Raw genomic sequence first — 57,671 nt, 5'->3', positions numbered from 1 at the left:
TTCTGAAGCAAAATTATCTTGCAATTGCTTAACCGACTGATTAATTTCTCCTAAATGCTGATGTGTAAATGGTTTGTAATACGAAAAGTTATTATCGCGCCACGTATAATGCGTCGTTGCAGACAACGAAGTTCCTGCGCCAGTTGCGCCTGTTACAGCATTAATATGCACATCGTTTTGTAATAAATTCGCATCAGCAAGTGGCAATAAACCTAATTGAATCGCTGTCGCAAAACAACCTGGATTGGCAATATAGTTAGCACCTTCAATAGCCGTTTTATTTAATTCTGGTAAACCGTAAACAAAGGTTTTACCTTCAAAAACCTTATCGGCTTCTAATCTAAAATCGTTACCTAAATCAATAATTTTAGTGTTTTTAGAAAATGTATAATTCGATAAAAACTTAACCGAATTGCCATGACCTAAACATAAAAACAATACATCTACATTCGTATTTACAGTATCGGTAAACACGCGGTTTAAACTTCCAACTAAATCTTGATGAATTTTACTTATTTGGTTTCCAGCATTACTGGTGCTGTAAACAAAATCTATTTCGGCATTCGGGTGATTTACCAATAATCTTATTAATTCACCAGCTGTATAACCGGCGCCACCAATAATTCCTACTTTTATATTTTTCATTGTAAATTAACTTTTCTTTCTTTATAAATACCAACATGAGACTTCGACTGCGCTCAGTCTGACATATTCTGCATGATAAAAAAATTACGAGTTTACCTGTTGGTAAATTTTATTTTGGTTACCAACTATTTTAATAAAACCTTTAGCTTCATCGGCAGTCCAACCTTTATTTTCTTCGCCGTAGCTTCCAAATTTGGCACTCATTAAATCGTGTTTAGATTTAATACCATCTAATGTAAAATGGTAAGGCTTTAATGTTACCGTTACATCCCCTGAAACCTTGTCTTGGCTACTTTGTAAAAAAGCTTCCATATCTCGCATAACAGGATCTAAATATTGTCCTTCGTGTAAATGCATACCATAAAAATTAGACAAATAATCTTTATGTTGTAATTGCCATTTTGTAAGCGTATGTTTTTCTAATAAATGGTGTGCTTTTACAGTAATTAAAGCTGCAGCAGCTTCAAAACCAACGCGACCTTTTATACCTACAATAGTATCGCCTACGTGAATATCTCTACCAATAGCAAAAGCTGAAGCTATAGTATTTAATTTTTCAATATTTACTTCGGGGGCGTTTGCTTCACCATTTAAAGCCACAAATTCACCTTTCTCAAAAGTTAAAGTCACTTTTTCTTCACCTTCTTTTTGTAATTGCGACGGATAAGCTTCACTTGGCAATGGTTTTTCCGAATTTAAGGTCTCTGCGCCACCAACACTAGTTCCCCAAAGCCCTTTATTAACAGAGTATTGGGCTTTTTCCCAAGACATATCAATTCCATTTACCTTTAAGTACTCAATTTCTTCTTGTCTAGATAATTTTTTATCTCTAATAGGTGTAATAATTTTTATACCTGGCGCTAAAGTTTGAAAAATCATATCGAAACGCACTTGATCGTTTCCTGCTCCAGTACTACCGTGAGCAATATATTCTGCATCTATACTTTTTGCGTATTCTATAATTTCGATAGCTTGAATAATTCGCTCTGCACTTACCGATAATGGATAAGTATTATTTTTTAACACATTACCAAATATTAAATACTTAACCACTTTGTTATAAAATGTTGGTACAGCATCAATATTTTTATAAGTGGCAACCCCCATTTTATAGGCGTTTTCTTCAATTTTATTAACTTCTTCTGTTGTAAAACCACCAGTATTAACACTAACGGCATGTACTTCGTATTCTTTTGATAGACTTACGGCACAATACGATGTATCTAAACCACCACTGTAGGCTATTACTAATTTTTTCATGTGTTTATTTTTATTGTTTTTTTGATATTTATAATATCTGAATAATTTATTTTACTAAATGAATTTTTAAAAGCTGAATACACTTTTTACTCTACTATTTTAGTTTTAAGAATTTTATTAAACTGACCAATTTTAGACTCAAAATAAGCATTAACATAATACTTATATTTAAGCTCATCTCTTAATTTTCCTAACTTTTCTAAAACCTCAATTAAAACTGGAGACAAATCTTTTAAAGTTATATATTTCATTCCTAACAACTCATTATTATGATGCACTGTTGCGCCTTGAGCAATTGAAATAAGAAAGTTTTTATTAAAATGCTTTGTTAATAAATCCATTAACAACAAACCCAGATTATTATTACGATATTTCTCGTGAACCCAAAGCGAAGAACGTTCGTAAACCGAAAATTTACCAACTACGTGTTTGTGCGCAAAGATATGACCAAAAATTTCACCATCTTTGACTATAAGGTAGCAACCATTTTTTAAACGATCTAACAACATACCCACGTTAGCATGATACATAGCTGCTTGATTTTTAGTTCTTTCTGAAATAATTTGCAGCTGCGCATGAGTAATGTCGTGCGTGAATACAACCTGCAAGCCTTGTAACTCACAATAGGCTTTGGCTTCTTCAATAATAATATTTTTTTCAACGTCCAATACGGTTTCCATTTTCAGTAATAATTAAACCTGGTGCAAAATGCACGTTAATGAAAATAAAAGCTTTTAACTTTTAAAATTTTACTATAAATAATAACGAAAATTGAAAGCAGCGAATGCTTTCTTAAACAGAATAGCCCCTAGGGGCGTGTATGTGGAAAACGCACAACAACCGCTCTAGTAAAATTTACTAGAACAAAAGAGATAAGAGATATGTTGTTTCCTGTTTTCACTGAATAAACTATCTTTACTATTAACTCTAAATCGTCGGCGTATGCCCCTTTCGTTAATATGAGTCGCAAATGTACAACTAAATATGAATTGCGCAACTAAATAATTTAAAAATAAGCAGATTTTAAATTTAATTAATCATGAATTAACAAATTCTTAAAAACTAACAATTAACGTTAAATTTTTTTCTGATTTTTAGACAAATAATTTTCTATTTTCAAAGAAAAAGCCCCTAAAAAAACTAACTCTTTTACTTTTAGAGGCTTAAATCAATTCAAAAACTAATAATTTTATTTTTTAAGTTCGAATTTTCTTCTAGAGACCTCTGTTTCTGATGGAAAATCTTTTGGTATTTCGGTTTGAGAAACACTTCCCGTTGCCGCCCATTCGGTACCGCGTTTAAGTAAGGTTATAAAACCAACGCACTCAAAGGCTTCTACATCGTGCCCCAATGTGGTATGATAAATTCTTCCTTTACCATAATTAACAGTCATTACTACAGGTTCTTTTTGTTCTAGTTCTGGTTTTTTTAGCCTTGAGGCCGCCATAGACAAAACGGTAATATTTTTAGCTGGCCCACGCATAAAAGCGTAACACTCGTCGTTAGCATGCATCCATGCTTTTGGCAAACCTTGGGTTATGGCATGCGTTGCATTATAATTGGTAACTAAAAAAGCTTCGCGTTTACCGTGTCTTCCGCCTTTACCTTCGGTATAATCTCTTTTTAGGTCGTTGTTTTTATCGACATACAAATAAGGACCATGTTTTTCGGTTCTGCCTCCCCAGCCACCAATACCAATCATTTCGTTGTAGGCAGTCCATTCTGGAAAACTATTATCGGCGGCATGCACACTAACAAAACCACCACCTTTTTTCATATATTTTTCAAATTTTTGTTGTGTTTTTTCCGACCACGAGGCTGCGTTATATCCAAAATTTGAAATTACCACATCGTATTTTTTGAATTTCGGACAAAAATCCGGATCAGTTTTAGGCTTACCTTCAACTCCTTTCTCAACATCAGCTAACGCTAACCAATCGGAAAACCGCTTACTATTATATAAGTATTTAGTCCTAGCAATATCGACTTGAAACAAACCTGTTTCTTCTAAATATTGCTTCATCATAATGGTAGATTTCGGCCAAACATTATGGTTGTTTTGCCCATCTACAATTAGAACTTTAATTTTTTTTCTTTTATCATTAATACTATAACCATTTGCAAAAACAGATACTACAAACAGTATAAAAACAATTCTTTTAATCATAAAGTTACTTTCTTAAATCCCTAAAACACGCTTTAAATAATCTTCATCAATATCACCACCTGAAAAATCATCAAAACTACGAGTTGCTGCTTCAATAATATGTTTTTGAATAAATGGCGCACCTTCTCTGGCTCCTTGTTCCGACGATTTTATACAACACTCCCATTCCATAACTGCCCAAACATCACAATTATACTTTGTTAGTTTAGTGAAAATGCTTTTAAAATCTACTTGCCCGTCGCCTAAACTTCTAAAACGTCCTGCACGATCTTTCCAATCGGCATAACCGCCATAAACACCTTGTTTTCCACTAGGATTAAACTCAGCATCCTTAACATGAAACGCTTTAATACGCTCGTGGTAATAATCTATAAACGTTAAATAATCGAGTTGTTGTAGCACAAAATGACTTGGGTCGTATAAAATATTAGCTCTAGTATGGTTGTTGGTAGCTTCTAAAAAACGTTCGAAGGTAATGCCATCGTGTAAATCTTCACCCGGATGTAATTCGTAACACACATCAACCCCATGTTCATCAAAATGATTTAAAATAGGCAACCATCGGTTAGCTAATTCTTTAAAACCCAACTCGACTAATCCCGCAGGGCGTTGTGGCCAAGGATACACTGTTTGCCACAATAAAGCTCCAGAAAAACTAGCGTGCGATTTTAACCCTAATCGTCCGCTAGCCGTTCCACATTTTTTTACAAAATCTATCGCCCATTCGGTTCTAGCTTTAGGATTTCCTTGCACATGCTTTGGCGCAAAACCGTCAAACATCGTATCGTATGCTGGATGCACAGCTACCAACTGCCCTTGTAAATGCGTAGATAATTCGGTTATTTCCAGTCCGTATGACTGTACTTTCCCTTTCAATTCATCGCAATACGTCTGGCTTTCGGCAGCTTTTTCAATATCAATTAAACTGGCTTCCCAAGTAGGAATTTGTATGCCTTTGTATCCTAAATCCGAAGCCCATTTACACATGCCATCTAAACTATTAAACGGTGCTTCGCTTCCTGCAAATTGTGCTAAAAAAACAGCAGGTCCTTTTATTGTATTCATTTTTTTATATTTTTTATTTTGGCGTTACCACAGGGGTCGGGCTTTGCGCTATATCTTTTTTATTTGTTCTCGATACATTTTGCTCATGCTTCACAAAACACTCGAACTGACATAAAAAAGGATGCCGCTTCAATCCCTAACGCGGGCACATCTGCCAACTATTTGTTTATATCAATCTACTTTTTCCCAAGCAGCATTATTCTTATCACTTGCTACGGCAGCATAAATAAATTGCATACCGCGAACGCCATCTTTAGCCGTTGGATAATCGGGCTTTTCAATAGTTTCACCATTTAAAACAGCCATTAAATGCGTAGCAAAATTTTTGTAAATGGTTGCAAACGCTTCTAAATAACCTTCTGGATGTCCAGCAGGAATTCGTGAAACATTTAAAGCTTCATTGTATAAATTATTACCGTTTGGCGTGTAAATTTTCACAGGTTCTTCCAACCAATGTGTAATTAATTGGTTTGGGTTTTCTTGATGCCATTCCAAACTTCCTTTATCGCCATACACTTTAATCGCTAGGTTATTTTCTTCACCCAAAGCAATTTGCGAAAAAGACATCGTTCCTTTTGCGCCATTTTCCATACGGAGTAATACATTGCCATCATCATCGAGTGTTCTCCCTTCACCAAAAACACCTAAATCGGCAGCTAATTCATCAATTTTAAGTCCGGTAATATATTCCACTAAATTTTCGGCATGCGTACCAATATCGCCTAATGCGCCACCAATACCCGATCGTTTCGGGTCTACACGCCAAGAGGCTTGCTTCTGCCCTGTTTGTTCAACAGCTGTAGATAGCCAACCTTGTAAATACTGTACTTGCACTTTTCTAATATTACCAATATCACCATGATCGACCAAAGCTTTCGCTTGCTTCACCATTGGGTGACCAGTGTAATTATGTGTTAATGCAAAAAGCTTTCCCGTTTTTTTTACTATTTTTTCTAGCTCAATGGCTTCATCTAAAGTAAGCGTTATTGGTTTATCGCTTACCACATGAAAACCATTTTCTAAAGCCATTTTAGCTGGTGGAAAATGCATATGATTTGGCGTTACAATAGACACAAAATCCATTCGCTCGCCTTCAGGAAGTTCTTTTTCCTTTAAAATCATTTCTTCAAAAGTACCATAGCATCTATCTTCAGGAAGAAACAACGCTTTCCCTGAGCTAATCGATTTTTCGGCCGTACTACTAAATGCACCACAAACTAACTCGATCATGCCATCAATTCCGGAAGCTTTTCGGTGAACATCGCCAATAAATGAGCCTGTTCCTCCGCCAATCATTCCCATTCTTAATTTTCTATTCATGTTAACTTTATGCTTTTTGTTTTCTTTTATTCATATAAATATTCAACCCCAAAAAGGCCACAATTAAAATTGCTGGTAAAATAGACATGGTTCGCAAGGCTTCTCCCGCACTAGCATTATCCATTAAACTTCCCATAACTGGCAAAACTAAAGATACCGAAAACATACCAGCACCACCCATAATAGATAGCCCAAGCGCTCCGGTTTCTGGTAAATATTCTGCCACAAAACTTATCATGGTTGGCCAAAAGAAGGTAACTCCAATAGCAAATACTGCTGCAGCTACAAAGGTCATTCCGCCACTGGTTATCGTTAACAACCACAAGCCTATAAATGTAAATATTGCCGAGTACAACAACATGCCCGATGGTTTTAATTTGTGTGCTACCGGACCCGCAAACAAACGTCCTAAAGCCATGATACCATTGATAAAAGCCAGTACTAATAAAGGCACTGCTACCGATTCTTTTAAGAGTGATTCAATGCGTTGCGTAGTTCCTAACTCTGATGCGGCTGTTAAAAACATACAAAACACCATAAAAATAAACAGCGGTTTTCCTAAACTTGAAAACATTTGTTTATTAGTAATTCCCATTTGCACACGCTCTGTTACTGGAAAACTTTGTCCTAAAAACATTACTCCATAAATAATTACCGGAATAAATAATGTTGCAACCATAATTTGCCAGTTTAAACCTAAAACATCCATAACTAGCCAACCTACAATCGAACCAATTACAATACCTCCAGGAAACCAAACATGAAAACGGTTTAACATTTTTGTTTTTTCTGTGGAATACATCGATGCTATTAACGGGTTTAATGCCGCTTCAACCATACCATTTCCTATACCCACAAATAATGTTGCTAGAAATAAGGAAGTCATAGAACCTGCCATTATAGTCCATACAATACCTATGGAATGTGCTATAAACGCCATCCAAGTTATTTTTTTAATACCTAAAAAATCTACTAATGAGCCTCCAAAAACCATGGCTAGAGTAAAGCCAAAAAAGGCCGGAGTAAAGGCATATCCTATTTGTTCAAGTGTAAGTCCAACACCTTCTGGCCCAAATACAGTTTCTAATCTGGCACGAATAGCAAACGTCATTGCTGTAGTAATTAAAGCTAAACAACTTGCCAAAAAGAGTCGGCTTTTGTTAATTTTTTTCATAATTATTTAATTAAGTTGGTATAATTTATATCTCTATAATTCTTTTATTGGTGTGGTGTTGCCAATATTTTAATAAAGAAAAAAGATACTCCTGTGAAATTAAATAATTAAAACTAAAAGACTGTGCGTTTTAATTCATTGAAAAAAATTAAACATTGTTTAATTAAGAAACCTGAAGATTGTTTAAACTATGTTTTAAGCGGTATTCGTTAGGCGAACACTTTTCGTATTTTTTAAACACAGTAGCAAAGTACTGGCTTGTAGCAAAACCACTCATATAAGACACTTCGGCTATAGATAACTCTGCATTTTCTATTAAAAGCTGTTTTGACAACCCTAAACGCTTCATGGTTAAATAACGCATAGGTGTTAAATTGGTAAGCTGTTTACAATGAAAGGTAAAACGCGTAACTCCAACACCAGCAGATTGTGCCATATCTTCTATCGTCCAGTTTTCTGAAAGGTTTTTATCGAGTTCTTTTAGAAAGAATTTCACACTTCTAGAACTATCGGTAAGCGATTCGTCAAGTTCTATTTTTTCTGCATTCATTACATCGAGAAGCAGAATTAATAGATGATTAATTAATAACCGCAAGCGAGAAGCACTGCTACCATTCACATCGGAATTAACAGTTTTTTGGATTCTTAAAAAGCAATCACGAATACTTGAATTCGTTTTTAAAATAGACTTTTTATTTTTTCTAAGTATAGTTGTTAACCGCGCTAAATCTGAAGACGTAAGCGTTATCCAATCTGGCCAAACCCATTCTTGATGCGGACGACGTACACCTAAATCTATAATTACCCAATAAAATTTACCCATTCCAATATGCGGGTTCCCAACTTTATGAGCTTCCCACGGTCGTGTAATGGTTAAGTAATTAGGCTCTAAAATTACTTCTTTACCTTCTTGAGCGTAAGGCATTGTACCCGATTCAAGAAAATGAAATTCAATACCTTCATTTCTGTGCCAATCTAAACCCCAATCCTGCGGCTCGTTAGCATCCCAATAGCCAACACTATTTAAACCAATAGTGTTTTCATCTAATTCATCTCCGGGATAACTTAATCTTGAAAGTGCTTTAAATGTTATTTTTTTTCGCTTAGCAGCATCAATTAAAGGTAAACAAGTATCAGCATGGTAAACTATACCATCGGCTTCATAAGGCTGTATACATTGCGTTTTAATTTCCACTGAAATATTTTAAACATTTAGTGCAAATTAGTTATTTAAAAATTAAGAAACAAAATCTTAACATTACACCAATCATCAATTCAATAAAAAACCTATTTACTTTGTTTTAGTAAAACTAATAATGCTAAAGCAGCAATAAACACACCTAAAAATTCTCTAGACCCTTCCAAATAAGGCTTTTCATAAACCATTTCGCCAAAAATTTCATTTTTATTTTCGGTTTGCAACCAATCTAAAACACTAGAAAAGTAAAAACTACCATAAACTAAAAGACAAACAACAACTAACCATATAAACCATTTTGAGTAACTATAAAAGTTTGCACCAAGAAACAATATGGAAACAAAGCCATAAATTAAAACCCATAACACAGGATCGGGGTCGTTTATTTGTAACAAAGCAAATATTACAAAAACTATAAAAAATAAAACATTTATTACTTTTTGCTTTGTATTTAGGTTGTTGGCTTTCATTTCTATTAATATTAATTCAGCTAGCAAATTAGTTATTTTCTAAACATTAATGTTTAAAAAATTTCATTGTAAAAAACTGTACAGATATAAGTGATTTTATTTTTTACTTTTGGAAAATACTAAAACCAACTATATTCTATTTTTATGTTAAGTACCAAGATAATTGCATTTATTTTTGCGTTAAACTCCTTTTTATTAATATCTCAATCTAAATTTTCTGGTCGTATTTTAGACTCTAATAACTTACCCTTAGAAGGTGTTACTATTCTTTTAAAATCAAATACAAACCTCCTTACTATGACCGATTCTAATGGAGAATTTATACTAGAAAATATTTCAGACGGCAACTACACCCTTACTATTTCTCATTTAGGATACAAAACCATTATTGAAGATTTAAATATTTCAGAAAATTTCACAAAAAATTACACTTTAAGTCCCGATTTACTTAATCTTCACACCGTAGTTATAACTGGAAATTTTAATCCGAAATCCCAACTTGAATCTAGTACTTCTATTAGTACTTTAAACACCAACGCATTTAAACAAATTGTTCCACAAGGCACAGCAAACTTACTGCAAACCATTCCTGGAACTTTTGCCGATGCCTCGGCAGGCGAAGTATTTACCAGAGTTTATACTCGAGGTATTTCGGCTGCAGCCGAAGACGATTTAGGCTGGTATTATGTTTCTCTGCAAGAAGATGGATTACCTGTTAGTTTAGTTCAACACTCGTATTATGGATCCGATTTATTTCACAGAGCAGATATTACAACTCAAAAAGTAGAAGCTTTGCGAGGTGGAAGTGCATCTATTACTGCAATGAATGCTCCTGGAGGCATTTACAACTTCATATCGAAAAAACATAGTGAGACCTTATCGGGCGAAATACAAGCACAAACTGGAATTCAAGGCGACGGAAACCCTGTTTACAGAACCGATGCCTTTGTAACTAGCGGCTTTGGTAACAATTGGTTTTTTACAGCAGGCGGACATTACCGACATAACGAAGGCGCCAGAAATACCAATTTTACGTTTAGCAAAGGAGGGCAATTTAAATTCAACCTTATTAAAGAAAACTCTCAAGGCTATTTTAAGCTTTACGGAAAATATTTAAACGACCAAACCAACCGATATAATGGTGTTGCAGCTACAAATTGGAACGACCCAACACCTGCTTTTGGTTTCGATTTTAATAACACTGCTTTAATGATGCCTGAGTTTAACGCCAATATTCCAGACGGCCGTAATTTAAACAGCACCAATAGTTTCGATCCATCTCAAGGTGCACATGCTAAAGATTTAGCTGTTGGCTTCGATTTTCTGCAAGATTTAGGCAATAATTGGTCGGTTAAAAACAATATTAAATTTTCGTTTAAAGATGCTAATTGGCAAACTTCAATTAGTAATGCTTTTGTGTCCATTAGCGATCCTACGGTGTATTATTTAGTAAGTAATGGCAATCCATTTCCTGTTGGACAAATTGTTTTTAAAGACGCCAATACTGGAAACGAATTAGCAACCATTAATAACAGCGGAATTTTTGCCGGCACTGGTTCGCAATACATTAGCGGTTCTCTACCAAACGATGCCGTAATGGGAACCTCTATGTGGTATAAAGACAACGATGCTAACGAAATTATGCAACAACTTAATTTTAGAAAAGAATTTAGCAATCATGATTTAAACTTTGGTTTGGCTTCTGGTTTTTCCGATACATCGGTATATACACAAGGAAGTTTTGCGTTTTCAACCTACGAAAACAACCCTAGAATGTTACAAGTTACTTTAGAGAATCCTGGAGACCCAGTTATTGCCTTATCCGATGAATATGGTGTAAGCAACTATGGCGGTTTATTTTTTACAAACAGTAGGGCCAATATTAGTCAAATTGCTGTTTTTGCTAACGACCAATGGAAAATTTCTAACAAGCTAGTTTTAGATTTAGGATTACGCTTTGAAAGCATAAAACACAAAGGAAGTAACGACATGTTTGAACCTTATACTGCAACGGGTGGTTTGGATGGTGATGAAACCACAGCTTACGATAATAATATTTTACAACCAACAGGCGATCGCAACGCTTTCAATTTTACTTATAATTATTTATCGTATTCTGGCGGATTAAATTATAAATTAAATGAAGATGCTGCCTTGTTTGGACGTCTTTCAAAAGGACATAAAGCACCAGAGTTAAATTATTATTTCAATAACTTTTCTAATGTACCTGTAAATGCTGAAGGTGAAATTCAAGATATCACCCAAATAGAACTTGGACTGAAATCAAGTTTTAAAGATTTCTCGTTTACAACGACTTTATTTTGGAGTGAATTGAAAAATATTGGAAGCACAAATTTTGAATTTGATAGCGATAACGGAAGTATTTTTTACACACCAATACAAAACAATACTTCAAGAACCATTGGATTAGAATGGGAAAGTGTTTATTCACCAATTGATGTTTTAGCATTTCGTTTTAATGGTGTTTTACAAAACCCGAAAGCTAGCAAATGGACCGTTTATGATGCTGCCGGAACAGTAGACACAAGCGACGACAATACCACCGACTATTCTGGAAACCAACTTGCTTTTAACCCTAAACTGCTATTTAATTTATCGGCCGAATTTAATAAAAATAAATTCTCGTCTTTTATAAAATGGCAATACATGGGTAAACGCGAAGGTAATGTTGCCAATGCATTTCAGTTAGATCCTTACAGTACATTTAACGCTGGTATTGGTTATAAAATAAATAAAAACCTTTCGGCTAATTTACTAGCAAGTAACATTTTTAATTCGGAAGGATTGGCTAACTTTTTTGGCGCAAACACCTTTGGAGCAAATGCCAATGGAACAACACAAGAATACATTGAAGCTAATCCAGACGCTAGTTTTGTAGTAGTGCCAATATTACCTCGTGCCACTATGCTACAATTAAATTACATTTTTTAAATAAAATCTAACTTTATAAAACAAAAAACACCTAAAGCAAAATGCTTTGGGTGTTTTTCTACTAACTAAAATAACATTTCAAAATTGAAATAAACTTTTACTTTCCTTGCTTTTCCAGAGTCATAAGCTCATCCATAGTCCAATAATCTTCTCTATCTCCCGCTTTTTTCCTAGCATTACTTACAAACTTACGGTGTACGCCACCTTCTCCATTCATGGCTCTTACATAAGTTAAAACATCTGCAATCCATTGGTCACTATTATCTTTTAAAGGCATCATTATACCGTATTCTTTTCCTTCAATAGGACCAATTAAACCATGAAGTAATATTCTACTTAAAGTTGTTTTATCTCCTTTTACACGAGCACTACCAATTAAAGGTGGCGCAATTAAACCATCGTTTCCAATAGGAACTCCCATTAAATCTGGACCGTGACAGGTAATACATAATTGATTATAGGCATCGTAACCAGCTAGAATACTATTTTTAGTTCCTGTACTATAACCTTTAATTTGTTCTTTAAGTTTCTCTAGCTTAGAGTCGTCTTTCTTTAAACTTTCGGTAACCGAATGTGTAATTATTTCATTTGCAGCGAAACGATCTTTTAAAACGGATAAAATTTCGGTTGATTTTTTAAATTTACTATACCTTAAACTTAAAGCTAGTTGGTTTACAACCTCTACCGAAGGATCGTAAATTAATTCTTCTAAATCATCTAAAATTTCAATATCGCCTTCTTTAAATAAGTTTTCGCATAAACGAATTGCTGTTATTCTAACGCGTTTATCTTCATCTTTTAACTTAGCTTGTAAAAGCGATTTATCTATTACGTCCATTCCTTCTAAAGTCCACAATGCATGAACACGCTGAATACCTAAATCTTTATCAGAATTAAACCATTTATCAAGAAAAGAGGTATTATCTAAAGCAATTTCCTTTAGTAAAGGAATTACAGATTTATCATCTTCTAAAATAATTAATTTTTGCGCGGTATTACGATACCAACCATTTTTATGCGCTAAATATTCAACTAATTCTGAAGCGCTTTTATTAGTTAAACTAGGCTTTTTATCTGGTTCAATATCTTCATGAACAATTCTATAAATCCTACCTTTACCAATATTCTTATCTAAACCTTTACGTAAAATTACTGGTCGTAAAAAACTACCTTCTCGAGTCCAATTTCCTTCTTGTATAATACCGCGATACATATCTACAATATAAAGCGCTCCGTCTGGTCCTGTTTTAGCTTGAACTGGCCTAAAATTTAAATCGGTTGATGCCATAAATTCAGCTTCATCATAAGCATTATGCAACACTCGTTTACCAAATCTATCGGTTTTTACTTTAGCTCTTCTAATTAGTCTTCCAACAGGTTCGGGTATAAACAAATCACCATAAACTGATGGTGGTAATTTGTGCCCTCGATAAATTTCTTGTCCCGCAACACCTGTAAAATGGTTTAATGTATTATCTGGACGTAAACGTTTTTTTCCTCCTTGTACATCTGGTGTTCCAACAATTGGCCAAGGTTCCATAAAACCTTCGGCTAATCTACCTTTAGGATTATAATCGCCATAAATTGCAGGTTGCTGAAAACCATAACCCGGGTTTTCACTTCCTGCCGAGGCATAATACATTATCCCTAAATCGTCTTGTGTTAAGCCCCATTGACCTCGTGGCATAACCTCAACAGAATCTACAACAACCTTACCATCACTTTTAAACTTAAAACGAATAGGGTTATAAGTTGTATAAACCCAATTATCTAAATTCCAAATAAGTCCACTTTGTTGATGTTCTAAATTTCCACCACGTCGGTTATCGTTAAAATAAACACGTTGTTTTTTATCTGCAACCCCATCGCCATCGGTGTCTTTATAACTCCATAAATCGTAAGTGTAAGTTTCGTTTACTATTAGCTCGTCTTTTAAAGGTAGAATCATTCTTGGTAGTAATAAGCTATCAATAAAAACAGTGCTTTTATCCATTTTACCATCGCCATCTAAATCTTCTAACATTTTAATTTTACTCACCGGAATATTTTCGGCAGTAGCATCAACATCTTGCATATATGTATTCATTTCGGCTACATACATTCGGCCATCTCCATCCCAAGCAATGGTAACTGGCTCATTTATCATGGGTTCACTAGCTACAAGCTCTACTTTAAAACCTTTAGGCAAGTGAAATGTTTCCATACTCTCTTCTGGCGACATAAAAGTTGATGGCGCTTCAGGAACTATTTCAGGTTTTTCGTAAATAATATCTGAATATTCTTTTTCCTTACAATTTAACATGGCTAACCCAACGAGGAGCAGAACTGTTATTTTCTTCATTTTTCGATCTTTTTTACAAAAAAAATGATGATATATAAATAATTTAATCAATCATCACCTTAACACTATAATTTATGTTTCTTTTTAGGGTTACTCTACTATAAACTTACCTTTCATGAGAGCGTAATGTCCTGGAAAACTGCAAATATAATCGTAGGTACCTGCTTTAGGTGTTTTAAAAGTTATTGTTGTGGTTTCTCCGCCACCAATAACCTTAGTATAGGCAATTACATCGTTTTCTGAATCTTTTGGAATAAATTGATTGTCTCTTGCTGATGCCGCTTTTCTGCCAAAACCAGCAACATTTACACCTTGTTTAAGTAAAACAAAATTATGCCCCATGACGTTTGCTCCCATTTTACCATTATGCCTTAAGGTTAATTTTACTGTTTTACCAGATGGCACCTTTATTTCAGATTTATCGAACTGCATTTGGTCGTTACCGGAAATTATAATTGTTACAATACCATCTTGTTCGTTAGATACTTCTGTAGATTCGTCTTTTACTTTTTGATAAGTAAAGCCTTCTTCCTGTTTCTTTTCTTTTTTCCCACACGACACCAAAAACGTAATTAAAAGAACTCCTGTTAGTATATATTTTATTGTTTTCATATTAAAATTTTAATTTTAAAGCATAATATATACAATTTCAAAAATAAATATTTAAACACATAAAAAAGTGCAGTATTTTTCATTGAAAAATATTGCACTTTGTATATTAAATATGTTAAAATAGATTAAAGTATGTAATCTGTACTAATAAAATTTGATGCTTTTGTATCTAAAAGCTCATTTAATATAGCTTTGTTATAATTATTATCTTTTGAAGCTACAAAGGTTCTTATTGAAAATGAACGCAAAGCATCATGCACACTTAAAGTACCATAAGCTGAATCTTTACGCCCCGTAAATGGATACACATCTGGACCACGTTGACAAGAACTATTTAAGTTTACACGACATACTAAATTTACCAGCGTATCGATTAATGGTGCTAAAGTATTTACATTTTTACCAAACAAACTTACTTGTTGCCCGTAATCGGATTCTGCCATATCATCTAAAGGTTCTTGAATGTCTTTAAACGACATTACAGGTACAACAGGTCCAAATTGTTCTTCTTTATATACGCGCATATTTTTATTTACAGGATATAACACGGCTGGAAAAATAAAATTCTCGGTAGTTTCTCCTCCTTTTTCATTTAAAATAGTTGCTCCGTTTTGTTTAGCATCGTCTATTAATTCCTGAATGTAAGCGGGTTTATCTTTTTCTGGCAATGGAGTTAACTTCACTCCTGGTTCCCATGGATTTCCAAATTTTAATTGATCCACTGCATATGAAAAACGCCTATTAAACTCTTCAGCAACAGATTCGTGAACATAAATTACTTTTAATGCTGTACAGCGCTGGCCGTTAAACGACAACGTTCCTGCTATACACTCGTTAACTGCTAAATCTAAATCGGCATCGGGCAAAATTATTGCCGGATTTTTAGCTTCTAAACCTAAAACCATACGCAACCTGTTTCCTTTTGGATGAGCAGACTGTAAAGCATTTGCCGATGTACTATTACCTATTAATGCTAAAACATCAATTTTACCCGATTCCATTATTGGAGATGCTAGTACACGACCACGACCATAAATAATATTTACAACTCCTTTAGGAAAGCTATTTTGAAAAGCTTCTAAAAGTGGATGTATAAGTAAAACACCATGTTTTGCTGGCTTAAATATTACGGTATTCCCCATTATTAATGCAGGAATTAACAAGGTAAATGTTTCGTTTAACGGATAATTATAAGGTCCTAAACATAACACCGTACCTAATGGGCCACGACGAATATGCGCATAAACACCATCGTGTTTTTCAAATTTTGCAGAATCTCGATCGAGTTGTTTATAATCTTCAATGGTATCGTAAATATAATCTACCGTTCTATCGAATTCCTTTTCAGAATCCGGTAAATTTTTACCGATTTCCCACATTAAAAGTTTTACAACCTCTTCGCGCTTGGTTTTCATTTGCTCAACAAACTTTTCCATGCATTTTATTCGATCTTCAACTTTCATTGTTGGCCATAAACCCTGCCCTTTATTAAAAGCTCCCAATGCAGCATCCAGCGCATCCATGGCCTCCACTTTTCCTAAAGTTGGAATACTACCTAATAAGGTTGGTTTATAATCGTCGGTTGAAGAAATGGTAGAATACACCTCACTAGTTTCTCCGTTCCATGTTTTTAATTCTCCGTTTGATAAATATGTTTTTTGATGAAGCAGTGACGAAATTTTGTATGCTTCTGGTATTTCTGTAGCTACAATATTCATATTAAAATAGATTAATTGTTTACTACTAATATACGAAGAAGAACAAAAACAACTCTTTAAAAACTAAAGGGTTATTTAAAAAATAGGATAAGTTTAACAGATTAAAATGATTTACTTAAAGTTTTAAAACCGCAAACGTTTTCGGCTAAAACATGTTTAATGTTTGTAATTAATTATTACACTAAAAATTGAAATAAATCGGGTTTATTGTTTAAATAATCACCATAGAAGTTTCTACTTTTCATTTTAGAAATAAGTGGTTCTAAATCTTTTGAAGCTTTTAATTGAATACCAACTACTGCCGAACCATTTTCTCTGTTTGTTTTTTTGGCATACTCGAAAAAGGTAATATCATCTTCTGGCCCAAGAATATCTACCACAAATTCTCGTAATGCCCCAGCACGCTGTGGAAACTTTACTATAAAATAATGCTTTAAATTAGCATATAGTAAAGCACGTTCTTTAATTTCTGGAGTTCTGGTTATATCGTTATTGCTTCCGCTAACAATACAAACTACGTTTTTATCTTTTATTTCTTCAGCATAAAAATCGAGTGCAGAAATACTTAAAGCTCCAGCAGGTTCAACAACAATAGCGTCTTTATTATAAAGCTCTAAAATAGTTTCGCAAACCTTACCTTCCGGAACCGTTATCATGTTATGCAAATTTTCTTTACAAATAGAAAACGTTAGGTCACCAACGCGTTTTACTGCTGCACCATCAATAAACTTATCTATATAATCTAACTCGGTATTTTTATTATTTTTTATAGAAGTCTTCATAGAAGGTGCGCCTTCAGGCTCAACTCCTATAATTTTAGTGTTTGGTGATAATTTTTTAAATACTGAAGATAATCCAGACGCTAAACCACCTCCTCCAACTGCAAGAAACACATAATCTATTGGTTGTGTTGCTTGTTCTATAATTTCTAACCCAATGGTTCCTTGGCCTTCAATAACCTTAGGATCGTTAAACGGATGAATAAAGGTTTTTTGTTTTTCGTTACACTCTTTTGTTGCTGCTGCATTAGCATCATCAAACGTATCTCCAATAAGTTTAATTTCAATAAAATCTTCTCCAAACATTTTTACCTGTTCCACTTTTTGCTTGGGAGTTGGAGCTGGCATAAAAATGGTACCATGAATTTTTAACAACTTACAAGACAAGGCCACACCTTGCGCATGATTACCAGCACTTGCACAAACTACGCCATTTTTAGATTGCTCTGAGGTTAATGAACTTATTTTATTGTAAGCACCACGAATTTTATACGAGCGTACTTGTTGTAAATCCTCGCGCTTAAGCATAATATTAGCTTGAAACTGTTTTGAATATCTTAAACTCGGACTTAAAGGCGTAATTGCCGATACTTTTTTAATATTGGCTGCTGCTTGTTTAATGTTTTCTAAACTTGGAAAATAAGTGGTTTCCGTACTCATATCTAAAGCGTTTTATGCTACTAAAGCGAAAATAATAATTAAAAAAGAAACCTCAAGAATGCATCTTGAGGTTTCGATAAAACTATATGTGTTTTATATTTACACGATTGGTTTCATAGCCGTCATAGATGCTCTTAAGAATTCACCAATTTTTTCAACTGGGTGTTCTCTTAATGCTTTATTAACAGCAATTAATTTAGCATTATCTACACCTTCACCATTATCTTTTGCAAATGGCTTACCAATCACGTCTGTATCAATTTTAGTCATGAAATCTGCTAATAAAGGCTTACAAGCATGATCGAATAAATAACATCCGTATTCTGCAGTATCAGAAATAACACTGTTCATTTCGTATAATTTACGTCTTGCAATAGTGTTTGCAATAAGTGGGGTTTCGTGTAACGACTCGTAATAAGCAGACTCGTCGATGATTCCAGAATCTGTCATAGCTTCAAAAGCTAATTCAACACCTGCTTTCACCATAGCTACCATTAATACACCGTTATCGTAAAATTCTTGTTCAGAAATTTCAACATCTCCAGCTGGAGTTTTTTCGAATGCAGTTTCAGCAGTTTCAGCTCTCCATCCTAATAGTTTCTCATCTCCGTTTGCCCAATCTTCCATCATTCCGCTAGAGAAACGCCCTTCCATAATATCATCCATATGTTTTTGGAATAACGGACGCATGATATCTTTTAATTCTTCAGATAATTCAAACGCTTTAATTTTAGCTGGGTTCGACAATCTATCCATCATGTTTGTAATACCACCGTATTTTAAACCTTCGGTAATAGTTTCCCAACCAAATTGAATTAATTTAGAAGCATAACCAGCATCAATTCCTTTTTCAATCATTTTATCGAAACAAAGGATAGATCCTGTTTGTAATAAACCACATAAAATGGTTTGCTCTCCCATTAAATCACTTTTTACTTCGGCAACGAAAGACGATTCTAAAACACCTGCTCTATCTCCACCAGTTGCAGCTGCATAAGCTTTAGCTTGCGCCCAACCTTTTCCTTCTGGATCGTTTTCTGGGTGAACCGCAATTAATGTTGGCACACCAAAACCTCTTTTATATTCTTCGCGAACCTCTGAACCTGGACACTTAGGCGCAACCATAATTACAGTTAAATCTTCACGAATTTGAGTTCCTTCTTCAACAATATTAAAACCATGAGAATAGCTTAATGTAGCTCCTTTTTTCATTAAAGGCATAACAGCGTTTACAACATTTGTATGCTGCTTATCTGGAGTTAAGTTTAAAACTAAATCGGCAGTTGGAATTAGCTCTTCGTAAGTACCAACAGTAAACCCGTTTTCTGTAGCATTTACAAAAGACTGACGCTTTTCTTCAATAGCTTTTGGCCTTAAGGCATAAGAAATATCTAATCCAGAATCTCTCATGTTTAATCCTTGGTTAAGTCCTTGTGCACCGCAACCAACAATAACAATTTTCTTTCCTTTTAATGCTTCTACACCATCTTCAAATTCTGAAGCGTCCATAAATCTACACTTCGATAATTGATCGATTTTATCTCTTAATGATAGTGTGTTAAAATAATTTCCCATTTTATTTTTCTAGTTGTTGTTTATTTATTAATTATTAAATGCATCAAGCATTTCTGTTATTCTCATTTCATCTTTTGTTACAGCAATGCGCCCTGAACGCACAAACTGCATAATACCAAATACGTTTAAATCGCGACGTAATGCTTCAATTTCATGACGTCGTCCAGATTTTTCTAAAACAAAAAATTCTTTGTTTACCGTTACAATTCTGGTGTTACTTTCTTTAATTATATTTTGAATTTGAGGTTCTTCAAAAAGTAATTCAGACTTTATTTTAAACATACAAGACTCTGTAAAAATAGTTTCGTCTTCAGTATGATAATAGGCTTTAATAACTTCTATTTGTTTTTCAAATTGCCCAACAATTTTCTTAGCCTGATTTTCGCAAATGTTTACCACAATAACAAAACGATTAACACCTTCAATCTCAGATTGTGAAGTTGTTAAGCTCTCTATATTGATATGTCTGCGCTGAAAAATTGCCGAAACACGATTTAATAACCCAATGTTATTTTCGGTGTATATTGAAATGGTATATGATTTTATATCTTCACTCATTTTTATAAGATTTTAGCTTAAACGAACATCTGAAACGGATGCTCCGGTTGGAATCATTGGAAACACGTTATCTTCTTTCTCAACACACACTTCTAAGAAATACGATTTTTTAGAAGCAATCATTTCCTTAACAGCATCGGCCAATTCTTCTCGTTTTACCACTTTGCAAGCTTCAATATGATAACCTTTGGCAATAGTAACAAAATCTGGGTTTACCATTTCGGTTGAAGCATAACGCTTATCGAAAAACAGTTGTTGCCACTGGCGCACCATTCCTAAAAACTCATTATTTAACACTACAATTTTTACAGGTACTTGTTGCTGAAAAATGGTACCTAACTCTTGAATATTCATTTGGTAACCACCATCGCCAATTATGGCTACAACTTCACGATCTGGCGCCGCCATTTTCGCACCAATAGCTGCAGGTAAAGCAAACCCCATAGTTCCTAAACCACCAGAGGTAATATTACTTTTAGTAACGTTAAAATCGGCGTAACGACAAGCAATCATTTGATGCTGACCAACATCTGATACAATAGCGGCTTTACCTTCAGACTCGATATTAATTTGTTTTAATACCTCGCCCATTGTTAAGCCTTCTTTTTCCGGATGAATATCGTGTTTGATAACTTTTTCGAACTCTATTTGATATAAGTCTTTAAATTCTTGCAACCAAGATTCATGTTTTGTTTCGTTTAAAAGTGGTAAAAGTTGTGCTAAACTATCTTTAGCATCGCCAATTACAGCCACATCGGTTTTTACATTTTTATCAATTTCTGCAGGATCTATATCGAAATGTACAATTTTAGCCTGTTTTGCATACGTTGCTAAATTACCCGTAACACGATCGTCGAAACGCATACCAATGGCTATTAATACATCGCATTCGTTAGTTAATTTATTAGGTGCATAATTACCATGCATACCAACCATACCAATATTTAAAGGATGTGATGTTGGTATTGCAGAAGCCCCCAAAATAGTCCAAGCAGAAGGAATTCCTGCTTTTTCCATAACCGCTTTAAGTTCGTTTTCGGCTTCACCTAAAATAACACCTTGCCCCCAAACAATCATTGGTTTTTTAGCATTATTTATTAAATCTGCAGCTGCTTTTACGGCATCAGATTTTATTTTTGGCACAGCAATATAACTACGAATACCAGTACATTTTTTATATTGAAAATCAAGTTCTGAAACTTGAGCATCTTTAGTAATATCGATTAAAACTGGCCCTGGACGACCACTTTTAGCAATGTAAAAAGCTTTTGCTAAAACTTCAGGTATTTCTGAAGCTTTAGTAACTTGGCAATTCCATTTTGTTACTGGTGTTGAAATACCAACAATATCGGTTTCTTGAAAAGCATCACTACCTAATAAGTGTGAAAACACTTGCCCTGTTATACAAACTAACGGTGTTGAATCTATTTGAGCATCTGCAATTCCGGTTACTAAATTAGTAGCCCCAGGTCCAGATGTTGCCATAGCCACACCAACTTTACCAGAAATACGCGCGTAACCTTGAGCTGCATGAGCTGCTCCTTGTTCGTGACGCGTAAGTACGTGATGTATTTTTCCTTGATATTTATAAATTTCGTCGTAAACTGGCATAATTGCACCTCCAGGATATCCGTAAAGTACATCTACACCTTCTTCTATTAAGCACCTTATAACGGCTTCGCTTCCTGTGATGCGTTCTGTTTTATTTGCCACGCTCTTATTTTGTTTTATTGTTTGTGTATCCATTGCTCATTTTTATTCATGAGATTTCTGCCTAAACAGAAATGACAAAACGTTTTATTTTACGCGTCGGTTACACAGCCTTTTGAAGCCGATGCTACCGATTTTGCGTACTTATATAAAATTCCTTTTTTATGTTTTAACTCTGGAGCTTTCCATTGTGCTTTTCTTTCAGCTAATTCTTCATCTGAAATTAAAACGTTAATAGAATTGTCTTCTGCACTAATTCTAATTTTGTCTCCAGTTTTTAACAAACCTATTGTACCGCCCGTTTGTGCTTCTGGTGTAATATGACCAACCACAAAACCATGAGTACCTCCAGAGAAACGTCCATCGGTAATTAATGCTACAGATTTACCTAAACCTGCTCCCATAATTAATGATGTTGGCTTAAGCATTTCTGGCATACCTGGACCTCCTTTAGGACCCACATAGCGGATAACGACGACATCGCCACGCTCTACTTCTCCATTAGAAATACCTGTATTTGCTGCTTGTTCGCCATTGTAAACCACAGCTTTTCCTTCAAAAACCAACCCTTCTTTTCCTGATATTTTTGCTACAGCTCCTTCTGAAGCTAAGTTTCCATAAAGTATTTGTAGGTTTCCTGAAGATTTTAAAGCCTTATCTGTTGGAAAAATAACATCTTGACTATCTTCTTCAAACTCTAATGGCTCAACATCTTTTAAATTTTCAGCTAAAGTTTTTCCTGTAACTGTCATGCAATCTCCGTGCAGATAACCATTATCTAAAAGATATTTCATTACTGCTGGTGTACCACCAATACCGTGAACATCTTCCATCAGGTATTTTCCGCTAGGTTTTAAATCTGCTATTAAAGGAGTTCTGTCACTTACACGCTGAAAATCTTCTAAAGTAAATTCTATATCTGCAGCATGCGCAATAGCTAAAAAGTGAAGTACTGCATTGGTTGATCCGCCTAAAGCATTTACTAAAGCAATAGCATTTTCTATAGATTTTTTAGAAATAATATCTAAAGGTTTTAAATCTAGCTCTAATAAATTTTTAATTGCTCTCGCATGGCGCTCGCTTTCCGATAATTTGTTAGGATTTTCTGCAGGAATAGATGAATTATAAGGTAAAGCAAAGCCCATACACTCTATTGCCGAAGCCATAGTGTTTGCAGTATACATACCACCACATGCTCCTGCTCCTGGAATAGCACGACGAATAATTTCTCTATATTCTTCTTCTTCTATTTCACCAGCTACCTTTTGCCCTAAAGCTTCAAAAGCAGAGACAATATTAAGTTTTCTCCCCTTATAGTTTCCAGAAGCAATAGTTCCGCCATACATCATAATAGACGGACGATTTAATCGCAACATTGATATTACAGCTCCTGGCATATTTTTATCACAGCCAACAATAGAAATTAACGCATCGTAACTTTGTGCATTCATTACAGTTTCAATAGAATCGGCAATAATATCACGAGAGGCCAAAGAATAGTTCATTCCTGATGTCCCCATAGAAATACCATCACTAACACCTATTGTGTTAAACCCTAAACCGACTAAGTTAGCAATTTTACACTCTAGCTTAACCTCATCTTTAAGCCTATTTAAATGCATGTTACATGGGTTACCATCGTAACCTGTACTAGCAATACCCACTTGGGCTTTGTTCATGTCTTCATCTGTTAATCCAACAGCGTATAACATGGCTTGTGATGCGGGTTGCGATTCGTCTTGTGTTAATCGTTTACTGTGTTTATTTAATTCTTTCATTGTTTATTTACAGAAAATTTTATCTTTTGTCTTAATTTTTTAGCAAATATTTAGTTTTTGATTTTCAATCTTAAATTTCACCTAAAAAAAGACATAATAAGATTCGAAATTAGTTTTTTAAGCTATTCTTGCTATTTTTCTATCTTTTCATAGTTTAAATTCACAATTAAAAAAAATCAGTTAAATGATTGATTTGTAATGTTTTAAATCTATTTTTTTATGACGTTCAAAAACTTAAAAAAAAACTTAAAAAAACCTTCCGTTTCAGGAAGGCTTTATTAAAGTTATATAATTAAAATACCATTCCTTATCGCCGAGAAAAAATCACAACAACATTTACTGAAATGATATTTAAAGTATTATTTCGCATTACTTATTACAAAAAAAATTTTATTTTGTTTTAAACCTTCAATTTTTTCATAAAAAAAAGAAAAATGGTTTTCATTTTCTTTTATTTTTATACTTTTGCGCCACAAATAACAGAGGAAAGATTTGACTGATTGCAACCTCTTTTTATATTGAACAATGTACACTGGTATTAACAAAGTACCAAAAACAAGTTCAGGATAAATATAAAAATGCTAAAGGCAGTGTTAACTACCTTGACGTTTTCCGTCAAATCTATTTCTATTAAAATATATTTTATGGCTTATTTATTTACTTCAGAAAGTGTTTCTGAAGGCCACCCAGATAAGGTCGCAGACCAAATTAGTGATGCTTTAATTGATAATTTTTTAGCATTTGATGTAGACTCGAAAGTAGCTTGCGAAACCCTTGTAACAACTGGGCAAGTAGTGCTTGCGGGAGAAGTACGCTCGAAAACTTATTTAGATGTACAACAAATTGCCCGAGATACAATTAATAAAATTGGCTATACCAAAGGAGAATATATGTTTGATGGTAATTCTTGTGGCGTTTTATCTGCTATACACGAACAATCTGACGAAATTAACCAAGGTGTAGACCGAGGTAGTAAAGAATTACAAGGTGCAGGCGACCAAGGTATGATGTTTGGTTACGCCACCAACGAAACCGAAAATTTTATGCCACTGGCACTAGATTTATCGCACCGCATTTTAACCGAACTTGCCGAATTACGAAGAGAAAACAAAGACATTACTTATTTAAGACCAGACAGTAAAAGTCAAGTTACTATTGAATATAGTGATGATAATATTCCGCAACGTATTGATGCCATAGTAGTTTCTACACAACACGACGAATTTGATGAAGATGAAGCAATGCTTACTAAAATTAGAAGAGATATTATTGAAATATTAATACCTCGTGTAGTAGCGAAATTACCAGAAGCAACTCAGGCTTTATTTAACAACGACATTACATACCATATTAACCCAACAGGCAAGTTTGTTATAGGTGGACCACATGGCGATACTGGTTTAACTGGACGAAAAATTATTGTAGACACTTACGGTGGTAAAGGCGCTCATGGTGGTGGTGCATTTTCTGGTAAAGACCCGAGTAAAGTAGACCGAAGTGCTGCTTATGCAACACGACATATTGCTAAAAACTTAGTTGCTGCTGGTGTTGCTAATGAAGTTTTAGTACAAGTAAGTTATGCCATTGGAGTTGTAGAACCTATGGGAATTTTTATTGACACTTATGGTACTTGCCCTTTTAACATGACCGATGGTGAAATTGCACAAAAAGTAAGTGAAATTTTTGATATGCGACCATTCGCTATTGAAGAACGCTTGAAACTACGCTCACCTATGTACAGCGAAACTGCTGCATACGGACACATGGGACGTAAAAACGAAACAGTAAGTAAAACGTTTTCTCAACCAAACGGAGAAAGCATTACCCTAGATGTTGAATTATTTACTTGGGAAAAGTTAGATTATGTTGATAAGGTGAAAGAGGCTTTTGAGATTTAAACCTTATTTACAGTTGAACGAGAATAATAGCTAGTTATCATAAAAGGGCGTTATTACAGACCTAAATTTTTATTTTAGTCTAGCTAATCAATAAGTAAAATATGAAGTCATCTTTAAAAATTGCTAGAACAGTTGTTCTATTAATTATTCTTGTTATTTCTGGCGAAATTAACGCAACTAATTCAAGTTTACAACAAACACCGACTCCCGGACCACTGCCTCCTCCTCCTGGATATTCGGATAATGATTCTGTTCCTATAGATGGTGGACTTGCAGCACTACTTTTAGGTGCTACTTTTTTCGGAGTGAAAAAATTAAGAAACCGTAAGCAGTAGAAGCTTATTCGAAAAATAACAAATAAAGGTAGACTTTAAAAAGTCTACCTTTTGTATTTCTATACGGTACTACCTTATTTTATAATGTTAAAACCTTCGCTTGCAAAAAAAATTCTCTTACAAATTAAGCATTATTTAAAGCGAAACAAACAACAGCTTACTGTTAAACAAAAAAAGTCCGCACCTTAGTGCAGACTTTTTATTTTTTGTGGGAAGAGCAGGATTCGAACCTGCGAAGACATAGTCAGCAGATTTACAGTCTGCCCTCGTTGGCCGCTTGAGTATCTTCCCAAAACCGAGCGCAAATATATTACGGTTCTTTGTATCTACAAAATAAAATTTCACTTCTTTTTAAAATAAAAATGAAAGTGTTTAATTATAAACACTTTCATTTAATACTTATTATGAGAAACAAAAACTGGCTCTTAGCAAAATAGACTTTACAAACTATAAATTACTCTAAAAGTTACAAACCTTGGCAAAATATATGTTGAAGAATTTGTTACGGAATAAGTACCTACATTATTATTAATGTTTGCATCAATATTAAGTAAGTTACTAGCTTTTACCTCGAACTCCCAATGTGAATCTTCGTTATTTCTATAAGCTAAACTGGCATCCCAAGTTTGATATGACTCCGACTCACCATCAACGTCTTGGTTAGTATATGAATAATCGGTTACAAACGTTACTTTTTTCCATATATAAGCATCAAAATTTATTGATGGTGCGTTTCTTATAATTTTTGTTGTTCTTGTTCCTTGTTCTGTATTGCTTATTGAATAGCTATAACGTAAACTTACATTTGGAGCCGAATTAAAATTAGTACGTATTTCTGGTCTATATGTTTGGCTAAATGTTTTATTTACAGATTGCACATTTTCAATAAATTGATTTTGCAAACTATAACTATAATTAGCATTTATGCCTGTTCTAATTTTCCCAAACGTACGTTGCCAGCGACCGTAAGCTGTAAGCGATTCGTCTGCAAATTGCGAATTAAAATAAGTACTTGTTGTAATTACATTTTCAAAATTTGTTAACGACCTTATTTGGTCTATATTTTTTGTGTAATTAACCACTGCAAAAACATTAGTATAATTAAACAAATTAAAACTACGATAACGCAAGGTTAAATTATGCGATAAACCATTTTGTAATGTAGCATTACCATAAGATAAGTTGTCGAAACTATTTAAAACTAGGCCTCGTGCAATATTTGTAACATCTGTAAATTGGTTACTCATTTTATAGTTAAACTGAAGGCTCTCCGATTTTTTAAACTGTACACGTGTTTCAAATTCTGGTAAAACACGGAAGAAGTTATCTTCGTAAGTTTCACCAAATTGAATGTTTTGATTACCGTATGCATGCAGAGATATACCTGGACGAAATGTAAATTTTCCTAACTTTAAATTATAACGTGTTCCTAAATAAATATCGCTAAAGTTATATTGTGTATCGTTTTCTGCTAATAACAAATTACCATCGGTATCAACAATTGTTGGTGTGGCATCAAGCGTTTCACCATCTTCTAAAAACTGAAAAATATTAGAGTTATAATCTTGTCTGCTAAAAATAGTTCCTAAAGTAAAACTTATGTTACTTTTTGAGTTTAAAATATTGTAATAATCTAGTTTAGCATCAAACTGATTTGATTTTACATATTGATTTTGCCCTAGGTTATAAAAATCTAAACTACGATCTAACCCTAATTGTTGTGCTGTTTCATCATAAGCATCTTCTTCTGTATCATCATCACCATCATCATCGTCATCATTATTTGTTGGATCGTTTTGTAAATAGGCATTATAAAACGGATCTTCATCTTTTAAAACATGTAAAGCTTCGAGTGCAAAAATGTTATTTTCGTTTAACGTATAAAAATATTTAAAGTTTTGTTTTAAACTAAATGGCGTTACTTCATCTAATTGATTTGTTTCACCTATAATTGAAGATACTTCTACTTGCTCTTCCGAATCTTTTGAAAGACTTCCTAAAACATCATATTCTATTTGGTTATTTGCATTAGGCTTATACATAGCGCTTAATTTAACCAAACCTTGATCTGAAGCTTCTCGTCCTGTGTTAATGGTTTCTTCATCTGGAATACCCAATTCAGGATCGGTATAACGAATGTAACTTTCTTGTCGTGTATTTAATTTGGTACTATTAAAAATTACAAATCCGCTTAAATCTAAAACACTACTTGGCGCATAACTAAAGTTTGTTGCCGCTAATTTAGCATCTACTTTTTGTGAGTTTGCAACACTTGTTAAACCACTTAAGCCGTTATCGCCTAAACTTAAATTTGTACCGCTATCACGACTTGGCGCCCTAAAACCACCACCAAAATTTCTCACTTCTCTGTTAGTTAATGCTGGTTCACCAATATTATTTAGGTCGCCAATTACATTAATACTATACTTAGGGTTGTAATAAAACAGTTTAGGTTGCACTAAATACAAAGCGTCGTTTGGCGAAGGCGCCACCCCGCCACCAACGGTTACATCTCCAAACCAAAAGTTTTCTTTACCTTCTTTAAGTTTTACATTTATGGCGTAATTATCGCTATTATTTTCAACACCTTTTAATTGTGAGTTTTCTGAAAAATTGCGCAGTACTTCAATTTTATCTACGGCATTAGATGGTATATTTTCTGTTGCGAGTTTAGAATCTCCATCAAAAAAATCTTTTCCGTTAACAGTTAGCTTTTGCACTACGGTACCTTCTACTTCTATCTGGCCATCATCATTAATTTCTACTCCAGGAAGCTTATCTATTACGTCTTCAAGTTTTCTTTCCGACCCATTTTTAAAAGAATCGGCATTGTAAATAATGGTATCTCCTTTAACTGTAACAGGCATTTCATACACTATTTCAACCGCGTCTAAAGCGTTATCGTATTGTAAAATAAAGTTTTCAGTAACATTATCTGTTTTAGTTTCAATAAACTTTTCACCTGGTTTCATACCAATATAAGTTACCTGTAATTTATAGGCTGTATTTTCTTTTAAAGTAATCCTATAAAACCCTTTTTCTGTAGTAATACTATACCCGTCAAGCACATTTGTTGTTTGGTTTATAGCTACAATATTTGCCAATTCTAAAGGGTTACCAATACTATCTGTTACAACACCTTCTAGTTTAATTTGGGCATAAGTTGCTAAGCTTGTTAACAAAACAAGCAAGAGCGTAATTTTTAACTTCATAAAAAATTATAATTAAAATTGGGCAAATTAACGTCTGTTTCCTCCAGGTCCGTTTCTTCGGTTTCTAAAATTGTTACGCATTTCTTCAGTTTTCTTTTTAACAATTTCGTTATATTCTTCTTTACTAACTTCTTTACCTTTTTTAGGTTCTTTAATCGTAGTTTTCTCTTCTGGGTTTACTACAATTTTAGTACATAAAATGGTTGTTTTACCTGCATTAACTTCTAGTATTAAACCCGGCAAACCCCAATAATCTGCAGGACCTTGATTTACTGGTATTTGCATTGTATACCAAGCAACTATATCGACACTTTTAGGTTCTTTAGGTTTTGTTTCTTCTTCTTTAGCTTCTTCTCCTTCTTCTCTTCTTGGCGGTCTAAAATCTTCAAACCCTACAGCTGTAGACTTAATTGTAGCTGTTGCCTTAAAACATGTGTATTGACCAATTTGTTTGGTTTCACCCGTCATTTGCCATTCGTATTTTGGTAATGTATCTTTTACTAAAAACTGTTTCCCAAAAAACTCTTGTTCTTGTAATAATTGGTTTGTTTTTACATTTTTATATTCTGGACCACCTGTAAAACTACTACTCATCATTGCTCCAAAACCTCTACGACCTTGGTCTTGCCCAGGAGCCTCAAGCGTTTCATCTTCTTTGTATAATGACTCTGTTTGATTGAATGTAAGTGTGTATGTTTTTTCAAACATACTCTTCATGCGCTCTGCAATACGCTTTTTTTGTTCCTCACTCATATCCGGACGACCAAAATTTTCGGTATTTATTGAAGTTTTAGACATGTAATGCGCCACACCTTGAAAATCGGTTTGTGCCCAAGAGCATAAAGAAACCAGTAGCGCTAAACTGGCAATTAGTGTTTTTTGTAAATTAAGTTTCATAAAATCGCGTGTTAATTACGGCGTAAATTTAAATATGTGTTTGCTTTGTTAGACTTTTGTTCTTGATTTTAGTTTAACCTTAAAACGTTAAATGATTCTTAAAAAATTAATAAACTTAAATTTTAAAAGTTTATATCATTTTGTACTTTACAAACCTTTATCATGAAACACTGTTTTTACATTCTTATTCTCTTTTCTTTTTCAGTTTTTGCTCAGAATATTAATTCTAAAATAATTAAGCAAACACCTTTTGACGCAGATTCTATTTTTGGAATAGATAATTTTGGCACTATTTTTTTTAGTAAAGACAATGTTTTTTATAAGAAAAGCAAAGACAATATCCTATCATACAACAACATACAATTAGGAGACTTACAATCTGCAAACTCCTTTAATCCTTTAAAAATTAATTTATTTTATAAAGATTTTAATACGGTAATTATTTTAGACAATAGGCTTGCAGAAATTTATAAAATAGACTTTAACAACATACACCCTTATAAAATGGTATCGTATGCTTCTATGGGGTTTGATAATTCAATTTGGATATTTAATCAAGAATTACAAAAGCTTGAATTATTTAATTATAAAACCAACACAACAAAAGCACAAACAGCACCTGTTACAGGCGAAATACTTGATTTAAAAAGTAATTATAATTATTGTTGGCTTTTAACAAAGCATTATTTATATGTTTATACATACTTTGGTAGTTTAGTAAAAAAAATTAAAAACCAAGGTTACACTGCAATGGCCATAAATAACGAAAGTGTTATTTTAAAAACAAAAAATGGCCTATTTTACTTAAAAGAAAATAGTAATAATCCCACACCGATAACAACTCCAAATTTAAATATAAAACAGTTTTTTGTAACCAACGAAACCTTGTATATTTACACCCTTAATAGCTTGCAAGAATTCCAATTAAAAATTTAATCTTACTATGCACATTGCAATTGCCGGAAATATTGGCGCAGGAAAAACAACGCTTACCAAACTACTAGCTAAACATTTTAAGTGGGAACCACAATTGGAAGATGTGGTAGACAATCCTTATTTAGATGATTTTTATAACCAAATGGAACGTTGGAGTTTTAACTTGCAAGTATATTTTTTAAACAGCAGATTCCGTCAAGTTTTACAAATTCGCCAAAGCGGTAAAGATATTATTCAAGACAGAACTATTTATGAGGATGCTCATATTTTTGCACCAAACTTGCATGCTATGGGCTTAATGACAAATAGAGATTTTGAAAACTACAGATCGCTTTTTGAGCTTATGGAATCGTTAGTTCAAGGCCCAGATTTATTAATTTATTTACGCAGCTCAATATCTAACCTTGTTTCGCAAATACACAAACGTGGTCGCGATTACGAAAACTCTATTAGTATTGATTATTTAAGCAGACTTAACGAAAGATATGAAGCTTGGATTCATGGCTACGACAAAGGCAAGCTTTTAATTATTGATGTAGATAATCTTGATTTTGTTGCAAACCCAGAAGATTTAGGTAGTGTTATTAATCGTATAGACGCAGAAATAAACGGCTTATTTTAAACCTAAGCCTTTACAAAACCATGTTTTTTAGCATGATTAATGGCTTGCTCTGTAGTTTCTACTAACAATACAGGAACATCTTTATACTCACTAAATAAATGCTTTACTTTTTTCATTTTGCCTTTATGCTCAACATTCATTAAATAAATAGCCAAAATACGGTTAGGATAATCTCCAGCCAACTGCCTGTATATGTATGGATCATGCTCGCCAATATCTCCAATTAAAATAAATTGTAAATGAGTATAGGTTTCTAAAAGATTTATTATTTCCTTTTGCTTTTGCGGTAAATAATCTTTCTTTTTTTTACTAAATGGTTTCGGAAAATTCCGCAATACAATAGGTCCTTTTGGAAAGTTATTTTTACTTAAAAAGTATTTTAAATACCTATATAAATTCCATGGACTATGACTTACATAAAATATAGGATTTGCTGCTTTACCAGATTTACCTCTATGCAATAAATGATAAAATTCTGGAGCCCCATCTCGTGGTATTCGCTTTCCTGCTGAAGTTAAAAACGTATTAAAAACAACTCGCCATTTTAATATAGAAACTAATCCTGTATGTAGAATGGTATCATCAATATCACTAATAACTCCAAATGAAGCATCTTTGCAAGGAATTAACATTTCGCCAGGAAATTTGTTATTCATTTGTATTACGCGTCGAAGATTTGCCACATCATACGAAAACTCCAAAGACACCCAACCTTCACTATTAGCATAAGCCATTAAATTATCTACCTTTTCATCGATAATAAAATAACCTCGATGATTAGTTTTTGTGTAAAACATAGTATTCTCTCCTACCTTTACCCTAATTTTAGCATGCTTTATTTCGTCAGTTTCAAAGCGTTTCCACGCATTAAAAATAAGTTTAAATGCACCTCTTTGTTCTAAGTTAATACTTTCATCTTCAAGAGCTCGACCTCTTAAATACAGCCTATTTGAAGTTCCATAGGTTTGAAAAGCTATAATTTGAAGCGGGTCTTTTTTAAACATTTTGCATATTAATAACGATATAAAAATAAAAAAACCACACTAAAAAGCGTGGTTTTCAAAAAATTATAATTAAAACTATTTTTCAACTTCTTTTTTTATCTTCTTACTAACCGAAACACCGTCTTGCTTATCAGCTTTATTTAAAGCTTCAACCTTTGCTTTTACTTCTGCTTCTGTTCCTTTAAAAGTTTGGTAACTTATAGTTTCTGTTCCATTTTTATTAATAACAGTAGTTACGATGGCCTTTACAGAATCTTCTGTATTTTTAGTCATTTCGACTTTAATTTCTTTTTTTACTTCATCACTACTAATTGCATAGGCAGAAACATCATCATTCGAAACCAAACTAGGCGCAATTACAAGAGCCACCACAGACATTAATTTTAATAAAATATTTAATGAAGGCCCAGAGGTATCTTTGAAAGGATCGCCTACGGTATCACCCACAACCGCTGCCTTGTGTGCATCTGTGCCTTTTCTTCCTTGCTCTTCAATAGTTTTTTTTGCATTATCCCAAGCGCCTCCTGCATTAGACTGAAAAATAGCCATTAATACACCGCAAGTAGTTACTCCCGCAAGTGTGCCACCCAACATTTCGGCTCCACCTACAAAACCAATGGCTACAGGAACGGCTATAGCTAATAAACCAGGAAAGATCATTTCTTTAATAGAAGCTTGTGTAGAAATAGCAACACATTTATCATATTCTGCTACACCATCGGCCGCATCGAAAATTTTTCTATCTGCTTCTGAAGCTTTCGACATATCTGAATCGTATTTACGCATAACTTCTAACGCAGCTTTTAACTGTGGAATATCTCTGAATTGGCGACGTACTTCCTCAATCATGGCCATGGCTGCACGCCCAACCGCATTCATAGACAACGCTGAAAACACAAATGGCAGCATACCTCCAACAAGTAATCCTGCCATAATATTTGGTTTAGAGACATCAATAGAAGTAATTCCTGCTGTTTTCATGAAAGCTGCAAAAAGTGCTAGAGCAGTTAAAGCTGCCGATGCTATAGCAAACCCTTTACCAATAGCAGCTGTGGTATTTCCTACAGCATCTAATTTATCGGTACGCTCACGAACTTCACTTGGTAATTCTGCCATTTCTGCAATGCCCCCTGCATTATCTGATATTGGTCCGTAGGCATCAACAGCCAACTGAATTCCTGTGTTGGCTAGCATACCTACAGCAGCAATGGCAATGCCATATAAGCCTGCAAAATGATGTGACACTAAAATAGCAGCTGCAATTAAAATAATTGGAATAGCTGTAGACATCATACCAATACCTAAGCCTGCTATTATATTTGTTGCAGAACCTGTTTCAGATTGTTTTACAATAGAATTTACTGGTTTTTTTCCAGTTCCTGTATAATATTCGGTGACTTTACCAACTGCTAAGCCTGCTACTAAGCCTGCGAGTACAGCAATAAAAACACCTGTTGCTCCGTGCTCCAACCCTTCAGTACTTTCGGGAATAAAACTATTTATTATAAAATAAGAAGCTATTAACATTAAACCTGCAGATCCAAATTCTCCAATATTTAAAGCTGTTTGCGGATTACCACCATCTTTAACTTTAACAAAAAAGGTTCCAATAATAGACATTATAATTCCAACAGCCGCCAAAACTAATGGCAAGTACACAGCTCCAATGCCATTGGCTACACCTGGTGTAATTATAAAAGCACCTAAAACCATTGTACCAATTATTGAGCCCACATAAGACTCGAATAAATCGGCCCCCATACCTGCAACATCACCAACATTATCCCCAACATTATCTGCAATTGTGGCAGGGTTTAAAGGATGATCTTCTGGTATTCCAGCTTCAACTTTACCTACCAAATCGGCTCCAACATCGGCTGCTTTTGTGTAAATACCACCACCAACACGAGCAAAAAGCGCAATAGATGATGCTCCAAGTGAAAATCCTGATAAAACATTTAATACTTCGTTTAAGCCCCAGCCCATTTCGCTGTAAATAATAAATAGACCGCTTAAACCTAAAACTCCAAGCCCTACAACTCCAAGCCCCATTACAGCACCACCAGCAAAAGCAACCTCTAATGCTTTACCCAAGGAAGTTCTGGCTGCACTTGTAGTGCGAACATTGGCTTTTGTTGCCACCTTCATACCTATGAAACCTGCCAATGCAGAACAAATTGCACCCACTATAAATGATACTGCTACCATACCATTTGAGCCTACTTCATTATTTCCTTTAAAGAATAAAAGAACAGCCACTGCTAAAACAAAAATTGAAAGTATTTTATATTCGGCTTTAAGAAAAGACATAGCACCATCGGCAATGTTTTTAGCTATGCGTTTCATTTTGTCTGTGCCTTGATCTTGTTTTGATACCCAAGCGCTTTTAATAAATACAAAAGCAAGGGCTATTACTCCAAAAAGTGGTAAGAATTTTAGAATATTTTCCATGTGGTTAGTTGGTTTTAATTAAACAATTAATTTTTGTTTGAACCTCTAAAATAGAAAAATAAAATTTATAAAAAAAAAGGTGATTAGTTAAAAATTTATCATTTTTAATTTACTTAAACTAATAATTCAATATTTTAATGACGAAAATCAGGTATTACCATCTTCTATTATCGAGTTTGCAAATACTAGATTTCGTTTTAATAAGAGAAAATTATAAAACCAAAATTTTAAGCATAAAAAAGCCATCTTAAAAAAGATGGCTCACTAATTTTATTATATATTTATGCTTTTAGTTTTATTAAACTAAATAGTAAAAGTACGTTTTTTCTTGTGCTCACTATCTTCGTAACGTTGCACACACTCATGATAAATTTTAACTGCTTCTTCTGCATTTCCCCAACCACCAACATCTACTTTTTTCTTTTCTAAATCTTTATAAACTTGAAAGAAGTGCTCTATCTCTTTAAGTCTGTGCGGATTTAAATCAACAATATCTGTTCGTTTGTTCCAAACAGGATCTGATACTGGAACACAAATAATTTTTTCATCTGGACCTTTTTCGTCAGTCATATGAAACACTCCTATAGGTCGAACTTCCATAACCACCATTGGATAAGATGGCTCTGTAGACAATACTAAAATATCTAAAGGATCTTGATCTAATGCTAAAGTTTCTGGAATAAACCCATAATCTCCAGGATACATCATTGAAGAAAATAATGTTCTATCGAAACGTATTTTATGTAATGTAAAATCGTATTCATACTTATTTCGGCTTCCTTTTGGTATTTCAATTAAAACATCAAAAGTTATTGATTTTTTTTTACTCATAACTTAAAGAATATATTGTTATAGATTTGTTTTTTTTATTTAGCTTGGTTTCTTGCACAAATGTAAAAATTGCTTTAACATTTAACAACAAAAGGCTGTTTAATGTATGTTATTTTATCACTATATCGATGTAGTTTAAAGATAATAATAAAGTTTATCTTAAAAATGGCTTACAATTTATTATATTGCCTACTATTTTAACCTCTTACACAATGCGTAATTTTCTGTTTTTAATCCTTTTAGCTTTTACATTACAAACTTTTGCACAAACCCAACCTTGGAAAGGTAAATTTGAGCCTATAGATAATATTATTGCTCCGCCAAACTCTTACAGAACAGCTAGCGGCGCTCCCGGAAATGCTTATTGGCAACAGCGTGCTAATTACCAAATAAAAGCCAGTATTAACGAAACCACCAATATTTTAACTGGTGAAGAAACCATTACTTATTTTAATAATTCACCAGATGATTTAAGCTATGTATGGATACAATTAGAGCAAAATGTAAATAAAAAAGGAAATGAAGATTTTGGCTCGATTAACAATAGAGTTAAAGATTCTATTACTACTCAAAAAATGCAACTTTTAACCCGTGCTATAGATTTCCCTGCGGGTTACACTATAAAAGAAATTAAAGATGGAAATGGAAACCCATTAAAAAGTATTGTTAATAATACTATGATGAAGGTAAAATTAAGTACCGTATTAAAATCTGGCACATCTACCACAATAGCTATTAAATGGTCTTATCCAATTACAGATAGAAGTATGTATCGCCTTTCTCGTGAAGGCTACGAATATTTTCCTGAAGACGATAATACAACCTATTTAATTGCCCATTGGTTCCCTAGAATGGCTGTTTACAGCGATACTGAAGGTTGGCAAAATCAACAATTTCAAAAACTAGGAGAATTTGCCCTAGAGTTTGGTGATTACAATGTTGAAATTACAGTGCCTGCAGACCATATAATTGCTGCCACAGGAACCTTAGAAAACAGTGAGTCTGTTTTATCTAAAACACAATTAAAGCGTTTGGAAAAAGCAAAAAAAACTTTTGATAAACCTATGATGATTATCACTAAGGATGAAGCCATAGAAAACGAAAAAACAAAATCTAAAAAACAAAAAACATGGAAATTTAAAGCAAAAAATGTTCGCGATTTTGCATTTGCTTCTTCCAGAAAGTTTTTATGGGATGCGCAAGCCGTAAAGCTTGAAACCAATAATGTTTTAATTATGTCGCTTTACCCAAAAGAAGGACTTCCTGTATGGAAAGACAACTCTACAATAGCCATAAAAAATGCTATTGAGGTATATTCTGATGCTACTTTTGATTACCCCTACCCTGTTTGTATATCTGTAAATACCTCTAATATTGGAATGGAGTTTCCAATGATAAGTTTTAATGGCGGAAGACCAGACAAAAATGGCAACATTAGCGAACGTGCTAAACAAGGTATGCTAAGCACAATTATTCATGAAGTTGGACACAATTGGTTTCCTATGATTGTAAGCTCGGATGAGCGCAAATGGATGTGGATGGACGAAGGATTAAACACCTTTTTACACCAAAGAACACTAGCTGAACGCTATCCTAATTTTAATCACACTACACCAAAAAGCATTGTAGCATTTATGGATGGAGATAAAAATATTTTACGACCAATAATGACAGCTTCGGACAACGAATTATTCAATCAATTTGGAAGAAATTTTTATCAAAAACCTACCGTTGGTCTACAAATGCTAAGAAACACCATAATTGGCAAAGAACTTTTTGACGAAGCTTTTAAAGAATATGCTAACCGTTGGAAATACAAGCACCCAAACCCAAGCGATTTATTTAGAACTCTTGAAGATGCAACTGCTACCGATTTAGATTGGTTTATAAGAGGCTGGTTTTTTACTACAGACCATGTAGACATGGAATTAAGCAATGTAAAGTGGTTTAAAGTTTACGAAGAAAATACAAATATCGAAGATAAAAATAGGACATCAAAAAGTAAAATTACAGCTAGCGAAATAAACCCTAACACTGAAACAAAAGATTTTAGTAACGGTCCAGAATATGTAAATATGATTGAGACTCCAGACAAAGCCTACGGGCAGTTTTTATCTCGTTTAAACGAAGATGAAGTTAGAAAACAACTTTCTGGCAAAAACATTTATGAAATTACAGTAAAAAATCGTGGCGGACTAGTTATGCCGGTAATTGTTGAATGGACTTTTACCGATGGAACAACAGAAACAGATAAACTTCCTGCAGAGGTTTGGCGCAGAAATGAATACGAAATTCAACATACTTTTATTAAAAATAAAGAAGTTAGTAAAGTAAATTTAGATCCAAGATTTGAACTTGCTGATACAGACGACTATAACAACAGTTTTCCTAAAGAAGAAAAACCTTCTAATTTTGATGCTTTTAAATCTAAAAACAATTAACAGAGAAAACACTAATACTAAATAAAAACTGTTGAATTTACGAAACTGCTTAATTTATATTGGCCTTGCCTTACTTGGCTCTAGCTGTAAAACAAATAAAAACATCAAAACTGGCGATATTGTTTTTCGCGGTGCAACAACAAGCAAACTATCTAGTGCTATAAATGAGGTTACGCAAACTCAAGCCAAAAATAATTATACCCACATGGGTATTTGTGAGGTTGCTAACAAAACCACTTATGTTTACCATGCCGATTACAATAAAGGTGTAGTTAAAGAACTCTTGAATGAATTTATTAAATCAGATAATAAAGAATATTATAACGTAGATTTATATAGAATTAAATCATTAAAAAAAGACGATATAAATAAAGCCATTAAGCAAGCAAAAACTTGGGTAGGCAACCCGTATAACACTACTTATATTTTAGAAGATGAAGGATTTTACTGCTCGGAATATGTTTACGAAGTCTTTAAAACTGATAGTATTTTTGGGCTAGAACCTATGACGTTTAAAGACCCAAAAACTAATAAATTTCACAACGGTTGGATAGAACATTATAAAGTATTAGGCATTCCCATTCCAGAAGGAAAACTAGGCTGCAACCCAAATAAAATGGCTAGTAGCAACAACTTAATATTTATTAAGACTATTAATTAAACCTTTTAACATTAAAAGTTAAACCCAAAACTTCCGGTTACTCCAAACTTTCTAGCTTCAGGGTAAGCCATATCATCTTTATAGTTTCCTCTAAAATTAAAATCAATTCTAAACACTTTAAAAATATTACCAACACCTAAACTATATTCATAATAAGGCTCGTTTCTTGGTGCAATAAGCTGAATATTATTTGGGTTAGATGGCACATTACTTAAGGTTATATTTTCTTCAGATAAATCACCCCATGCTCCACGAACACTAACAATTTCTCTTAAGTTTAATTTACGTAAAAATGGTATTCTAGAGAATAAGCGTCCATTAAAATTATGTTCAAAATGAAATGAAGCATAAGTATCAGTAACAAATTCGTAAAAATCTAATTGAGAAAATGTGTTATAAATTGAAAAATATGATTGATTACCCGGAATAACACTTAATAACCCAAGTGGTACTTCTCCAAATGTTTTACCAGCTTCAATAGTTGTGGTTAAACGCCCAAAGCCTCCTATTTGCCATGGCTGTATATATGATAGTTGAACCTTAGTATAATCAAAATCACTATCAAAAACGCTTTTATCTCCTCTGGAAACTTGAGCAAATAAACTAGGAAAATCGTCATTTGCTATTCTTCGCTCAACTCCAAAACCAGTCATTTTTCGCTTTGGATAGTACGATACAGATAATGAACTTTCGTATTGCTTAATTTCTGATGCTATACCATCGGGAGTATTATAATCTAAACTAAAGGTTGGTGATGCCGACTCTAAGGTTCTGTAATTTCCTGAAAGTCTGAAAATTACATTTCTCCATGGTTCGGCCTCAATAGCTAGACTTGTTAAATTTATAGACGTTAACTTGTCGTTAGTACTTGTACCAACCACTGATGATGAAGCCAAACTTCTGCCTAATACATCGGTACTTGTTGTTAAACTTGCTCCTATTTGTTCTACATCACGCCGGTTTCCTCCAGAAATAATTAGGCGACTTTTTTTATCGAGGAGCCATTTACCTGAAATTCCGTATTTAAACTTATCGTCACGAAAACCATATGCAGTAAAACCTTCTAAACGCCACAAATCATTTGGTCCAAAATAAGTACGACCACCTGTTCGTAATCGTAAACCCTCAACTTCGTTAAAGCCGAAGGTTGAAAAAATTGGTCCGTAATCTAGCGGGAGTGTGTTAAACTCTATATAACCAGAAGCTAAAATGCTTCCCAAATTGTAAAGTCTTTGAAATTTTTTTACAGTCTTTAAGGTGTCTAGCATTTTGTAAACCCCTTTTTCGTCTTTATTCAAATCTTCTAAACGATTGTTTTGCCAAAACTCATCATCACGATTATATACATCTTTATTATAGTTATAAACTTCTCTATCGTAGAATTTTTTATCTTTTTCAATATCAAATTTATAATTATTGTAAATAGTGGTTCGTTTGCCATAAATACCTTGAGCTTCATCTTTTTTACTAAAAGAGAAGTCACTCATCATATAATCGCGCTTAACAAGAAAAAGGGAATCGGTTAGTACTTCGAACTCTTGTTCTATATAAATATCTTTAACCCAGTTAATATTAGCACTTTTTGAAGCTTGAAGGTTAATTTCTTTTATAGCATAAGTAGTATCTGCTACCCAAAAATCGCCTTTAAAGGTTAATTCGTTTTTACGACGAGGGTAGTAAACTATATTGTAGCACCATTTATCGTCAATAAAAGAACTGTCTGTTAACACGTAATTGTAAGTGTTTATTCCAGTTCTTGAAAGGGGACTTACAAAACTTTTGTCGAAAAACTTAAGGTAATTATCATAAACACTAAAATCGTTATATAAATCGTTTACGAAATCGATAATAATTTGATTATCGCTAAAACCAGAGTTTTTATTTCCTTCTAAAACTTCTTTTGTTTTATTAAGTATATTATCTCCATAAACTTTAGAAACCGCTTCATTAATAAACATTGGCAAATAAGCTTTACCTGTTACGTTGGATGTATCAACATGGTCAAAAACAAATTCCATACCTTTAAACAACTTACTTTTCATTAAGGCACTATCTACAGAATTAATATCAAACTCTACTTTTTCATACTTTTCGTACTCGTATTGTTTAAATTGTTTTAAGCCATTGCTACGTTTATGTTCCCAAATTTTTCGAAGCAAATCAATTGCTGGATTATTTTTCTTAGATTGTTTTCCGGTAAAAATTACAACTTGATCTAGTTGACTTGTTTCTTCTTTTAAAATAAATTTTAAATCGTAATTCACTTTTTTATCTAAAGAAATATTTAATGTTTCGTAACCAATAAAAGACACTATTAAAGCATCCCAGGTTTCGCTAGACTCTAGATAAAACTTCCCATTTTCGTCTGTAATAGTTCCTTGGGTAGAACCTTTAAAAATAACATTGGCAAAAGATACGGGTTGATCAAACTCATCAAACACATATCCGCTAACTTTAGTTTGAGATTGGGCAGAAAAAATTCCGAAAAATATAAGGGCAATAAGTAGTTTAAGCTTCATAATATAAAAAAACTTCATCAACAATACTGCCGATGAAGTTTATATAACGTAAAAAAATATAATTTATTTATATAAAACCTTTTTTACAGCTTTTACAACATCGTTACTATTAGGTAACCACTCTTCAAGTAAAACTGGAGAATAAGGCGCAGGTGTATCTGCTGTATTTATTTTAACAACTGGGGCGTCTAAGTAATCAAAAGCTTGATCTTGGACTAAATATGTAATTTCGGTAGCAACATTACCAAATGGCCATGCCTCTTCTAAAATTACTAAGCGATTGGTTTTCTTTACAGAATCTAAAATCGCCTTTCTATCCATTGGGCGTACTGTACGTAAATCGATAATTTCACAAGATATACCTTCTTTTTCTAATTCATCGGCTGCTTTGTATGCTTCTTTTATAATTTTACCAAATGATACTATTGTAACATCTGTACCTTCACGTTTTACATCGGCAACCCCTAACGGAATAATGTATTCACCTTCTGGAACTTCACCTTTATCACCATACATTTGCTCACTTTCCATAAATATAACTGGATCGTTATCGCGTATAGAAGCTTTCAGTAATCCTTTTGCATCGTATGGATTAGATGGTACCACAACTTTTAAACCTGGAGTGTTTGCAAACCAGTTTTCAAAAGCTTGTGAATGTGTTGCTCCTAATTGTCCTGCTGAGGCTGTTGGACCACGAAATACAATAGGGCAATTAAACTGCCCACCAGACATTTGCCTAATTTTAGCAGCATTATTTATAATTTGATCAATACCAACTAAAGAGAAGTTAAACGTCATATACTCAACAATAGGTCTATTTCCTGTCATAGTAGAACCAATAGCAATACCTGCAAAACCAAGCTCTGCAATTGGTGTATCTATTACACGTTTTGGACCAAACTCATCCAACATTCCTTTTGATGCCTTGTAAGCTCCATTATATTCAGCAACCTCTTCACCCATTAAATAAATGCTTTCATCGCGACGCATTTCTTCGCTCATGGCTTCGGCAATAGCTTCTCTAAATTGAATTGTCTTCATTAATATATATTTTTATCGAATCACAAAAATAACAATAAATGGGAAACTCACTAACAAGAAATTAACTAAATTTTATTATGCATGCATAGTATTTTTCAAAATAAATAATTAACTTCGTAGCGACAATAAAAAATAAGACCTTTAAATACTAAATTTTATGAAAATATTAGTTTGTATAAGTCATGTACCCGATACGACTTCAAAAATAAACTTTACAGATAGTAATAGCAAATTCGATACCAACGGCGTACAATTTGTTATTAATCCAAATGATGAATTTGGCCTAACCAGAGCCATGTGGTTAAAAGAAAAACAAGGCGCTAGCGTTACGGTTGTAAATGTTGGCGGTCCTGAAACAGAACCTACTTTACGTAAAGCCCTTGCAATAGGGGCCGATGACGCTATTAGAGTTAATACAGCTGCCCTAGATAGTTTTACTGTTGCTAAACAATTAGCTAACGTTGTAAAAACGGGAGGTTACGATTTAATAATTGCTGGTAGAGAATCTATAGATTATAATGGAGGAATGGTACCAGGCATGATTGCTGGTTTAACAGAGGCCAATTTTGTAAACAATTGTATTGGTTTAGAAATTGAGGGAACAACTGCTAAAGCAACACGCGAAATAGATGGAGGAAAAGAAACCGTTTCTACAACTCTACCCCTAGTTATTGGAGGGCAAAAAGGCTTAGTTGAAGAAAGCGATTTACGCATACCTAATATGCGTGGTATAATGATGGCGCGCAAAAAACCTTTAACCGTTGCCGAACCTATTGATGCAACAGCTCAAACAAACTCTGTTACATTTGAAAAACCTGCCCCAAAAGGTGCAGTAACTCTGGTTGCACCAGATAATTTAGATGAGTTGGTAAACTTACTTCATAACGAAGCAAAAGTAATTTAATTTGTAATTAAATCTTCCTGAATTAATTTCAGGATCTTTTGAGAATTTAGAAGTAAAAAATAAATCAGATTTCCGTTTTATCGGGAATAAAAAAAAAAGAAAAATATGTCAGTTTTAGTATATACAGAATCAGATCAAGGTGTCTTTAAAAAGGCAGCTTTTGAGGTTGCTAGTTACGCAAAAGCAATAGCAACCGACTTAGGAACCACAGTTACAGCAATTGCTATTAACGCTAACAATACTGCTGCTCTTGGAACTTATGGTGTAGACAAAGTTTTACAAGTAAATAATGATACATTAAAAACGTTTAATGCAAATGCCTATGCACAAGTTATTAAGCAAGCAGCAGAAAAAGAAAATGCAACCGTTATTGTAGTAAGTTCTTCTGCAGACAGCAAGTATTTAGCTCCTTTATTATCGGTTGGTTTAAATGCAGGTTATGCATCAAATGTTATAGCAAAACCAGAAAGTACAAGTCCGTTTAAAGTAAAACGAACAGCTTTTACAAATAAAGCATTTGAAATTACAGAAATCACTTCAGATGTAAAAATTGTGGGAGTATCAAATAATTCATTTGGTTTAGTTGAAACCAGCAGTAGCGCTTCCACGGAAGAATTTTCGCCTTCAATTCCCGATTTAAAAATCACTGTAGAATCTGTTGATAAAGCATCAGACAAAGTAAGTATTGCCGATGCCGAAATAGTTGTTTCTGGCGGACGTGGGTTAAAAGGCCCTGAAAACTGGGGAATGGTTGAAGATTTAGCTGAAGTTTTAGGAGCTGCAACAGCATGCTCTAAACCTGTTTCAGATTTAGGTTGGCGTCCACACAGCGAGCACGTTGGACAAACCGGTAAACCTGTAGCATCTAACCTTTATATTGCAATTGGAATATCGGGAGCCATACAGCATTTAGCTGGAATAAATGCTTCTAAAGTAAAAGTTGTAATAAATACAGATCCTGAAGCACCTTTCTTTAAAGCTGCAGATTACGGTGTTGTTGGCGACGCTTTTGAAGTAGTTCCTGCTTTAATTGAAAAATTAAAAGCCTTTAAAGCACAACAATAAATTTTATTTATTTAAATTTATTGCTTTCAAATGAACTGTTTAAATTAGCAGTTTATCATAAATCTGCCTTTAGCAGTTGGTAAAGTCCTAATTTAAACAGTTCTTTGCTTTTTAATAAATTATGAGTTTAGTAAGATTAAATATAAAAGGTATATCATACAGCCAAACCCAAAATGGTGCTTATGCCTTAATTTTAAATGAAGTAGACGGAGATCGCAAACTCCCCATTGTAATAGGCGCTTTTGAAGCTCAATCTATAGCCATTGCTCTAGAAAAAGAAATAAGCCCTCCTAGACCGTTAACTCACGATTTATTTAAAAATTTTGCAGATCGTTTCGATATTATTGTTAAGCAAGTTATAATACACAAGCTTGTTGATGGTGTTTTTTACTCAAGCTTAATTTGTGAACGCGATAAAATTGAAGAAATTATAGATGCTAGAACTAGTGATGCCATAGCACTAGCTTTACGCTTTCAAGCGCCTATTTTTACCTACAAAAATATTCTTGATAAGGCAGGAATTTACCTTAAAGTAAACCCCAAGAAAGAAGATGATAACGAAGATCAAGATAGTATTTTGATGGACGATTTAGTATCAAACGAGCTAGAGCCTAACAAACCTAAAGATAATTTCGCATCTAAAACAATTGAAGAGCTTCATAAACTATTAGATGAAGCGGTTGCTAACGAAGACTACGAAAAAGCAGCACATATTCGCGACGAAATTTCAAAACGAGAATAACATAAAATTAAAATATGAGTAAGCCGTTTTTGTACCTAATTCCTGTATTTTTTCTATTTACAACATTTACTTTTTCACAAGATTTAGATACGACACCAATTCTCGACTCCGTTGAGACTGCTGCAACAGCAATTAAAGATTCTTTACAAACTTCAACTGAAGTTATACCTGAAACAGTAACAAATCTTCAAAACTCAACACCTTCAGAACCTGCAAAAATAATTCCTAGCCAAGGTTTTACATTTAAAAGTTTATGGCGTGGAGTTTTAGGGATGGTAACCTTAGTTTTTGTAGCATTTTTATTTAGTAGCAATAAAAAAGCTATTAACTGGAAAATTGTTGGGCTTGGTTTAGCATTTCAATTAGTAATAGCAGTTGGAGTTTTAAAAGTAGATTTTGTAAAAAGCATATTCGAATTTATTGGAAGCCTTTTTGTACAAGTATTAGAGTTTACAAGGGCGGGCAGCAAGTTTTTATTTGAAGGTTTGGTTGTAGATATGGACACCTTTGGGTATATATTTGCCTTTCAAGTTTTACCTACTATCATTTTCTTTTCAGCCTTAACTTCTGTTTTATTTTACCTTGGCATTATACAACGTGTTGTTAAAATAATGGCTCATTTACTATCAAAGGTTTTAAAAATTTCTGGAGCAGAAAGCTTAAGCGTAGCTGGAAATATTTTTCTAGGCCAAACCGAAGCTCCTTTACTAATAAAGGCTTATTTAGAAAAAATGAATAAATCGGAAATGCTTTTGGTAATGATTGGTGGTATGGCTACCGTGGCAGGAGCCGTTTTAGCAGCTTACATTGGTTTTCTAGGTGGCGACGATGCAGAATTACGTTTATTTTATGCTAAACACTTACTTGCAGCATCAGTTATGGCTGCTCCTGGAGCTATTGTTATTTCAAAAATTTTATTTCCTCAAACTGAAGATGTAAACACAGATGTTAATGTATCACAAGAAAAAATTGGTTCAAACATATTAGATGCCATTGCGAACGGTACCACCGAAGGCTTAAAGCTTGCAGTAAATGTTGGTGCTATGCTTCTTGTTTTTGTTGCTTTTATTGCCATGATAAATTTCGGGTTTGAAAAAGTAGGATATTTCCTTGGATTAAATTCATGGATTGTTGAAAACACAAGTTATGAAAGTTTATCGTTAGAATTTATTCTAGGTTATATATTCTCACCATTAATGTGGTTAATCGGTGTAGCTAAAGAAGATATGGCACTAATGGGACAGCTCTTGGGTATAAAATTAGCAGCTAGCGAATTTGTTGGCTATATACAATTAGCTGATTTAAAAAATGCTGGAAACTCTATCCATTTAACCTACGAAAAATCTATTATTATGGCTACTTATATGCTTTGTGGTTTTGCAAATTTTGCATCCATTGGTATACAAATTGGTGGCATTGGATCTCTTGCTCCTGGTCAACGTAAAGTACTATCACAATTTGGTATGAAAGCCTTAATAGGCGGTACTATTGCATCGTTAATTTCGGCCACTATTGCTGGTATGATTATAGGCTAAGACGTTAATAACTTTATAATAACATAGTAAAAGCATCAAAAAAAATTTTGATGCTTTTTTATATTTTTACCTATAAAATAACACCTCAGTTTAATAAAAATAAGACACTCACTTTAGTGACACAATAATTGTATGAAACAATACCACGACTTAGTAAAACACGTTTTAGAAAACGGGAATGAAAAAGGTGATAGAACAGGAACAGGAACTAAAAGTGTTTTTGGGTACCAAATGCGTTTCGATTTAAGCGAAGGCTTCCCTATGGTTACAACAAAAAAGCTTCACTTAAAATCTATTATTTACGAACTTCTATGGTTTTTAAAAGGCGATACCAATATTAACTATTTAACGGAAAATGGTGTGCGTATTTGGAATGAATGGGCAGATGAAAATGGTGATTTAGGACCTGTTTATGGCCACCAATGGCGAAATTGGAATAGCGATGAAATAGATCAAATTAAAGAGGTAATTGAAACTTTAAAAAACAACCCTAATAGTCGTAGAATGCTAGTCTCTGCATGGAACCCTTCGGTTTTGCCAGATACATCTAAAAGCTTTAGCGAAAATGTTGCAAATGGAAAAGCTGCTTTACCTCCTTGTCATGCCTTTTTTCAATTTTACGTAGCCAATGGAAAATTATCGTGCCAATTATATCAACGAAGTGCCGATATATTTTTAGGTGTACCTTTTAATATAGCTTCATATGCCTTATTCACAATGATGATGGCTCAAGTTTGCGGTTATGAAGCAGGAGATTTTATACACACCTTTGGTGATGCTCATATTTATAGCAATCATTTTGAGCAATTAGAACTACAATTAACCAGAACACCTAGAACTCTTCCAAAAATGATTTTAAACCCAAATATTAAAGATATTTTTGAGTTCAAATTTGAAGATTTTACACTTAAAGATTACAACCCTCACCCACATATAAAAGGTAAGGTTGCTATCTAGTATTTTTTTAAAGCACTTTAAAATGTATAAAGTGCTTTTTATTTTTATATATTTAAACGTTTAAAACGCTATTTTCTGCTCCTGCAAAATCATTCCAAGCCAAAGCATCTGCCTCTGCTTCATTTGTATAAACTGTCTCATCAATTAAATACTTAAACTCATACGATTTATCTTTCTCTAAATCTACTGTTCCTTTAAAAGTTCCGTCTTTTAATTTCTTTAATGGATTAGCTTCAGAATTCCATTCATTAAAACTACCAACAACGGAAACTTGTGTAGCTTCATCTTCTGGCTTAATCGCAAAAGTAACCTTGCAAATAGGCTTAGATTTTAAATACTGTTTTTTAATAGACATAATTTTATATTTTTAGCATTTTATCTTACAAATTTATAAAAGATTTTTTTTGAAAAACTTTTTTTAAAACTAAATGACACAGAATTATTAAATTAACAAAAACAAACTAGTAATTTCTTGCATTTTTTACATTTTTTTATGGTAAACCAATTTTATTATTGCTATTAATTTCATTTTTAATTGATTTACAAATAGTTTGCTATTTAATTTAATTAAAACATAACCCGAAAAAACCATTAACTTTACATTATAATTTTAACATATGTTTGGAAAAAAGAAAACTAAACCACAGATAGATAAAGACCAATTAGAACTTATTGAAAATGCACAAAAAAGAATAAAGCAAAAAAAAAGACTTTATATCCATTTTATTATTTTTTTAATTGGTGCCGTATTTTTAATTATTGCTAACACAGCATTAGGAATTGGTAAAGACATTACTTTTTTTGGAAAAGAATGGTTTTTGTTTGCAATTTTAATTTGGCTCTTCCTGCTTATTTATCACATTTTTAGTGTATTTATCATACACAAATTTATGGGGAAAAATTGGGAAAAAGCGCAATTAGATAAACTGATAAATAAACAACAAGAACGAATTAATAAACTAAAACAAGGTTTAATTAAAGAGGAAGCTCTAGTTGCACAATCTGAAGTGTATAAAAAAACAATTACTAATAATGCTAATCTAACCATAATTGTTGCCGCTGCCGAAAACAATGCTATTGGAAAAGGAAACCAACTAATATGGCACTTAAGTGACGACTTAAAGCGTTTTAAAGCACTAACTAATGGACATTATATTATAATGGGCAGAAAAACTTTTGAAAGTTTCCCCAAACCCTTGCCAAATAGAACACATGTGGTTATAACCAGACAAAAAAATTATAATGCCCCAAACGGCGTTATAATTGTAAATAATTTAGAAGATGCTATTGATGCTGCTAAAACAGATTCACAGCCCTTTATTATTGGCGGTGGAGAAATTTATAAGCAAGCCATGACATTAGCCGATAAAATTGAACTAACCAGAGTACACCATAGTTTTGAAGCAGACACTTTTTTCCCCGAAATAGATGATGCAATATGGAAGGAAACGGAAAACATTTTTCATAAAAAAGATAAAAATCATGATTATGAATTTTCGTTTATTACTTACGAAAGAAAATAGATGTAACACCTTTACAAAAGTAATTTTATCTAATTTTGCTCTATGGTAAAAGAAATTCAGCTTCGTATTTCCTTAAAAGAAGAAGAAATCAGTAATATTCTGATTATAAAATCAGCAATAAAATTAGGAATAAATCAAGATGAAATTGCAGGTATTAAAGTTTTACGAAAATCAATAGATGCCCGTAAACCTAAAATAATACTTAATTATAAGGTTGCCGTTTTTATTAACGAACCTATTCCCAAAAATTCAGAGTACAACTTTAATTACAAAGATGTTTCAAAAGCCAAACCAGTTCACATCATTGGTTTTGGTCCTGCCGGAATGTATGCAGCACTGCGTTGTATAGAACTGGGGTTTAAACCAATAGTTTTAGAACGTGGAAAAAATGTAAAAGATCGTCGCAGAGATTTAAGAGCCATAAATCAACATCACGAAGTAAACGAAAACTCTAACTATTGTTTTGGTGAAGGCGGAGCAGGAACCTATAGTGATGGCAAACTCTATACACGCAGTTTAAAACGCGGTGATGTTCGCAGAATTTTTGAAAACTTAGTTTATCATGGCGCAACAGACCAAATACTCGTAGATGCTCATCCACATATTGGTACCAACAAACTACCTAAAGTGGTTCAAAATATTCGTGAAACTATTTTAAATTATGGTGGAGAAATTCATTTTAACACACGTGTTACAGATTTTAAAATTCACAATAATGCTATAAACGCTATAATTTTAAATGAAACAGAAGAAACACCAGTCGAAAAAGTAATTTTAGCAACAGGCCATTCAGCTCGAGATATTTTTTACTTACTTTACAAAAAAGAAATTACTATTGAAGCTAAATCGTTTGCCATGGGCGTTCGTGTTGAACACCCACAACACATTATAGATTCTATACAATACCATTGCTCTGGCAACCGACACGAATTATTACCTGCAGCATCGTATAGCTTAGTTCAACAGGTAAATGGTCGTGGTGTATATAGTTTTTGTATGTGCCCAGGCGGATTTATAGTACCAGCTGCTACAGCAAATGGCGAGGTTGTTGTTAACGGTATGTCACCATCTAAACGAAATAATTTATATGCCAATTCTGGTATAGTTGTAGAAATTGATGCACATAAAGATTTACCTAAATACGAACAATTTGGAGCTTTAAAAGGTTTAGAATATCAGAAAAATTTAGAAAAATTAGCATTTACATCAGGTGGAAGAAGCCAAGTAGCTCCTGCACAGCGATTAACAGATTTTGTTGAAGGCAATATATCAAACACCTTAAACGATTCTTCTTACCAACCTGGTTTAAATAGTGCCCCACTACATTCACTATTACCAAAACTAATTGGTTCTCGTTTGCGAAAAGGGTTTATGGCTTTTGGACAAAAAATGAATGGCTATTATACCAAAGAAGCCAATATTATTGGTGTGGAATCTAGAACCTCATCACCTGTTTCTATTCCTAGAACAGATAAATTACAACATCCTGAAATTTCTAATTTATTTCCTTGTGGTGAAGGCGCTGGTTACGCAGGAGGTATTATTTCTGCTGCCATGGATGGCGAACGATGTGCCGAAGCTGCCACAAACAATCTTAAGTTATAATTTATTATTACTTTTGCAAAACTAAATTTTAAATATGAACGCATTTATTTTTCCAGGACAAGGTGCTCAATTTTCAGGTATGGGTTTAGACCTTTACGAAAATTCTCCTTTAGCTCAAGAATTATTTGAACAAGCAAATAGCATCTTAGGTTTCAACATTACAGATATTATGTTTGAAGGAACCGATGAAGATTTTAAAGCAACTAAAGTAGCTCAACCTTCTATTTTTTTACATTCTGTTATATTAGCAAAAACATTAGGAGATAGTTTCAAACCAGATATGGTTGCCGGCCACTCACTTGGTGAATATTCAGCCTTAGTAGCCAATGGCGTTTTAAATTTTGAAGATGGATTAAACTTAGTTTCTACAAGAGCTCAGGCTATGCAAAAAGCTTGTGATAATGTACCAGGAACAATGGCTGCAGTTTTAGGACTTGAAGATAAAATTGTAGAAGATATTTGTGCTAACACTAATGGTGTGGTAGTAGCAGCTAACTATAACTGTCCTGGACAATTAGTTATTTCTGGAGAAATGGAAGCTATAAATAAGGCTTGTGAAACCTTAACCGAAAAGGGCGCACGTCGTGCGTTAATTTTAAAGGTAGGTGGTGCTTTTCATTCTCCATTAATGGAACCTGCTCGCGAAGAGCTTGCTGCTAAAATTGAAACAACTAACTTTAGCAAACCTATTTGCCCAATTTATCAAAACGTAACAGCTAAGGCTGTTCTTAATGAAAATGAAATAAAAGCCAATTTAATTTCCCAGCTTACCGATCCTGTAAAATGGACACAATCTGTACAGCAAATGATCGCCGATGGTGCAACATTATTTACAGAAGTAGGACCTGGTAAAGTACTACAAGGTTTAGTTAAAAAAATAAATAGACCAATGGCTGTAACTTCAGCTGTTTTAGAAAGTATAAGTTAAAAAATGAAGTTATCTAAACGTTCTATTTTTATAGCTGTAGTAACTGTTTTAACAATTGCTGTAGACCAAATTTCTAAAATAATTGTTCGTGCAAACGTAATTGGACAAACCGAAACACGCCCAAGTGAACGCATTTCTATAATTGGTGATATTTTTTGGCTAATGAATGTTGAAAACAAGGGTGCCTTTTTAGGTATGGGCAGCGATTTACACCCAACTTTAAGGTTAATTTTACTTCTAATCTTACCCATTATTGTTTTAGCAATTGTACTTCGTTATATTATTAAAGACAAAAGCTTAGATACTTGGTCTCTATTTGCTTTTGCTAGTATAATTGGAGGAGGGGTTGCTAACATTTTTGATAGAATTGCTTTTGGATCTGTAACCGATTTTTTATTTATAGATTTAGGCGGTGTTTTTAAAACAGGCATATTTAATATGGCTGATTTATCTGTTACAACCGGTATGATAATATTAGTATTTAAAAGTTTTAAAAAGAAAGAGGTTGCCGAATAGCAACCTCTTTCTTTTTAAAATATGTAATAAAAGTTTATTTTCCTCTTACTTTTTTTTCCCATTTCCATGCCGAAGCCATGGCTTCATCTAAACTTAATTTAGTTTCCCAACCTAATTCATTTTTAGCTTTCATGGTATCCGCATAAGCAGAAATAACATCACCAGCTCTTCTATCTACTATTTTATAGTTTAATTTTTCTCCCGAAACTTTTTCAAAAGACTTTACGACTTCAAGTACAGAGCTTCCTTTTCCTGTTCCTAAGTTAAACGTTTCATACTGTGATTTATTACTACCATCCAGTAATCGTTGTAGAGCAACAACATGAGCTTTAGCTAAATCTACCACGTGAATATAGTCGCGTATGCAAGTTCCGTCTGGTGTTGGATAATCATCTCCAAAAACCGACAATTGCTCTCTTAAACCAACCGCAGTTTGCGTTATAAATGGCACTAAATTTTGAGGAACACCCAAAGGTAATTCTCCTATATTGGCCGATTCGTGTGCCCCTATAGGATTAAAATACCTTAATGCAATGGCTTTAAGACTAGGTACGGCATTACAGGTGTCTTGAATTATTTCTTCGCCAATTTGTTTTGTATTACCGTAAGGAGATTCTGCTTGTTTTACTTCTGCATTTTCTGTAATTGGTAATTTATCTGCTTGCCCATAAACTGTACAAGACGAGCTAAAAATAAAATTAGCTGCGGGTAATTTCTTTAATTCTTTTAAAATGTAAACTAACGCTCCTACATTATTTTCATAATACATTAAGGGTTCTTTTACACTTTCACCTACAGCTTTATTTGCTGCAAAATGGATAACTCCTTTTACATCGTTATGTTTTGTAAAAAAAGCTTCAACAGCGCTTTTTTCTTTTAAATCAAGTTTTTCAAAAACTGGTTTTTTGCCTGTAATGGCTGTAATACCATCTAAAACTTTTTCAGAAGAATTTGATAAATCATCAATAATTACAACTTCAAATCCTTCATTTTGTAATTCCACTACGGTATGAGACCCAATAAAGCCTAATCCGCCTGTTACTAAAATTTTATTCATTTAAAAAGTTTATTATAGTTGATGTTATATGTGCAATTTGTTCATCATCTAACTCTGTATGCATAGGTAAAGAAATTACTTCTTCAACAAGTTGATTAGTTACTTTAAATTCTGACTCCACATATCTTTCATCTGTATAAGCCTTTTGTTTATGCAATGGAATTGGGTAATAAACCCCACAAGGTATACTATTATCATTTAAATGTTTTACTAAAGCGTCACGTTTACCATTTGTGATTTTTAAAGTGTATTGATGGAATACGTGGTCTTGTTCGTTACGATAAGGTGTTACAACTACTTCATTGCCACTAAATGCTTCATCATACTTGCTAGCTGCATTTTGTCTTGCTTCATTGTATTTATCTAAATTTGGCAATTTAGCATTTAACACTGCAGCTTGAATACTATCTAATCTAGAATTAACGCCTACCACATCGTGATGATAACGTTTGTACATACCATGATTTACTATACCTCGAATGGTGTGAGCCAAATCATCATTGTTAGTAAAAATAGCACCTCCATCACCATAACAACCTAAATTTTTTGATGGAAAAAATGATGTCGCGCCAACATGACCAATAGTTCCTGCTTTAACGGTTTCTCCATTTTTATTCGTGTAATTTGCTCCAATAGCTTGGGCATTATCTTCAATAACAAATAAATTATGCTCATTTGCAATTTCCATTACAGCATCCATATTAGCACATTGACCGAACAAATGTACAGGCACTATAGCTTTAGTTTTGGGTGTAATTGCTTTTTTTATTGCTTCTATATTTATATTAAAATCGTCTGCATTAACATCAACTAAAACGGGAGTTAATTGCAATAGTGCAATAACCTCAACAGTTGCTGCAAAAGTAAAATCGGCTGTTATAACCTCATCTCCAGGCTTTAGCCCTAAACCCATCATAGCAATTTGTAAAGCATCAGTACCATTAGCACACGGAATAACGTGTTTTACACCTAAATAATTTTCTAATTCTTTTTGAAACTCATGAACTTTTGGGCCGTTTATGAATGCTGAATTTTCTAAAACTTCTTGTATTGAATCGTTTACTATAGTTTTTATATCGTTGTATTGACCTTTTAGGTCTACCATTTGTATTTTTTTCATCTATAAATAATTAAAGTCTTGAGTAAATTAATAAGACAGACTTATTCGCACACCTTACTTAGTGTTGTTGGTTACGAAATTACGAAATTCACCTTTGTTACCAATAATTTTAATTCAAAAGAAATGTATTTTAGCATAAAATTAAATTTTGAATTTTTTATATAACATAGCCATACAATTAGCCAAAGTAATTCTAAAAGCCATTGCACCCTTTAATAAAAAAATAAAAAAAGGGGTTTTAGGAAGAAAAGCAACCTTTAACATACTAGAAAAGGTTATAACTAAAACTGACAAAACACTTTGGTTTCATTGTGCCTCTTTAGGTGAATACGAGCAAGGTTTACCGGTATTTGAAGCTTTAAGATCTAAATATTGCAACCATAAAATTATTTTAAGCTTTTTTTCGCCTTCTGGTTACGAAATTCGAAAAAATAGCCCAGTTGCAGATATTGTTGTGTATTTGCCTATTGACACAAAAAAAAATGCTAAAAAATTTCTAAATATTGTAAACCCCGAACTCTCCGTTTTTGTTAAATATGATATTTGGCCAAACTTTTTAAACACATTAAAAAAGCGCCAGTTAAATGCTATTTTAATATCTGCAGTTTTTAGAAAAAATCAAATATATTTTAAGTTTTATGGCAAAAAATTCAAACAGGCTTTGTTTGCATTTAGCCATATTTTTACACAAGACGAAAACTCAAAAAACTTATTAAATAACATTGATTATATTAACACTACTGTATCTGGAGACACCAGGTTTGATAGAGTTTCAAACCAATTAAAACAAAATAACGCATTACCATATATTGAAACTTTTAAAAACAATAAGATTTGTATTGTTGCCGGAAGTACATGGCCTGAAGGCGAACGTTTTCTTTCCAATTTTATAAATAACAACCCAGAGTTAGATGTTAAATATATTATTGCCCCACATAATATTAAGAAAACACAAATTTTAAATTTAAAAGACAGTTTAAAATGCGAAACGGCACTTTTTTCTGAAAAAGAAAACTCAATACTTAAAGACGCTAAAGTATTTATTGTAGATACAATTGGTATTCTATCAAAAATATACAACTATGCTAATATAGCTTATGTAGGCGGAGCTATAGGAAATACTGGCCTACATAACACTTTAGAACCTGCTGTTTTTGGTATTCCTATTGTAATTGGAAATAACTACAAAAATTTTCCGGAAGCTTTCGCCTTAATTAAAAATGGTGGCATGTTTACCATAGCCAACCAAACAGAATTTAACAAAACTTTGTTTAAGTTAATAACAGATAAAACTTTTTGTTTTGAAAGCGGTAAAAAAAACGCTCTATATGTTAAAGAAAATAGCGGAGCAGTAATCCAAATACTAAACTTCCTACGTATATAAGTTTAAACATAAATAGCAAAATGCTATTAAATAAACTTTAATACAAAACAACAAAACCAATGAAAAAATTACTTTTAAGTACAGTTTTAATTTTAGCTTTAAGTTTAACCTTTACTTCTTGTAGAGACACAAAAGCTGGAAACGATGTAGAACAAGCAATGGATGATGCTGCCGATGCTACTGAAGGCGCTTTAGAAAAAGCAGGCGAAACTGTAGATAATGCTGTAGATTCTGCAGGTGAAGCATTAGAAAACGCTAAAGATTCTGCTAAAGAAGCAGGAGAAAAAGCTGGTGATGCAATTGATGGCGCTGTAGACTCTGCTAAAGAAGCAGCAAACAAAACAGGAGAAGCCATTGAAGGCGCAGCTGAAAGCACAAAAGAAGCTACCAACAAAGCCATAGAATCTTCTAAAGAATCAATTAATAAAGCTAGTGATGCTGTAAAAGAAAAAGCAAATGAGTTAACTAAAGATTAATTCATTTAGAAACACTCATCAATAAATTTAGAAAACCGCTTAAAAGCGGTTTTTTTTATTAAATTTAGATCCTAATCCCCAAAAAGATTAAAAGAAAAATGAGCAAACTTTATAAACCAGCTATTTTTTCCCTACTATTTTTTTTCACTATTTCAATTGTATTCGCTCAAAATGTAACGATAAAAACAGAATTTGTAGATAATGGCAAATTATTTAAAAATTCTAATAACACAGAGGCCATTGCCGAGTTTAAAGAGTTCGACCCCTGCATTGTTACTCAGTTTATAGGAAACTACACTTATAAAGTAAAATATAACAACACTGAAGGCTACGTTAAAGACCGTTTTTTATTAGTAAACGAAGCCATGATGGATTTATATTTTGACTACGAAGAAACTCAAAAACTAAAAGCTATAAAATCTCGCGGTAAAAGCTATAAAGACCTACAAGTTTTAGAAAAAATTAAACAAGACTCTTTATTAATACTTGAAGCACAAAATAAAAAAGCTAAAGCAACAGAAGATCAAAAACAACAACCTAATACAGCCCAACTAAAGAAAATTCAAGATTCTATTACAAAAGCTAAAGCTGAAGAAAAAAGACTACAACAAATTCGTATTCAGAATTTAAAATATAAGCAACAACAAGACTCTATTGCGAAAGCAAAAATTGAAGCGTTAAAAGCCCAAAAAATAAAACATGAAACGGAAAAACAAAAGCAAATTCTAGACTCCATTAACATAGCTAAAGCTGAAGAAATAAAATTAGAACAAATTCGTATTCAAAACCTAAAATATAAACAGCAACAAGACTCTATTGCGAAAGCAAAAATTGAAGCGTTAAAAGCCCAACAAATAAAACGTGAAACGGAAAAACAAAAGCAAATTCTAGACTCCATTAATATAGCTAAAGCTGAAGAAATAAAATTAGAACAAATTCGTATTCAAAACCTAAAATATAAACAGCAACAAGACTCTATTGCGAAAGCAAAAATTGAAGCGTTAAAAGCCCAACAAATAAAACGTGAAA

General features: G+C 33.3%; 46 protein-coding genes and 1 tRNA gene (1 of these 47 running past the window's edge). 19 read left to right on the top strand and 28 right to left on the bottom strand.

Features of this window, described 5'->3' with window-relative positions; all coding sequences use genetic code 11:
- The 9 genes from argC to LG649_RS06975 form a co-directional block, all read right to left on the bottom strand.
- On the bottom strand, positions 1-645 hold the 5' portion of the coding sequence (gene argC / locus LG649_RS07015; RefSeq protein ID WP_226542693.1) for an N-acetyl-gamma-glutamyl-phosphate reductase. The gene continues 339 nt to the left of window position 1, outside the view; the window shows 645 of its 984 coding nt (coding positions 1-645); the start codon lies at positions 643-645; its stop codon lies off the left edge, out of view.
- Positions 646-729: 84 nt separating this feature from the next.
- Entirely contained in the window at positions 730-1,905 is a 1,176-nt protein-coding gene (locus tag LG649_RS07010; protein WP_226542691.1) for an argininosuccinate synthase, read from the bottom strand.
- An 86-nt stretch (positions 1,906-1,991) separates the two neighbouring features.
- A complete protein-coding gene (locus LG649_RS07005) occupies positions 1,992-2,585 on the bottom strand; it encodes a GNAT family N-acetyltransferase (protein WP_226542689.1) in 594 nt (197 codons plus the stop codon).
- A gap of 509 nt (positions 2,586-3,094) precedes the next feature.
- Entirely contained in the window at positions 3,095-4,072 is a 978-nt protein-coding gene (locus LG649_RS07000) for a ThuA domain-containing protein (RefSeq protein ID WP_226542687.1), read from the bottom strand.
- A 12-nt stretch (positions 4,073-4,084) separates the two neighbouring features.
- Positions 4,085-5,137, bottom strand: a complete 1,053-nt coding sequence (locus tag LG649_RS06995; protein WP_226542685.1) for a sugar phosphate isomerase/epimerase family protein — start codon at positions 5,135-5,137, stop codon at positions 4,085-4,087.
- A 171-nt stretch (positions 5,138-5,308) separates the two neighbouring features.
- Positions 5,309-6,457, bottom strand: a complete 1,149-nt coding sequence (locus LG649_RS06990; protein ID WP_226542683.1) for a Gfo/Idh/MocA family protein — start codon at positions 6,455-6,457, stop codon at positions 5,309-5,311.
- 7 nt (positions 6,458-6,464) lie between these two features.
- Entirely contained in the window at positions 6,465-7,631 is a 1,167-nt protein-coding gene (locus LG649_RS06985; RefSeq protein ID WP_226542681.1) for an MFS transporter, read from the bottom strand.
- A 163-nt stretch (positions 7,632-7,794) separates the two neighbouring features.
- Positions 7,795-8,826 carry an AraC family transcriptional regulator gene (locus tag LG649_RS16390; protein WP_226542672.1) on the bottom strand — a complete coding sequence of 344 codons (1,032 nt, stop codon included), beginning with the start codon at positions 8,824-8,826 and terminating at the stop codon, positions 7,795-7,797.
- A gap of 92 nt (positions 8,827-8,918) precedes the next feature.
- Positions 8,919-9,326, bottom strand: a complete 408-nt coding sequence (locus tag LG649_RS06975) for a transmembrane 220 family protein (protein ID WP_394371904.1) — start codon at positions 9,324-9,326, stop codon at positions 8,919-8,921.
- Between the two features lie 117 nt (positions 9,327-9,443).
- Here LG649_RS06975 and LG649_RS06970 point away from each other — a divergent pair, with 117 nt between their 5' ends.
- Positions 9,444-12,251: a TonB-dependent receptor gene (locus LG649_RS06970; RefSeq protein ID WP_226542668.1), complete on the top strand. Its 2,808-nt coding sequence runs from the start codon at positions 9,444-9,446 to the stop codon at positions 12,249-12,251.
- A 97-nt stretch (positions 12,252-12,348) separates the two neighbouring features.
- Here LG649_RS06970 and LG649_RS06965 read toward each other — a convergent pair whose 3' ends face one another.
- From LG649_RS06965 to ilvD, 8 genes are all read right to left on the bottom strand, one after another.
- Complete coding sequence (locus tag LG649_RS06965) at positions 12,349-14,592, bottom strand: DUF7133 domain-containing protein (protein ID WP_226542666.1); 2,244 nt, start codon at positions 14,590-14,592, stop codon at positions 12,349-12,351.
- Positions 14,593-14,682: 90 nt separating this feature from the next.
- Positions 14,683-15,204, bottom strand: coding sequence for an azurin (gene azu / locus LG649_RS06960; RefSeq protein WP_226542664.1), 522 nt, complete (start codon positions 15,202-15,204; stop codon positions 14,683-14,685).
- Between the two features lie 125 nt (positions 15,205-15,329).
- On the bottom strand, positions 15,330-16,922 hold the full coding sequence (locus tag LG649_RS06955) for an NADP-dependent glyceraldehyde-3-phosphate dehydrogenase (protein ID WP_226542662.1): 1,593 nt from the start codon (positions 16,920-16,922) through the stop codon (positions 15,330-15,332).
- A gap of 176 nt (positions 16,923-17,098) precedes the next feature.
- Positions 17,099-18,361: a threonine ammonia-lyase IlvA gene (gene ilvA / locus LG649_RS06950; RefSeq protein ID WP_226542660.1), complete on the bottom strand. Its 1,263-nt coding sequence runs from the start codon at positions 18,359-18,361 to the stop codon at positions 17,099-17,101.
- A 99-nt stretch (positions 18,362-18,460) separates the two neighbouring features.
- A complete protein-coding gene (ilvC, locus tag LG649_RS06945; protein ID WP_226542658.1) occupies positions 18,461-19,936 on the bottom strand; it encodes a ketol-acid reductoisomerase in 1,476 nt (491 codons plus the stop codon).
- Positions 19,937-19,963: 27 nt separating this feature from the next.
- On the bottom strand, positions 19,964-20,494 hold the full coding sequence (gene ilvN / locus LG649_RS06940; protein ID WP_226542656.1) for an acetolactate synthase small subunit: 531 nt from the start codon (positions 20,492-20,494) through the stop codon (positions 19,964-19,966).
- A 12-nt stretch (positions 20,495-20,506) separates the two neighbouring features.
- The gene (gene ilvB / locus LG649_RS06935) at positions 20,507-22,240 is read right to left on the bottom strand and encodes a biosynthetic-type acetolactate synthase large subunit (RefSeq protein ID WP_226542654.1); all 1,734 of its coding nucleotides are present in this window, start codon (positions 22,238-22,240) and stop codon (positions 20,507-20,509) included.
- A 56-nt stretch (positions 22,241-22,296) separates the two neighbouring features.
- Complete coding sequence (gene ilvD / locus LG649_RS06930) at positions 22,297-23,982, bottom strand: dihydroxy-acid dehydratase (RefSeq protein WP_226542652.1); 1,686 nt, start codon at positions 23,980-23,982, stop codon at positions 22,297-22,299.
- Between the two features lie 644 nt (positions 23,983-24,626).
- Between ilvD and metK the strand changes: the two genes are divergently transcribed.
- Together metK and LG649_RS06920 are read left to right on the top strand one after the other, a co-directional pair.
- Positions 24,627-25,880, top strand: a complete 1,254-nt coding sequence (gene metK, locus LG649_RS06925; protein WP_226542650.1) for a methionine adenosyltransferase — start codon at positions 24,627-24,629, stop codon at positions 25,878-25,880.
- A 101-nt stretch (positions 25,881-25,981) separates the two neighbouring features.
- The gene (locus LG649_RS06920) at positions 25,982-26,215 is read left to right on the top strand and encodes a PID-CTERM protein-sorting domain-containing protein (RefSeq protein ID WP_226542648.1); all 234 of its coding nucleotides are present in this window, start codon (positions 25,982-25,984) and stop codon (positions 26,213-26,215) included.
- Positions 26,216-26,424: 209 nt separating this feature from the next.
- Here the strand turns inward: LG649_RS06920 and LG649_RS06915 are convergent.
- From LG649_RS06915 to LG649_RS06905, 3 genes are all read right to left on the bottom strand, one after another.
- Positions 26,425-26,506 (bottom strand) — tRNA-Tyr (locus tag LG649_RS06915).
- 149 nt (positions 26,507-26,655) lie between these two features.
- A complete protein-coding gene (locus LG649_RS06910) occupies positions 26,656-29,427 on the bottom strand; it encodes a carboxypeptidase regulatory-like domain-containing protein (protein WP_226542646.1) in 2,772 nt (923 codons plus the stop codon).
- Between the two features lie 27 nt (positions 29,428-29,454).
- Positions 29,455-30,324, bottom strand: a complete 870-nt coding sequence (locus LG649_RS06905; protein ID WP_226542644.1) for a GLPGLI family protein — start codon at positions 30,322-30,324, stop codon at positions 29,455-29,457.
- A gap of 162 nt (positions 30,325-30,486) precedes the next feature.
- Here LG649_RS06905 and LG649_RS06900 point away from each other — a divergent pair, with 162 nt between their 5' ends.
- Positions 30,487-31,260 (top strand): hypothetical protein, encoded by a 774-nt coding sequence (locus tag LG649_RS06900; RefSeq protein ID WP_226542642.1) that lies wholly within the window; start codon positions 30,487-30,489, stop codon positions 31,258-31,260.
- Between the two features lie 7 nt (positions 31,261-31,267).
- Entirely contained in the window at positions 31,268-31,882 is a 615-nt protein-coding gene (locus LG649_RS06895) for a deoxynucleoside kinase (protein WP_226542640.1), read from the top strand.
- Positions 31,883-31,884: 2 nt separating this feature from the next.
- Here LG649_RS06895 and LG649_RS06890 read toward each other — a convergent pair whose 3' ends face one another.
- The 3 genes from LG649_RS06890 to LG649_RS06880 form a co-directional block, all read right to left on the bottom strand.
- Positions 31,885-32,886, bottom strand: a complete 1,002-nt coding sequence (locus tag LG649_RS06890) for an App1 family protein (RefSeq protein ID WP_226542638.1) — start codon at positions 32,884-32,886, stop codon at positions 31,885-31,887.
- A 75-nt stretch (positions 32,887-32,961) separates the two neighbouring features.
- Positions 32,962-35,337 (bottom strand): sodium-translocating pyrophosphatase, encoded by a 2,376-nt coding sequence (locus LG649_RS06885; protein WP_226542636.1) that lies wholly within the window; start codon positions 35,335-35,337, stop codon positions 32,962-32,964.
- Between the two features lie 303 nt (positions 35,338-35,640).
- Positions 35,641-36,168, bottom strand: coding sequence for an inorganic diphosphatase (locus tag LG649_RS06880; RefSeq protein ID WP_226542634.1), 528 nt, complete (start codon positions 36,166-36,168; stop codon positions 35,641-35,643).
- Positions 36,169-36,380: 212 nt separating this feature from the next.
- Here LG649_RS06880 and LG649_RS06875 point away from each other — a divergent pair, with 212 nt between their 5' ends.
- Positions 36,381-38,609: a M1 family metallopeptidase gene (locus LG649_RS06875; RefSeq protein ID WP_226542632.1), complete on the top strand. Its 2,229-nt coding sequence runs from the start codon at positions 36,381-36,383 to the stop codon at positions 38,607-38,609.
- A gap of 31 nt (positions 38,610-38,640) precedes the next feature.
- Positions 38,641-39,270, top strand: a complete 630-nt coding sequence (locus LG649_RS06870; protein ID WP_226542630.1) for a YiiX/YebB-like N1pC/P60 family cysteine hydrolase — start codon at positions 38,641-38,643, stop codon at positions 39,268-39,270.
- A gap of 11 nt (positions 39,271-39,281) precedes the next feature.
- Here the strand turns inward: LG649_RS06870 and LG649_RS06865 are convergent, their stop codons facing one another.
- Positions 39,282-41,789, bottom strand: coding sequence for a DUF5686 and carboxypeptidase-like regulatory domain-containing protein (locus LG649_RS06865; RefSeq protein ID WP_226542628.1), 2,508 nt, complete (start codon positions 41,787-41,789; stop codon positions 39,282-39,284).
- A gap of 63 nt (positions 41,790-41,852) precedes the next feature.
- Positions 41,853-42,830 (bottom strand): pyruvate dehydrogenase complex E1 component subunit beta, encoded by a 978-nt coding sequence (locus LG649_RS06860; RefSeq protein ID WP_226542626.1) that lies wholly within the window; start codon positions 42,828-42,830, stop codon positions 41,853-41,855.
- A gap of 157 nt (positions 42,831-42,987) precedes the next feature.
- On the opposite strand from LG649_RS06860, the gene LG649_RS06855 reads away from it, so the two are divergent.
- From LG649_RS06855 to LG649_RS06835, 5 genes are all read left to right on the top strand, one after another.
- A complete protein-coding gene (locus tag LG649_RS06855) occupies positions 42,988-43,734 on the top strand; it encodes an electron transfer flavoprotein subunit beta/FixA family protein (RefSeq protein WP_226542624.1) in 747 nt (248 codons plus the stop codon).
- 105 nt (positions 43,735-43,839) lie between these two features.
- Positions 43,840-44,799 carry an electron transfer flavoprotein subunit alpha/FixB family protein gene (locus LG649_RS06850; RefSeq protein ID WP_226542622.1) on the top strand — a complete coding sequence of 320 codons (960 nt, stop codon included), beginning with the start codon at positions 43,840-43,842 and terminating at the stop codon, positions 44,797-44,799.
- 121 nt (positions 44,800-44,920) lie between these two features.
- The gene (locus tag LG649_RS06845; RefSeq protein ID WP_226542620.1) at positions 44,921-45,541 is read left to right on the top strand and encodes a bifunctional nuclease family protein; all 621 of its coding nucleotides are present in this window, start codon (positions 44,921-44,923) and stop codon (positions 45,539-45,541) included.
- A 14-nt stretch (positions 45,542-45,555) separates the two neighbouring features.
- The gene (locus LG649_RS06840) at positions 45,556-47,076 is read left to right on the top strand and encodes a NupC/NupG family nucleoside CNT transporter (protein WP_226542611.1); all 1,521 of its coding nucleotides are present in this window, start codon (positions 45,556-45,558) and stop codon (positions 47,074-47,076) included.
- A gap of 132 nt (positions 47,077-47,208) precedes the next feature.
- A complete protein-coding gene (locus LG649_RS06835; protein ID WP_226542609.1) occupies positions 47,209-48,033 on the top strand; it encodes a thymidylate synthase in 825 nt (274 codons plus the stop codon).
- 52 nt (positions 48,034-48,085) lie between these two features.
- On the opposite strand, the gene LG649_RS06830 is transcribed toward LG649_RS06835, so the two are convergent.
- Positions 48,086-48,388 (bottom strand): isoamylase early set domain-containing protein, encoded by a 303-nt coding sequence (locus LG649_RS06830; RefSeq protein WP_226542594.1) that lies wholly within the window; start codon positions 48,386-48,388, stop codon positions 48,086-48,088.
- Between the two features lie 262 nt (positions 48,389-48,650).
- Between LG649_RS06830 and LG649_RS06825 the strand changes: the two genes are divergently transcribed.
- From LG649_RS06825 to lspA, 4 genes are read left to right on the top strand one after another with little or no spacing between them, the layout of a single operon-like run.
- Positions 48,651-49,556: a dihydrofolate reductase gene (locus LG649_RS06825; RefSeq protein ID WP_226542585.1), complete on the top strand. Its 906-nt coding sequence runs from the start codon at positions 48,651-48,653 to the stop codon at positions 49,554-49,556.
- Positions 49,557-49,598: 42 nt separating this feature from the next.
- Complete coding sequence (locus LG649_RS06820; RefSeq protein ID WP_226542583.1) at positions 49,599-51,161, top strand: NAD(P)/FAD-dependent oxidoreductase; 1,563 nt, start codon at positions 49,599-49,601, stop codon at positions 51,159-51,161.
- A 34-nt stretch (positions 51,162-51,195) separates the two neighbouring features.
- On the top strand, positions 51,196-52,089 hold the full coding sequence (fabD, locus tag LG649_RS06815) for an ACP S-malonyltransferase (RefSeq protein ID WP_226542581.1): 894 nt from the start codon (positions 51,196-51,198) through the stop codon (positions 52,087-52,089).
- Between the two features lie 3 nt (positions 52,090-52,092).
- A complete protein-coding gene (lspA, locus tag LG649_RS06810) occupies positions 52,093-52,605 on the top strand; it encodes a signal peptidase II (protein WP_226542579.1) in 513 nt (170 codons plus the stop codon).
- A gap of 34 nt (positions 52,606-52,639) precedes the next feature.
- Here lspA and galE read toward each other — a convergent pair whose 3' ends face one another.
- Both galE and LG649_RS06800 read right to left on the bottom strand, forming a co-directional pair.
- A complete protein-coding gene (gene galE / locus LG649_RS06805) occupies positions 52,640-53,662 on the bottom strand; it encodes a UDP-glucose 4-epimerase GalE (protein WP_226542577.1) in 1,023 nt (340 codons plus the stop codon).
- A complete protein-coding gene (locus tag LG649_RS06800; RefSeq protein WP_226542575.1) occupies positions 53,655-54,782 on the bottom strand; it encodes a DegT/DnrJ/EryC1/StrS family aminotransferase in 1,128 nt (375 codons plus the stop codon). The genes galE and LG649_RS06800 overlap by 8 nt, the downstream gene beginning before the upstream one ends.
- Positions 54,783-54,930: 148 nt before the next feature.
- Here LG649_RS06800 and LG649_RS06795 point away from each other — a divergent pair, with 148 nt between their 5' ends.
- The 3 genes from LG649_RS06795 to LG649_RS06785 all read left to right on the top strand — a co-directional run.
- A complete protein-coding gene (locus LG649_RS06795; protein ID WP_226542573.1) occupies positions 54,931-56,166 on the top strand; it encodes a 3-deoxy-D-manno-octulosonic acid transferase in 1,236 nt (411 codons plus the stop codon).
- Positions 56,167-56,225: 59 nt separating this feature from the next.
- Positions 56,226-56,642, top strand: coding sequence for a midas domain-containing protein (locus tag LG649_RS06790; protein WP_226542571.1), 417 nt, complete (start codon positions 56,226-56,228; stop codon positions 56,640-56,642).
- 98 nt (positions 56,643-56,740) lie between these two features.
- Positions 56,741-57,671: hypothetical protein (locus LG649_RS06785; protein WP_226542569.1), on the top strand; the 931-nt coding region annotated here is incomplete at its 3' end.

Source organism: Neotamlana laminarinivorans (assembly GCF_020523925.1).
Lineage (GTDB): Bacteria > Bacteroidota > Bacteroidia > Flavobacteriales > Flavobacteriaceae > Neotamlana > Neotamlana laminarinivorans.
Note: the sequence above shows the minus strand (reverse complement) of the source record. Positions and strands in the feature narration are given on the sequence as shown.

What these genes read in the sequence shown, in the direction of transcription:
- LG649_RS07010 (WP_226542691.1), bottom strand. Translation starts at nt 1,905, where the DNA reads ATGAAAAAATTAGTAATAGCCTACAGTGGTGGTTTAGATACATCGTAT.
- LG649_RS07005 (WP_226542689.1), bottom strand. Translation starts at nt 2,585, where the DNA reads ATGGAAACCGTATTGGACGTTGAAAAAAATATTATTATTGAAGAAGCC.
- LG649_RS07000 (WP_226542687.1), bottom strand. Translation starts at nt 4,072, where the DNA reads ATGATTAAAAGAATTGTTTTTATACTGTTTGTAGTATCTGTTTTTGCA.
- LG649_RS06995 (WP_226542685.1), bottom strand. Translation starts at nt 5,137, where the DNA reads ATGAATACAATAAAAGGACCTGCTGTTTTTTTAGCACAATTTGCAGGA.
- LG649_RS06990 (WP_226542683.1), bottom strand. Translation starts at nt 6,457, where the DNA reads ATGAATAGAAAATTAAGAATGGGAATGATTGGCGGAGGAACAGGCTCA.
- LG649_RS06985 (WP_226542681.1), bottom strand. Translation starts at nt 7,631, where the DNA reads ATGAAAAAAATTAACAAAAGCCGACTCTTTTTGGCAAGTTGTTTAGCT.
- LG649_RS06970 (WP_226542668.1), top strand. Translation starts at nt 9,444, where the DNA reads ATGTTAAGTACCAAGATAATTGCATTTATTTTTGCGTTAAACTCCTTT.
- LG649_RS06965 (WP_226542666.1), bottom strand. Translation starts at nt 14,592, where the DNA reads ATGAAGAAAATAACAGTTCTGCTCCTCGTTGGGTTAGCCATGTTAAAT.
- azu (WP_226542664.1), bottom strand. Translation starts at nt 15,204, where the DNA reads ATGAAAACAATAAAATATATACTAACAGGAGTTCTTTTAATTACGTTT.
- LG649_RS06955 (WP_226542662.1), bottom strand. Translation starts at nt 16,922, where the DNA reads ATGAATATTGTAGCTACAGAAATACCAGAAGCATACAAAATTTCGTCA.
- ilvA (WP_226542660.1), bottom strand. Translation starts at nt 18,361, where the DNA reads ATGAGTACGGAAACCACTTATTTTCCAAGTTTAGAAAACATTAAACAA.
- ilvC (WP_226542658.1), bottom strand. Translation starts at nt 19,936, where the DNA reads ATGGGAAATTATTTTAACACACTATCATTAAGAGATAAAATCGATCAA.
- ilvN (WP_226542656.1), bottom strand. Translation starts at nt 20,494, where the DNA reads ATGAGTGAAGATATAAAATCATATACCATTTCAATATACACCGAAAAT.
- ilvB (WP_226542654.1), bottom strand. Translation starts at nt 22,240, where the DNA reads ATGGATACACAAACAATAAAACAAAATAAGAGCGTGGCAAATAAAACA.
- ilvD (WP_226542652.1), bottom strand. Translation starts at nt 23,982, where the DNA reads ATGAAAGAATTAAATAAACACAGTAAACGATTAACACAAGACGAATCG.
- metK (WP_226542650.1), top strand. Translation starts at nt 24,627, where the DNA reads ATGGCTTATTTATTTACTTCAGAAAGTGTTTCTGAAGGCCACCCAGAT.
- LG649_RS06920 (WP_226542648.1), top strand. Translation starts at nt 25,982, where the DNA reads ATGAAGTCATCTTTAAAAATTGCTAGAACAGTTGTTCTATTAATTATT.
- LG649_RS06910 (WP_226542646.1), bottom strand. Translation starts at nt 29,427, where the DNA reads ATGAAGTTAAAAATTACGCTCTTGCTTGTTTTGTTAACAAGCTTAGCA.
- LG649_RS06905 (WP_226542644.1), bottom strand. Translation starts at nt 30,324, where the DNA reads ATGAAACTTAATTTACAAAAAACACTAATTGCCAGTTTAGCGCTACTG.
- LG649_RS06900 (WP_226542642.1), top strand. Translation starts at nt 30,487, where the DNA reads ATGAAACACTGTTTTTACATTCTTATTCTCTTTTCTTTTTCAGTTTTT.
- LG649_RS06895 (WP_226542640.1), top strand. Translation starts at nt 31,268, where the DNA reads ATGCACATTGCAATTGCCGGAAATATTGGCGCAGGAAAAACAACGCTT.
- LG649_RS06890 (WP_226542638.1), bottom strand. Translation starts at nt 32,886, where the DNA reads ATGTTTAAAAAAGACCCGCTTCAAATTATAGCTTTTCAAACCTATGGA.
- LG649_RS06885 (WP_226542636.1), bottom strand. Translation starts at nt 35,337, where the DNA reads ATGGAAAATATTCTAAAATTCTTACCACTTTTTGGAGTAATAGCCCTT.
- LG649_RS06880 (WP_226542634.1), bottom strand. Translation starts at nt 36,168, where the DNA reads ATGAGTAAAAAAAAATCAATAACTTTTGATGTTTTAATTGAAATACCA.
- LG649_RS06875 (WP_226542632.1), top strand. Translation starts at nt 36,381, where the DNA reads ATGCGTAATTTTCTGTTTTTAATCCTTTTAGCTTTTACATTACAAACT.
- LG649_RS06865 (WP_226542628.1), bottom strand. Translation starts at nt 41,789, where the DNA reads ATGAAGCTTAAACTACTTATTGCCCTTATATTTTTCGGAATTTTTTCT.
- LG649_RS06860 (WP_226542626.1), bottom strand. Translation starts at nt 42,830, where the DNA reads ATGAAGACAATTCAATTTAGAGAAGCTATTGCCGAAGCCATGAGCGAA.
- LG649_RS06855 (WP_226542624.1), top strand. Translation starts at nt 42,988, where the DNA reads ATGAAAATATTAGTTTGTATAAGTCATGTACCCGATACGACTTCAAAA.
- LG649_RS06850 (WP_226542622.1), top strand. Translation starts at nt 43,840, where the DNA reads ATGTCAGTTTTAGTATATACAGAATCAGATCAAGGTGTCTTTAAAAAG.
- LG649_RS06845 (WP_226542620.1), top strand. Translation starts at nt 44,921, where the DNA reads ATGAGTTTAGTAAGATTAAATATAAAAGGTATATCATACAGCCAAACC.
- LG649_RS06840 (WP_226542611.1), top strand. Translation starts at nt 45,556, where the DNA reads ATGAGTAAGCCGTTTTTGTACCTAATTCCTGTATTTTTTCTATTTACA.
- LG649_RS06835 (WP_226542609.1), top strand. Translation starts at nt 47,209, where the DNA reads ATGAAACAATACCACGACTTAGTAAAACACGTTTTAGAAAACGGGAAT.
- LG649_RS06830 (WP_226542594.1), bottom strand. Translation starts at nt 48,388, where the DNA reads ATGTCTATTAAAAAACAGTATTTAAAATCTAAGCCTATTTGCAAGGTT.
- LG649_RS06825 (WP_226542585.1), top strand. Translation starts at nt 48,651, where the DNA reads ATGTTTGGAAAAAAGAAAACTAAACCACAGATAGATAAAGACCAATTA.
- LG649_RS06820 (WP_226542583.1), top strand. Translation starts at nt 49,599, where the DNA reads ATGGTAAAAGAAATTCAGCTTCGTATTTCCTTAAAAGAAGAAGAAATC.
- fabD (WP_226542581.1), top strand. Translation starts at nt 51,196, where the DNA reads ATGAACGCATTTATTTTTCCAGGACAAGGTGCTCAATTTTCAGGTATG.
- lspA (WP_226542579.1), top strand. Translation starts at nt 52,093, where the DNA reads ATGAAGTTATCTAAACGTTCTATTTTTATAGCTGTAGTAACTGTTTTA.
- galE (WP_226542577.1), bottom strand. Translation starts at nt 53,662, where the DNA reads ATGAATAAAATTTTAGTAACAGGCGGATTAGGCTTTATTGGGTCTCAT.
- LG649_RS06800 (WP_226542575.1), bottom strand. Translation starts at nt 54,782, where the DNA reads ATGAAAAAAATACAAATGGTAGACCTAAAAGGTCAATACAACGATATA.
- LG649_RS06790 (WP_226542571.1), top strand. Translation starts at nt 56,226, where the DNA reads ATGAAAAAATTACTTTTAAGTACAGTTTTAATTTTAGCTTTAAGTTTA.